We start from the raw sequence: 53,028 nt of genomic DNA, 5'->3' as shown, positions 1-53,028 counted from the left end.
GCGAAAGACTGGGAGCGATCCATCGCCTCATCAACAGCTTGGGCCCTCATCGCCTCAATCCGCATGCTCACACGCAGAACCGCAAGGTATTGTCAGAATTGAGAAACTTCCGAATCCGGCTCTAAGGTCGCTTTGATCCTTGGCAAATATCTGGGCGACGTCATTGACGGCATCTTCCTGAGCCTTGCAGGCGTTGGCCTGCGCCCATGTCGGGACTGGAAGTGAAAGTGCAAGTGAAGAAATGATGTGTAGTACTCGCATGAGTCTTCTCCCACCTATTATGGCAGAAAAGGCTGATCCTTTATTTATATACTAACAATGGGAGTTTGAACCGATTTCATCGGATCCACGAGCTATTGATCTTCATATTCCAGAATGGATCAATCTATCTTTTGCGCGTCAATTCGCGCATCGCCGCGTCGATACCCTGAATCGTCAGCGGATACATGCGATCGTTCATCAACTCACGGATCATCTTCGTCGACTGGCTATAGCCCCAATGGGCTTCGGCCGCCGGGTTGAGCCACACGCAGGCGGGATAGGTGTGGGTGACGCGATGAAGCCATACCGCGCCGGCTTCCGGGTTCATATGTTCGACAGATCCGCCGGGCTGGGCGATCTCATAAGGGCTCATCGCCGCGTCGCCGACGAAGATGACCTTATAATCATGGCCATATTTGTGGAGGATATCCCAAGTCGAAATCCGCTCGGCAAAGCGGCGGCGATTATCTTTCCACACGCCTTCGTAGAGGCAGTTATGAAAATAGAAAAATTCCATATTCTTGAATTCACCCGTGGCGGCGGAGAAAAGCTCCTCGCACAGCGTCACGAACGGGTCCATCGATCCGCCGACGTCCAGAAAGAGCAGCAGCTTGACCGCATTATGCCGTTCGGGCCGCATCCGAATGTCGAGCCAGCCCTGCCGCGCGGTGCCGCGGATGGTTTCATCCAAATCCAGTTCGTCCGCCGCGCCTTCCCGCGCGAAGCGGCGCAAGCGGCGTAGCGCGACCTTGATATTGCGGGTGCCCAATTGCTTGGCGTTGTCGAGATTGGCGAAGTCCCGCTTTTCCCACACCTTAATCGCGCGCTTGTGCCGGGATTCGCCGCCGATCCGCACGCCTTCCGGGTTGTAGCCGCCATTGCCGAAGGGGGAGGTGCCGCCAGTGCCGATCCACTTGCTGCCGCCCTGGTGCCGGCCCTGCTGTTCGTCCAGCCGCTCTTTCAACGTCTTCATGATCTCGTCCCAGTCGCCCAGGGATTTGATCTTTTCCATTTCCTCAGGACTGAGGAATTTCTCGGCGACCAGGCGTAGCCAATCTTCGGGTATATCCGCCTCGACCCCGTCCTGGCCCAGCACGCCCTTGAAGACCTTGGCGAACACCTGGTCGAACCGGTCGAGCAGCCCTTCGTCCTTCACATAAGTGGCGCGGGCGAGATAATAGAAATCCTCCGGCCGCCGCGCGATGACGTCGCGTTCGAGCGCTTCGAGCAGCAGCAGATGCTCCTTGATGCTGGCTTGGATGCCGGCGGCGCGGAGCGCGTCTAGAAAATTGAGCAGCATGGATCGCTTGTCGTCCACCGCGCGCAGCGATGCAAGCCGCCGTCGCTGCAAAGTTGTTCGAATATTAAGTGTTGCAGCGCATGGTTAATCCGTCACTATCCACGGCACAAAGATGAGCAGGGGCGCGCTTGGAAAACAGGGACTTGTTGGCTGATCTTGGAGAAAGGTCGGGCGACATCGCATTGCAGTGCAGCGAGACGGCCGGATATTTGAGCGAGTTGAACCGCCGTATCCAGGGCGATTCGGCGCATCTGGCGAAATTGCAGGCCAATATGGAAACGCTGGCCGCGAGCCAGAATGAGAGCGTCGCCGCGGCGCAGGAATTGAGCCTGACCGCCCGACGCGCCGGCCGGATCATCGCCGATGGGCATGACGTGATCGGCCTGTCACTGGGCGAGGTGGCGGCGTTGGTGGAGCATGTCACCGGGCTGGAGGGGCATTTGCGCCAATTCCTTACCGTGATCGAGGCGGCGGGCGATATTTCGGAAGAACTGGGCGCGATCGCGCGCCAGACCCGGATGCTGGGGGTTAACGCCGCGATCGAGGCGGCGCGCGGAGGCGCGGCGACTCAGGGCTTCGCCGTGGTCGCGGACGAGATCAGGCGGCTGGCGGGGCAGGCGGGCGAGTCAGCGGCGTCGGCCGGCGACAAACTGACCCAGTTGGACCGGGATGCGCGCCACCTGATCGGCGGGGTCGAGGCCAATATCGTGCGCGGCCGGGGGGCGGGCGCGCATATCGACCGACTGCGCCTGGGCATGGCGGAGATCGCTTCGCTGGTCACCCAGTTTGGCGAGCGGTCGGGCGCTATCGTCGCCTGCACCGACGCGGCCGATGGCGACGTCAATGCGCTGCGCCATGGGCTGGCGGCGTTCAGCCGGTCGGCCAGCGACAGCGCGGCGCGGGTCGACAGCGCACGCGAGCAACTCGAAGGGCTGGAGGGTATGGCCAACGCCATGCTCAACACCGCCGCGCATGGGCCGCAGAAGACACGCAACAGCCGCTATATCGCTTTGGCGGAGGATGGCGCGGAAGAGGTCGGCGCGTTGATCGAACAGGCGTTGCAAAAGGGGGAGATCAGCCCGTCGCAGCTGTTCGACACCGATTACCGCGCGATCGAAGGATCGGCGCCCACCCAATATCTCAACGGCTTCACCAATTTCGCGGACGGGATGTTGCGGCCGGTGCTGGATCGCCGCACCAGCGAGGACAACGCGATCGTGGGCTGCTGCCTGCTCGACATGAACGGCTATCTGCCTACCCATATTAGCGCGCGCTGCCAGCCGCAGCGGCCAGGCGCCCCTGACTGGAACATGGAAAATGCCCGCAACCGGCAGATTTTCATGGATAGCCAGACCCGTCGCGCCTTGCAGGAGGAGGGCGACTTCTTCCTCTACACCTATCGGCAGGATCTGGGCGAAGGCCGCTACCGCGCGCTGCGCAGCGTGTTCGTGCCGCTGATGTTCAGCGGGCGGCGCTGGGGACTATATGAGGTGGGCTATCTGATCTGAGGGTTTCGCGCCGCCGTTGTGGATGCGCGACACCAGCACGAAGGAGATGATGATGAGCATATACCAACTGCCCAGCTTGGCGACGCTGACCATCTGCCAGCCATGGCGCTGGTCGGGATAGGTCCAGGCGTTGGCGAAAGTGCCGATATTTTCCGCAAACCAGATGAACAGGGCGACGAGGAAGAAGCCAAAAAGTAGCGGCATCCGCCGCGGCGCGCGCCAGGGCGTAAAGATGATCCAGGTGCGGCCAAATAGCAGGACGGCGGCTGCAAACAGGGCGAGCCGGATATCGGGCAGCCAATGATGGGCGAAGAAATTGACGTAGATGGCGCCAGCCAACAACATCGTTGCCCAGACCGGGGGATAATGGAGGAAGCGGAAATCGAAAATGCGCCAGATACGGGCGATATAGCTGCCCACCGCCGCATACATGAATCCTGAAAAGAGCGGTACCGGACCGACATGAAGCAGGCTGGCCTCCGGATAGATCCACGAACCGGCATGAGTCTTGAACAATTCCATGATCGTGCCAATCAGGTGGAAGGCGAAGATGACCTTCGCCTCGTCCCAGCTTTCGAGCCGGAAGCCCAGCATCGCGGCCTGAATGAAGAGCGCCGCCAACGTCAGGAAATCATAGCGATGGAGGTATGCGCCGGACGGGTAGAAAAGGTGCGTAGCCAGCAGGAGCGCCAGCATCAAGCCGCCGAACAGGCACGCCCAGCCCTGCTTGAAGCCGAAAAGAAGAAATTCGAACGCCCATGCCGCTGGACCGGGCGATATGCTGATCGCTTCCAGACGGCCGCGGATACGGGCGAAGCGGGTCGCGTCTGTCGGCTGATTCATCCCGGCATGTTAAAGCCGCATTTTGACAAGATCGAAAGCGCCTTCAGCGCCCCTTCTGCGCCAGGCGGCTGACCGTCACCTCGCCATTGGCGGCGTAGGTGGCGACGGCTTGCGCCTCGGCGGTCTGGGTGTCCTTGCCGTCGATGATGGCGGCGATCTGATGCGGGCTGGGCACCCTGTCATAGACGCCATAAATATCGGTCTGGCCCACCATGTGAATCGATAGCTTGTAGCCTGCGCCGTTGGCGGCGGGATCGAAGGCCAGCACGGTGCCGCTATCATCGACGGGCACGATGATCGCGCTATCGCTGCGCCCGGCCTGCTGGAGCATGTCGTAGCGGCCGTCGGCAGTGGCGGCCGTGCCGCGGATGCAGAGCGCATCCTTGCCATCGCGCGGGATGCGGACATCCCGCGGCGCGGCTTCCTCGGTTGGCTTGGGCGGAGTCAGCCGGGCGTCGGCGGTCGGCGCGGCGGGACAGGCGGAGAAGCTGGCGGGGGCGGTGGCGTGCAAGCTGGCGGGGTCATCGACCGTCAGGTTGGCCAGCATGCCGTCTAGACCGGCCAGCACTTCGCCGCGACGCTCGGTCGGGCCGGTCACGCGGATCTTGACGATCCAGCGCCCGGCATGGACGAACCCGGCGGCCGTGGTCAGCGCGCCGTCGGCTGCATCGTCATAGACCGCGCGGATCGCGCCGTCCGCCCGGCCGGCGACGGGCGCGCTGGCATAGGCGGTGCGGCGGGTCTTCGCGCCGAACCGCTCCATCACCGCCTTGTCAGTCATATAAGCGGCCAGCGAGGCGTCGGCATAGGTTGGCAGATAGACGTAAAGGGTCGCCTGGATGGCGCCATCCTCCGACAGATATTGCGCATAATTGTCGACCGCGCGGCCGCCATTGGACGCTTCGCCGCTCTTGCTGAGCGAGAGGCCGGCGACGGTATGGGGCAGGGCGATGCCGGCGGAGGCGGCGCGGATGGCGCTTTCGGTCGGGGTCCAGGCTTCGGCGTCGGCGGCATGGGCGATAGTCGGAATGGAAAGGCACAACGCTGTCGCGGAGACTATAGCGGCTATGAGTCCTTTGGTGCGCTTCGGCATTGTCATCACTCTCCAGGTCGATACCGTCTTTGCGCGGCATTGAACTATGAAGGAGAGGCTACAGACTAAACCGGGGGGCGCAAGCGTCTATTTTGCGCGCGTGGCGCTCTGGGCCTGTTTCAGGGCACAGGCGGGATTTGCGCAGGATAATGGGGCAGGTCGGGATCATGATGCGCCCAGCCAGGGGCGGCATCGGTCCAGATCACCGCCTGCGGCCCGATCAGCGAAGGATCGTCGAGCGCGCCGGCGCGGATGAAGGTAAGATGCGGGCGCGATTCGGCCAGGCTGAACAGTGGCGTACCGCAGGTGGGACAGAAGCCGCGCTTCATCGCGTTGCCGCTGTCGGCGACGCTGTCATGCCAGCGGACGTCGCCACTGGTCGTCATCTTGTCCGATGGGAAGCCGACGTTCACGGTCGCCGATCCGCCGCCCAGATATTGGCACAGGCGGCACCAGCACATGCGCGCGGCGATTGGTTCGGCGTCGATGATGATGCGGACGGCGCCGCAGAGGCATCCGGCGGTGTGGGACATAGATATTCCTTAGCACAACGGAGGTTGGCGGTGATCCTGCGTTACCGCCCCTGTCGGCGCGCCATGAAGGCGAGGCGTTCGAACATCATGACGTCCTGCTCATTTTTGAGCAGCGCGCCGTGGAGCGGCGGGATCGCCTTGGTCGGATCGCTGTTCTGGAGAACGTCTAGCGGCATATCCTCGTTCAGCAGCAGCTTGAGCCAGTCGAGCAGTTCGGAGGTCGAGGGCTTCTTCTTGAGGCCCGGCACCTCGCGGATATCGTAGAAGATATCCATCGCCTTGCTGACCAATATCTTCTGGATGCCGGGGAAATGGACGTCGACGATTTGCGCCAGCGTGTCGCGGTCCGGAAATTTGATATAATGGAAAAAACAACGGCGCAGGAAAGCGTCGGGCAGCTCCTTCTCGTTGTTCGACGTAATGATGACGACCGGGCGATCGGCCGCGGCGATCGTCTCGCCCGTCTCATAGACGTGGAAGGCCATGCGATCGAGTTCCTGCAACAGATCGTTGGGAAATTCGATGTCGGCCTTGTCGATCTCGTCGATCAGCAGCACGGGCAGCTTGGGCGAGGTGAAGGCCTCCCACAATTTGCCCTTTCGGATGTAGTTGGCGATGTCGTGGACGCGCGCGTCGCCCAACTGGCCGTCGCGCAGGCGGGCGACGGCGTCATATTCATAGAGGCCCTGATGCGCCTTGGTCGTGGACTTGACGTTCCATTCGATCAACGGCGCGTCCAGCGCCTTGGCGATCTCCTGGGCCAGGACGGTCTTGCCGGTGCCTGGCTCCCCTTTGACCAACAAGGGGCGACGTAGCAGCACGGCGGCGTTGACCGCGACCTTCAGGTCGTCGGTGGCGACATAATCCTGCGTGCCTTCAAAGCGCATATTGCTATTCCATTCGGTTGCCGATGACAACCGGACTAGGCAAAGCGATGGGCAGGCGCAATCGTAAAAGGGGAAATTAGGCCTGTCGGGCGCGCACGTCGGCGCGGGCGGCAAGCAGATCCCACAGACCGCGATGCTGGTTCAGCAACTGGCGCGCGCCGAACTGGATCGCCCGGTCGATGCCATCGTCGCCGCCGATCGCGCGGGCGACATCCAGCGTCGCGTTACGATCGGGCATGGCATAGGGATGGGGCTCCAGGCCTGCGCGCAGGGCCGCCATGTCGAGGACCTGGCGCACCGCGCGCCAATCGAGCACCAAAGCCATTGCAGCGCCCATGGCGCAACCGCGGCGGTCGGACTGGGCCAGCATGTCGAGCGCATGGCGCTGCTGGCTGACGGCGGTTTCACAATCGGCCTGACCTGCCGTGCTGGGCGCGGGACCGGTGGCGACCGTGACCTGGGTGAGATAGGCGCGCTCGCGAGCGAAGGCGTCTGCCGTCTCGATCAGCCATTGGCGTGCGGCATTGTCGGCCGAACGGGTCGCGGCATGATCGATCACGCCGGGATGACGGCCGTGGAGCATGCAGAGATAATAGGTCGCGTCGGCCAGGTCGGACAGCGAGAGCAGCGCGTCGCGCGCTACACCGGTGCCGGCGCGATTGGCATAGGCATGAGCGGCCGTTCCATCGGCGGCGACCAGCGCCTCCAAAATTCGCGCTATGTCGCCAAATTGATAGCGCGGTGCCGCTTCGCTCATGCCCAAATCCCTATTACGCCCGCATCGGCAGGCTGCGATCCCAAGGCATAGTAGGCCGGAGTAAACGTCCGGTTTACGGAATCAGAAAGGGCGACTGTGAAAGCCGCCCTTTTCCGTCAACGATGGTTAATTACTATTTACCGATCAATTTAGTTTTTGTCGCCGAATCGTTTTTACGGAAAACCAGTTTCCACTTTTCCGAACGATGCTTTCGTTACTGATCGAGGAAAGACCGCATCTTGCGCGAGCGCGACGGATGCTTGAGCTTGCGCAGCGCCTTCGCTTCGATCTGACGAATACGTTCGCGGGTGACGCTGAACTGCTGGCCGACTTCCTCCAGCGTGTGGTCGGTGTTCATGCCGATGCCAAAGCGCATCCGGAGCACGCGCTCCTCACGCGGGGTGAGAGACGCCAGGACGCGGGTGACAGTTTCCTTCAGATTCGCCTGGATCGCGGCGTCCACCGGTATGATCGCATTCTTGTCCTCGATGAAGTCGCCCAGATGGCTGTCCTCCTCGTCGCCAATCGGCGTTTCGAGGGAGATCGGCTCCTTGGCGATCTTCATCACCTTGCGGACCTTTTCGAGCGGCATGGAGAGGCGCTCGGCCATCTCTTCCGGGGTAGGTTCGCGGCCTTGCTCGTGCAGGAACTGTCGGCTGGTGCGGACCAGCTTATTGATCGTTTCGATCATATGGACCGGGATACGGATGGTCCGCGCCTGATCCGCGATCGAACGGGTGATCGCCTGCCTGATCCACCAGGTGGCATAAGTGCTGAACTTGTAGCCGCGGCGATATTCGAACTTATCCACCGCCTTCATCAGGCCGATATTGCCTTCCTGAATAAGATCAAGAAATTGCAGGCCGCGGTTTGTATATTTTTTAGCGATAGAGATGACCAGGCGCAGGTTCGCCTCGACCATTTCCTTCTTGGCGATGCGCGCTTCGCGCTCGCCCTTCTGCACCATGTTGACGATGCGGCGAAACTCGCTGAGCGACATGCCGGTCGCCTGGGCGATTTCGCTCACCTCATTGCGGATGCGATCGACCGCCCGCCCTTCGGCGGCGGCGAAGGCGGCCCATTTCTTGTCGAGGCCCTGCACCTTGTCGAGCCAGGCGTCGTCGAGCTCATGATTCACATAGCGGTCGAGGAAATCCTTGCGGCTGACTTTATGGCGTTCGGCCAAGCGCAGCATCTGCCCGCCCAGCGCGGTCAGGCGCCGGTTATAGGCATAGAGCTGATCGACCAGATATTCGATCTTCTGCTGGTGGAACTGGACGCTTTCGACCTGCGCGGTGAGTTGCTCGCGCAAATCATGATAATCATCCTCGGCCTTCTGACTCAGCACTTCGCCCACCGCCATCGCGACCATGCGGGCTTCTTGTGCGGCGGAAAAGGCGCGGAAGATTTCGGTGATGGTCGCGAACTTTTCAAGCGCCATCGGCTTGAGCGTCTCTTCCATCTGGGCGAGGGAGAGGGTGTTGTCCTCTTCCTCTTCTTCCTCGACGCGGCGGGCGCGGGGGGCGCCGTCCTCATCCTCGTCGGCGTCGGCGGATTCCTCCTCCGGCTCTTCTTCTTCCTTGAAGCTAGGGCCAGCGGTCTTCTCGCTGATCTCGCCATCATCATCCTCGGCGCCTTCCTCCAGGCTTTCCGGGGCAGGGTCCTTGGACAGCATGGCGTCGAGATCGAGAATCTCGCGCAGCTGCATTTCGCCATTGTTGAGCGCGGTCGACCATTCGATGATCGCGTTGAAGGTCGTCGGGCTTTCGCACAGACCCAGAATCATCGTGTCGCGGCCCGCCTCGATCCGCTTGGCAATGGCGATTTCGCCCTCACGGCTGAGCAGTTCCACCGCGCCCATTTCGCGCAGATACATGCGAACGGGATCGTCGGTGCGATCGACCGTTTCCTTCTTCTTTTCGGTGATAAGCTTCGGGCCGCCATCATCATCGCCCGAATCATCTTCGGCGTCGTCGGCATCCTCACGCTCGCGCTGCTCGTCGCCGTCTTCGCTCGCTTCCTCATTTTCGACAATGTTGACGCCCATGTCGTTCAGCGCGGACATCACGTCCTCGATTTGCTCGGAGGACATCTGGTCCTGCGGCAAGGCGTTGTTCAACTCGTCATAGGTGATGTAGCCGCGCTTTTTCGCGCGCGCGATCAGCTTCTTGACCGAGGCTTCGTTGAGGTCGAGCAGGGGGGCGTCGCCGCCTTCATCCCCGCCATCGCCTGCACCCGCCGCACTCTTGCTGTTCGCCTTGGTCGCCATTTATTCGCCTTAACTCCGCCGCTCTCGCAAGAACGATCTCATCAAATAATGTCTTCGGACTGGCCGAGTTCCGCCAAGCGGAGAAGATGGTTGCGATGAGCAACCAGCGCATGATTTTGCGCCAGCAAATTCTCTTCGCTCACATCCGCCTTCACCCGCTCGGTCGCTACGGCCAAATTCCGCTCAAGCTCTGGTCCCTGTGTCATTACCCGAACGGCCTCCTCAAGATCGCGTGCGACGCGATCAGGATCGGTGGTCGTCCTGTCGGGAGTGAGTTTGAACGCATCGGCCCGGAGCATCCCCTTAGCCATATTATACAACTCACCTTGCCCCAATATGGTAAGGAGGGCCTGTGTTTCAACTGTTTCTTTGCGGAAGGACGTGCTGATCATCACGTCCAGCAATTGCGCCAGCAGCGAATCAGCGATTTGCAGCGCCGACAGCATCTCGCGATGGGGCAGAATCTGTTCGGGATGGCGCAGCAGACTGGCCAGGACGGCGCGTAGCAGTCGCTGTTCCAGGCCATTGGCGCCGATCGCGCGGACTTCAAAACCGGCCGCGGGAATCGGCGCTTTCCAGTTGCCGCGCTTGTCACGTTGCCAGCGGCCGCCATCCCCGCCGCCGCGCGCCTGCCTTTGCGCCGGGGTGTTATCGCGCCGGGCGAAGAAGCGCGCGTCATAGCGTTCGCGAAATTCATGGGCATAATGGGCGCGGACGTCGGGATGGGCGATCGCATCCGTTATGGCGCGTAGCCGCTGCTTGAGCGCGGCCTTCTGTTCGGGCGTGTCGAGCGGCATGGCGCTCAGTTCATGGCTCCATAGCCGTTCGATCAGCGGTTCGGCCGCCTTGAGCACCGCTTCCATCGCCTGCGGGCCGCTCTCGCGCAGCAGATCGTCGGGGTCTTTGCCCGGCGGCAGGGTGGCAAAGCAGAGGCTATGGCCGGGGCGCAGCAGCGGCAGGGCGCGGGTGGCGGCGCGGATCGCGGCCTTTTGTCCCGCCGAATCGCCGTCGAAGCAGAGGATCGGCACTTCGACCATTTTCCACAGCCGCTCGATCTGATGTTCGGTCAGCGCGGTGCCAAGCGGGGCGACGGCATCACCGAAGCCGGCCTGCGCCAGCGCGATCACGTCCATATAGCCTTCGACCACGATCACCCGTTCGGTCTGGCGGCTGGCGGGGGAGGCGCGGTCGATATTGTAGAGGGTGCGGCCTTTGTCGAACAGCGGCGTGTCGGGGGAATTCAGATATTTCGGCTCACCCGCGCCCAATATGCGGCCGCCAAAGGCGATGACGCGGCCACGAATGTCCCGGATGGGTAGCATCAGGCGCCCGCGGAAGCGATCATAGCGTTCGCGTTTCCTGGCGTTGCCCTGCTCCAGTGCTTCAGGATCGATCAGCAGTCCGGCCTCAACCAGCATCGGCTCGCCGAAATCCTTGAGCGCGCTCTTCAGACGGCCGCGCCCGTCAGGGGAGAAGCCGAAGCCGAAGGCCCGGCGTGTCGCATCGCTGATGCCGCGCTTTTGCAGATAGGCGCGGGCTTCACCGCCGTCGATGCCGCCCAGTTGCTCCTCGAAAAAGCCCTGCGCGGCGGCCATGGCGTCATGCAGGCCCTTGGCCTGTTCGGCGCGCTTGGCGGCGCGCGGATCGGGGGCGGGGACGTCCATGCCGGCGGCCTGCGCCAGTTCCTTGACCGCCTCCATGAAGGGCAGGCCGCGCTGGTCGGTCATCCAGCGGATCGCATCGCCATGCGCGCCGCAGCCGAAGCAATGATAGAAGCCCTTCTCGTCGTTGATCGTGAAGCTGGGCGTCTTCTCATTGTGGAAGGGGCAGCAAGCCTTGTATTCGCGGCCCGCTTTGGTGACCTTGATCGTGCGGCCGATCAGGGTGGACAGCGACGTGCGCATCCGCAGTTCGTCGAGGAAAGCGGGGGAAAGGCTCAATCTCTCCCCTCCCGCTTGCGGCAGGGGTCGGGGGAGGGCATGTTTGCAATCACCCGTTCGATTTCCTCAATCACGCCTTCGATATTGCCCAGAACATCATTGTTCCAGAAACGGATCATGCGAAAGCCCTGTGCTTCGATGTAGCGCGTCCGTTCCGCATCAACCTCATCATTATGCTGTCCGCCGTCGACTTCGATCACCAGGCCGATGGATCGCGCCACGAAATCGCAGATGAATTGGCCGATGGGAACCTGACGGTTGAAACGGATGCCGGAGATTTTTCGGGCACTGATGACGTGCCATAGGGCGCGTTCGACGCCCGTGGCATTATTACGCAGTGCGCGCGCTTTCGCGGTGGGGCGGGCGTAGCCTTTGTCCATTGATGTGGAACATGCCCTCCCCTAACCCCTCCCGCAAGCGGGAGGGGAACTATCAATGATAGCTTAGCCCAGCGCCGCCTTTACCATTCCACTCGCCTTGCTCATGTCGATCACACTGCCATGGCGTTCCTTCAGCACCGCCATCACCTTGCCCATGTCCTTCACGCTTGCCGCGCCGACCTCGGTCTTGATCCTCTCGATCGTCGCCTTCGTCTCGTCCTCGCTCAGTTGCGCAGGCAGGAAGCCTTCGATCACCTCCAGCTCCGCCTGTTCTTTGGCCGCCAGTTCGTCGCGGCCGCCGTTCCTGAACATCTCGATCGATTCGCGGCGCTGCTTGACCATCTTCTGCAACACTTCGACCACGATGGCGTCGTCGTCCGGCATGGTGGAGGCGGTGCGCAGTTCGATGTCGCGGTCCTTCAGCTTCGCCAGAATCAGGCGCACGGCCGCCAGCCTGTCCTTGTCGCCAGCCTTCATGGCGGTGACCTGGGCGCTCTTGATGGTATCGCGAATCATCGACGCATTAATCCTGTTGCTTGCGGAAAGGAGCAGATATAGCGCCAAAAGAGATTTTTAACAGACGTTGACCTTGCGGGCGTGGGGGCATAGGTGACCGGCCGTTTAACCCGCATCAGACGGGTTCCCGCAAAAGCATAAAGGACCGACCGCCATGGCTGACGCCAAAACCCTTACCGTGCCTAAAGGAGCGACAGGGGTCGTGGTTTTCGCCGATGGGTCCGCGGTGTTCGGGCGCGGCTTCGGCGCGATCGGCGAGGCTGTGGGCGAACTGTGCTTCAACACGTCGATCACCGGCTATCAGGAGATCATGACCGATCCGTCCTATGCCGGGCAGATCATCAATTTCACCTTTCCCCATATCGGTAACGTCGGCACCAACCTGGACGATGTCGAGGCGGACAATCCTTACGCGTTGGGCTGCATCGTGCGCGAGGACGTGACCGCGCCGAGCAATTTCCGCAATGTCATGGCCTTTGACCAGTGGATGGCGGACAATGGCCGTATTGGCCTCGCCGGTGTCGATACCCGCGCGCTGACCCGCCTGATCCGCGTCAAAGGCGCGCCCAATGTCGTGATCGCCCATGATCCCGACGGCCAGTTCGATATCGCCGCGCTGGCCGCCAAGGCGGCGGGCTGGCCGGGGCTGGAGGGCATGGATCTGGCCATCGAAGTCACGGGCAAGGAGACGCGCCTGTGGAAGGATGGCGGCTGGACGCTGGGCAAGGGCTATGATGTCGACGCCACCGATGCGCTGGAGACGGTCGCGGCGGGCTATCCCGCGGTGGGCGAGGATGGCGAGCCGTTGCTGTTCGCGGAACAGGATCTGCCGACTCCCGCGCCGCGTCCGCATGTTGTGGCGATCGATTATGGCGCGAAGAACAATATCTTCCGCAATCTGGTGAAGGCCGGCGCGCGCGTCACCGTGCTGCCCGCGACCGCGACGTTCGAGCAGGTGATGGACTTGCAGCCCGACGGCGTGTTCCTGTCCAACGGACCGGGCGATCCGGCGGCGACCGGCGCCTATGCCGTGCCGGTGATCGCCGCGCTGCTGACCGACAATGTGCCGATCTTCGGCATTTGCCTGGGCCATCAGTTGCTGGGTCTGGCCGTGGGCGCCAAGACGATCAAGATGCATCAGGGTCATCGCGGCGCGAACCATCCGGTCAAGCGGCTGGACGATGGCCTGGTTGAGATCACATCGATGAACCATGGCTTTGCCGTGGATGCCGCCACGCTGCCCGCCAATGTCCGCGCGACCCATGTGTCGCTGTTCGACGGCAGCAATTGCGGGATAGAACTGACCGACAGGAACGCTTTTTCGGTGCAGTACCATCCCGAAGCCTCGCCGGGACCGCAGGACAGCTTCTACCTGTTCAGGAAATTCGTGACGGGCCTCAAAGGGTCGGTTGCGGCATGAGCCTCAACCTCCCCCCCGTCGATGAAGCCCGCCTCGCCGCCGAGTGGGAGGCGGACAAGGACGTGCTCGCCAACCTCGCCGCCAATGGCGACGTAGCGCGGATCGCGCGGCCGGTGGATGTGTCCTTCCGCGGCAGCGAAAAGGATTTCGAACGGCTGCTCACCATCGCCAGCCAGTTCGGCTTTGTCGAACTCGACCGGGAAGAGGATGAGGAGGGCGACCTGTACCTGTTCCTGGAATGCGTGCAGCCCGTCGACGAGCAGTCGATCCGCGCGCTGACTCGCAAATGCCTCCAGATCGAAATCCTCTGCGGCGTCGAATATGACGGCTGGGGGTGCGAGGCGCAGACAGGGGCGGTGCATTGAGCCAACGCTTCGAATACATAGCAGCAGCTATACTAGATAGTGCGTGTGGGTTGTCAAACGGCCTGTCTTGTCCTCGGCAAGATATTCAAGTTTTCTTGTTTGAAAATTGGAATATTGAAGTTAGCGATGACGAAATTTCGAACGCGATACGCCTTCTGAACATGTGCGATTTATCATATATTGAAGATGATGAGTTTGCAGGAGCATTCATTACTATTGGCCGTAAGCGCTTTGAGAAATTTATTGACCGCGTCGAGGATGATAGGCGTCGCTATGACAATATCGTATCCTCCGCTCCAGATGAAAATATAGGAATCAACCGAGCAGAGTCTGGAACTTATCGATATTTGGAGCTGTATAATAAATATGCAGTCCTTAGAAAGTACCACGCATTTGGATCGGATTGGCTCCGTCAGGCACTGTCAAATTTGCGAGAATCATCCATTAACGAGCGATCTGATGATCTCGTAGTAAAAATTCAGGCGGACAGCCAAGAAATCGCTGAAATTCGGGACCGTGCATCGGAACTAAGGCGACGTATTCGAACTGGTAACGAACTTGGAGAAATTACTCCTGAGCAGGCTTCCGCTCTCTCGATAGAAATTGGCCAGTTAGAGCAAGCGCTATCAGGAGAATATGTCCGATCTGCCGAACTGGCGTCTAGAAGTAAAAAGACGCTCGGCTGGGTGTCAGAAAAGGCTGCGGGTACTTTCGTGGGCGAAGCCGCAAAATTACTTCTTAAATTAATTCTAAGTTTCTTGGGAATGCAATCATAATGCCCAAACGCACCGACATCTCCTCCATCCTCATCATCGGCGCTGGCCCGATCATCATCGGCCAGGCGTGCGAGTTCGATTATTCGGGCACGCAGGCGGTGAAGGCGCTCAAGGAAGAGGGCTATCGCATCATCCTGGTCAATTCCAACCCGGCCACGATCATGACCGACCCGGAATTTGCCGACGCAACCTATGTCGAGCCGATCACGCCGGACATCGTGGCGAAGATCATCGAGAAGGAGCGGCCGGACGCGGTGCTGCCGACCATGGGCGGGCAGACCGCGCTGAACACGGCGCTGGCGTTGTTCAATGACGGTACGCTGGAGAAGTACGGCGTGCAGATGATCGGCGCGGATGCCGAAGCGATCGACAAGGCGGAAGACCGGATCAAGTTCCGCGACGCGATGGACAAGATCGGGCTGGAATCAGCCCGCTCGCGCATTGCGCACACGATGGAAGAGGCGCTGGAAGGGCTGGAGTTTACAGGGCTTCCCTCGATCATCCGGCCGAGCTTCACCATGGGCGGCACCGGCGGCGGCATCGCCTATAATCGCGATGAGTTCATGACGATCGTGCGCGGCGGGCTGGATGCGTCGCCGACCACCGAGGTGCTGATCGAGGAGTCCCTTCTCGGTTGGAAGGAATATGAGATGGAGGTCGTGCGGGATCGCAACGACAATTGCATCATCATCTGTTCGATCGAAAATGTCGATCCGATGGGCGTCCATACCGGCGACAGCATCACCGTTGCCCCGGCGCTGACGCTGACCGACAAGGAATATCAGATCATGCGCAACGCATCGATCGCGGTATTGCGGGAAATCGGCGTCGAAACAGGCGGTTCCAACGTACAGTTCGCCGTCAATCCGAAGGACGGCCGTCTTGTCGTGATCGAGATGAATCCGCGCGTGTCGCGCTCGTCGGCGCTGGCGTCCAAGGCGACTGGATTCCCGATCGCCAAGGTCGCGGCCAAGCTGGCGGTGGGGTATACGCTGGACGAGATCACCAACGACATCACCGGCGCGACGCCTGCGTCGTTCGAACCGACCATCGACTATGTCGTGACGAAGATCCCCCGCTTCGCGTTCGAGAAGTTCAAGGGCGCCGAGCCGCTGCTGGGCACGGCGATGAAGTCCGTCGGCGAAGTCATGGCGATCGGCCGTAACATCCATGAGTCGATGCAGAAGGCGCTGCGCGGGCTGGAAACCGGCCTCAGCGGTTTCAACACGGTCGATCACCTGGTCGGCGCGCCCAAGGACGACATCGTCGCCGCGCTCGCCCAGCCGACGCCGGACCGGCTGCTGGTCGCCGCGCAGGCATTGCGCGAAGGGCTGAGCGTTCAGGAAATCCACAATATCGCCAAGTTCGATCCCTGGTTCCTGGAACGGATCAAGGAAATCGTGGACGCGGAAGGCGAAGTGCTGGCCAATGGCCTGCCGCGCGACGCGGACGGGATGCGGCACCTCAAAGCCATGGGCTTTTCTGACAAACGGCTCGCCTGGCTGGCGCTCAAGTCCGCCAATCTGGCGGGCAACGAGCGCGGCATCGCGCGCGGTTCGGGCCTGATCCATGAAGCCGTCAAGGCGATGACCGGCGGCGTGACCGAGGACGAAGTACGCAAGCTGCGCCACAAGCTGGGCGTGCGCCCGGTGTTCAAGCGCATCGACACCTGCGCCGCCGAGTTCGAGGCGAAGACGCCCTATATGTACTCGACCTATGAAGCGCCGATGTTCGGCGAGGCCGAGAATGAATCCGCGCCTACCGATCGCGAGAAGGTCGTGATCCTGGGCGGCGGGCCGAACCGGATCGGGCAGGGCATCGAGTTCGACTATTGCTGCGTCCATGCCTGCTTCGCGCTGAGCGAAGTCGGCTATGAAACCATCATGATAAACTGCAATCCTGAGACGGTTTCGACGGACTATGATACGTCTGACCGCCTCTATTTCGAGCCGCTGACGGCCGAGGATGTGCTGGAAATCCTGAACGTCGAAATGTCGAACGGGACACTGAAAGGCGTGATCGTGCAGTTTGGCGGCCAGACGCCGCTCAAGCTGGCGCAGGCGCTGGAGGATGCGGGCATCCCGATCCTGGGCACCAGCCCCGACGCGATCGACCTTGCCGAGGATCGCGAGCGTTTCGCGGCGCTGATCGACAAGCTCAAGCTGCGCCAGCCCGCCAACGGCATCGCGCGCAGCCGCGAGGAAGCGATCGCGGTCGCCAACCGCATCGGCTATCCCGTCCTGATGCGCCCGTCCTATGTGCTGGGCGGCCGGGCGATGGAGATTGTCGACGGACAGGCGCAGTTGGAGGAATATATCACCACCGCGGTCAAGGTGTCGGGCGACTCGCCGGTGCTGATCGACCAATATCTCCGCGACGCGATCGAGGTCGATGTCGATGCGCTGTGTGATGGGGACGATGTGGTCGTGGCCGGCGTGTTGCAGCATATCGAGGAGGCGGGCGTCCATTCGGGCGACAGCGCCTGCTCGCTGCCGCCATACAGCCTGTCGGACGGGATCATCGCAGAGATCGAGCGGCAGACCGAAGTGCTGGCCCATGCCCTGTCGGTGCGCGGCCTGATGAACATCCAGTTCGCGGTGAAGGACGGCATTGTCTATCTGATCGAGGTCAATCCGCGCGCCAGCCGGACCGTGCCCTTCGTCGCCAAGGCGATCGGTACCCCCATCGCTAAGATCGCCTCGCGCGTGATGGCCGGCGAGAAGATCAAGGATCTGCCGAAGATCGACCGCAACGCGATCAGCCATGTGGCGGTCAAGGAGGCGGTATTCCCCTTCGGCCGCTTCCCCGGCGTCGATCCGGTTCTCTCACCGGAAATGAAAAGCACCGGCGAAGTCATGGGAATTGATAGCAATTTTGCTACCGCTTTTGCCAAGGCGCAAATTGGGGCGGGCACCATGCTGCCGACCGAGGGCACGGTGTTCATCTCGCTCAAGGATAGCGACAAGCCGGTCATACTGCCCGCCGCGCGCAAGCTGGTGGACATGGGGTTCAGGCTGATCGCGACCGGCGGCACCGCCCAATATCTGGGAGAGCAGGGCATCGCCGTTCAGCGGGTCAACAAGGTCGCCGAAGGCCGCCCGCATATCGTGGACAAGATCAGCGATGGCGACGTGCAGCTCATTTTCAACACGACCGAAGGCTGGCAGTCGCTCAAAGACAGCAAGGCGATCCGCATCAGCGCGCTGCGCCACAAGGTGGCCAGCTTCACTACGGCCGCCGCCAGCGTCGCTGCGGCCGATGCGATCGAGGCTTTACGGGGTCATGCCCTTGAAGTGCGCTCGCTCCAGTCCTATTATCCCCTGTCGCAAGCCTGATCCCCTGCACAAGGAAGCATGCTGCGGGCGACCCGACGTTCGGGTCGCCAAAGGGAAGTTTTGACGAAGGATTTGCAAATGGCGACCGTCGAGAAGATGCCGATGCTGCAGATGGGCTATAACAAGCTCACCGCGCAGCTCCGCGAGTTGAAGGCCGAGCGGCCTTTGATCGTGGACGCCATCGAAGAAGCGCGCGCGCACGGTGATCTGTCCGAAAACGCCGAATATCACGCCGCCAAGGAGCGGCAGGGCCAGGTCGAGGCGACGATCAACGATCTGGAGGACAAGCTGTCCCGCGCCCAGGTGATTGACCCGACGACCCTGTCGGGCGACAAGATCGTGTTCGGCGCGACCGTGACGTTGCTGGATGAAGACGACAAGCCGGTGAAATACCAGATTGTCGGCCAGGCCGAAGCGGACGCCAAGCAGGGCATGATCAGTTATAACAGCCCGCTGGGCCGCGCGCTGATCGGCCGCACGGTGGGCGAGGACGTGGAAGTGTCCGTGCCGTCCGGGGACAAATTCTACCAAGTCGACAAGATCGATTTCATCTGACCGTGAAGCTGCCGGCTGGCCGACTGACCAATGGGATTGGGGCGATTACGGTCGCCGCCTTCCTGCTGCTCTATCTGACGGGGCAGGTCGATAACGCCGCGATCGTCGGCGGCTTCATTCCTGCGCGCCTGGGCGATCCTGCGCTGCTTGACGGCATGGCCGCGGCGCCCGCCTGGCTTACGCCGCTCAGTTGCACCTTCATCCATGCCGGCTGGCTGCATATCGGCTTCAACATGCTGATGCTGCTCTTCTGCGGGCGGCAGGTGGAGCATGTGCTAGGGTGGGCCGGGACGCTCGCCCTTTATGTCATCGGTGCCTATGGCGCCTGCCTGGCGCAATGGGCGATCGATCCGGGTTCCACGAACCCGATGGTCGGGGCCAGCGGCGCCATTTCCGCCATCATCGCGCCTTATGCGTTGCTCTACAGCCAGCAGCAGGTGCGCGCCATCGGACCGATATCGTCCAATCTGGTGCGTGTGCTGTGGCTGGCGGGCGCGTGGATCGCGGTGCAGTTGATGATTGGGCTGGCGAGCGGCGCGGGGATGAGCGAACTTGGCCAGATCGCGATCGCCGCGCATATCGGCGGCTTTCTGGTGGGGCTGGCGCTGACCCGGCCCCTCCTGCGCTGGCGCTTCAGAAAGAAGCCGCGCGCGCTGCATTAAGGTTAAAAAATCTGTCCGTTTGGGCTGAGCCTGTCGAAGTCCCTGCTCTTCCTTCTGAAAAGAAAAGCCCTTCGACAAGCTCAGAGCGAACGGAGGGCGATCAGGCGGCCGGAAGTTCCGGTTCCAACAGGCGGTGCAGATGCACGATGACATAGCGCATTTCCGCATCATCGACCGTGCGCTGCGCCGCGCTGCGCCAAGCCTTTTCTGCGGACGCATAGTCAGGGAACACACCGACGAGATCGACCTTGCTGAGGTCCTGAAATTCAAGGGTCTGCGGATTCGTCACGCGACCCCCCATCACCAGATGCATTTTGCTCATGGCGTTATCTATTCTCCTTATGCGTATCGCGATGCCTTAGCATCGTCACCGCGATACGCCAAGAAGAGCAGAGGCCGGATCGATTGCGTTCGCCGCAATCGTGATTAGCTTTTGGGCAATCGCGCCTTGATCGCGTCACTCAATGCATCGACTTTCGCCGCGACCAGCGTAGTCACCTCATCTGCCAGCCTTGAGGCTTTCGCCGACAGGTCGGCAGACGCGACGCTGTCGCGCGCATCGGCGGCGACATCGCCGGCGGCGTGGAGCGCGTGGGTCGCGCCCTGCTTCACCGTTTCGGCGCCCTCGGCAGCGGCGGCGCGTGCGACGGCTGCGGCCTCCAGGAAGCGCGAGCCGGCGGTCATGGCCAAGCCCGGCAGCGCCTTCATGGCGGCGCGGCTTTTGGGGAACATCCAGGCGACGACCGCGCCGACCGCGACGGCGCCGGCCACGGCGACGATCGGATGTTCCTGCACGATCTCATTGGCGCGGGTGGCGACGCGCTGGGTCTTGTCGCGCGCTTCGCCATAGGCTTCGCTCGCTTTATCGCGGCTGGTCTGGATCAGTTCGCCCGCGCTTTCGCGCGCCTTTTCGCCGGTGTCCTTGATCCGGTCGGTGGCGGTTGTGGCGGCGTCGTTCGCTGCTTCGCGAACGCGGGTCAGTTGAGCGCGGATATCAGCCATCGTCAGTCTCCGAATTGTCTACCTGGGTGTCTTGGAAGCGAACGTACAGCCGCTGGAAAAGTGCCGCCAGCGGACGCCGCGCCAGAAAGAGTCCGAAGGCGGTGGCTGCTGCGGCGATCGCAACGGGCCGCTGTTGCGCCTGAGCGGCGGCATTGGCCACGCCGTTCAACACGGAATTGCTGGCCTTGTCCTTCACATCCTGTTTGAGCCGGGCGGGCGCGACACGCGCCTTGGCTTCTTCCGCGGTGATGGACAGTCGTCCGCGCGCGGCGTCCGCACGCTGGCAGGCCTGGCGATAGCGGGCTTCCAGGTTCATGGCGCGATCGCCTTCTTCATCCGCGTGATACAGTTCTTGGCCGCGAGCAGCAGCAGCGCGACCAGGATCAATGCGCAGCCTACAACGATCAGCGTGGCCCAGATCGGCGCGATAACCTGCGCCAGAGCAATGGTCAGGCCCACCAGCAGGGCGACGATGCTGGCGAAGGCGAGCATGAGCCCCACGAAGCCGAAGATGGCGGCGTTGCGCACGCCAGTACCAATGATGCCCGCCCGCAATTTCTGCTTGTCTGCTTCAGCCGCGGCATAGGCGCGGGCGTCGACATAAAGGCGCGCGATGGTTTCGCGTACGCTTTCTTCGGGCGCGCCGTCGGGCTGCCCATCGGTGTGCGGCGTCACCGCCGTATCCGCTGGCTCGTCAATCAATTGGGCCTCCATCCCGCCGTGCAGGATCGTGCGTCGGTCAGGAAATACGCGGCTGTGTCAGGCCTTGTCGTCCGACCCCTTGGCCAGGCGCATCAGCACGAAGCCGACGACCGCCGCCGCGCCGATCGCGACCGCCGGGCTTTTGCGCACGAAATCGCGCGCTTCGCCCAGCAACTGGTCGACATCCTTGGCATCGAGCGTGTCGGCTGCGCCGGCGACAGATTCCGCAGCCTGGCGGGCGTAATCGCCATATTGCGGGCCGAGCTTGGAATCGACGGTGCCGGCCGTGTCAGCGATCAGCTTGGCCAGGCTTTGCATGGCGGTGCCGGTCTTCCCTTTGGCGACGCCGGCAGCCGACTTGGCGGTTTTGCCCGCCTGTTCCTTGATCGGGTCGATATGGGCTTTCCAATCAACTGCGTTCAGCGTGTCCGCTGCAGCCTTGGCGGCTTTTTCAGCCTGAGCCTTGATCGGGGCGATCTGCGCGGTCCAGCCATGGGTGGCGGCGCCATTGCCCGGCGTCTTGGCGGCAGGCGCCTTGCGCGTGGCGGCCTTCTTGACCGGCGCGGCCTTCACTGCGGGGGCAGAGGGAGTCGCGATAGCGGACTTGGCGGGCTTCGCCTTGACGGGCTTGACGGCTGCCGTCTTCTTCACGCGCTTGATGGGCGGGGTTCCCGGTGTGTCGGCCATGGTCCTCTAGTCTCCCTTTCAAATCGGCATCGCGGCCCAGAAAGGCCGTGGGGTCACCGAACAAATGCATCGCGGCGGCCTACAGTTCCGTTGCCGTTACATTTTCGACCATCGGCATTTTTTGCGCCTGCGCAAGCCCCTGCATTGCCATTGGCGGAGGCGCTGGCTAAGCGGATCGCACATTCCCGGCCACCGGCCGCCCGTTACGACGCTAAGTGCAGGAGCGATCATGACCGCCATTCTCGATATTCACGCCCGCCAGATTTTCGACAGCCGGGGCAATCCCACCGTCGAAGTCGATGTCATGCTGGAAGACGGCAGCTTCGGCCGCGCCGCCGTGCCTTCGGGCGCTTCCACCGGCGCTTATGAAGCGGTAGAAAAGCGCGACGGCGACATGAGCCAATATCTGGGCAAGGGCGTCCTTCAGGCTGTCGCCGCCGTCAATGACGAAATTGCCGGCGAACTGATCGGCCTGGACGCCGAAGACCAGGGCGAAGTCGATGCCGCGATGATCGCCCTGGACGGCACGGAAAACAAGTCGCGCCTCGGCGCCAACGCGATCCTGGGCGTGTCGCTCGCCGCCGCGAAGGCTGCGGCCGATGCGCGCGGTCTGCCGCTCTATCGCTATGTCGGTGGCGTGTCCTCACATGTGCTGCCGGTGCCGATGATGAATATCATCAATGGCGGCGAACATGCCGATAACCCGATCGATTTTCAGGAATTCATGATCATGCCGGTCGGCGCGGAAAGCATCGCCGACGCCGTGCGGATCGGATCCGAAATTTTCCATACGCTCAAGAAGGGCCTGCACGACAAGGGGCTGGCGACGTCGGTCGGCGACGAGGGCGGCTTTGCCCCCAACATCGCATCGACCCGCGACGCGCTCGACTTCATCATGCTGTCGGTCGAAAAGGCGGGTTACAAGCCGGGCGACGACGTCGTGCTGGCGCTTGATTGCGCCGCGACCGAATTCTTCAAGAGCGGCAAATATGAGATTTCGGGCGAAGGCCTGTCGCTCTCACCGGTCGAAATGGCCGATTATCTCGCCGCGCTGTGCGCCGACTATCCGATCAAGTCGATCGAGGACGGCATGAGCGAAGATGATTTCGAAGGTTGGAAGGCGCTGACCGACCTGATCGGGGACAAGGTGCAACTCGTCGGCGACGACCTGTTCGTCACCAATCCGGCGCGTCTGTCGATGGGCATCGGCAAGGGGCTGGCCAACTCACTGCTGGTCAAGGTCAACCAGATCGGTACGCTGACCGAGACATTGGCCGCCGTCGACATGGCGCACCGCGCCCGCTACACCGCGGTCATGTCGCACCGGTCTGGCGAAACCGAGGACGCGACCATCGCCGACCTCGCCGTCGCGACCAATTGCGGGCAGATCAAGACGGGTTCGCTGGCGCGTTCCGACCGGCTCGCCAAATATAACCAGCTCATCCGCATCGAGGAAGAACTGGGCGACATCGCCGTTTATGCCGGGCGTTCGATCTTCCGCTAAGCATCAGGAGACTCGGCTGGCCGCAAACGACGCATTTTTTGCTTGCGGCCAGCCTTTTCCTGTGATTCTTCTGGTCCATGGCGCATATCGCTAAACTTCGTCTCCTCCTCTGGTCGGCCATCGGCCCCGCGATCGCGCTGCTTCTGCTGCTGTTCTTCGCGGGCTATGTCGTGCTGGGCTCCAATGGCGTGCTCGCCTGGGGCGATTATTCGCGTCAATTGCATGAGGCGAAGGCTGAATTGAAGCATGTGCAGGAGGCGCGCGCCGAACTGCGCAACCGGGTCGATCTGCTCAATCCGCGCCGGGTCGATCCTGACCTGTCGGACGAACTGATCCGCCGTCAACTGGGCGTGATCCATCATGACGAAGTGGTCGTGCCGCTAAATTGAGCTGAGACATCATGCGCAGGCTTATGAAATGATTTTGCGCTAAAAATGCCGTCTCGGTAATTTTGCTGCAAGCCCTTCCAGAGCGCCCGCGCACCTATTCCCTTCCGCCATCAATTTTCGGACGCGGCTATTGGTTATGCCCGGATTCCGCGGGGTCCGCCGTTGCAATATATGCAACTCTGCCGCTATATCGGCCTTCCTTCCATCCTACCCCCACGCAAAAGGATAAGAGCCTTGGCGAAACCAACGACGCCGCGTCCTTCACGCGCAACGGCAAAGGCGGCTGCACCCGCTGCCGGCGCGGACCATAACCGGCCTCGCCCCCAGACCCCGACCGATTACAAGGCCAGCAAGGACGAACTGCTGGAATTTTATCGGCAGATGGTCCTCATCCGCCGCTTCGAGGAAAAGGCCGGCCAGCTTTACGGCCTGGGCCTGATTGGCGGATTCTGCCATCTCTATATCGGCCAGGAAGCGGTCGCGGTTGGCATTCAGTCCGCGCTCAAGCCCGGCAAGGACAGTGTCATCACCGGCTATCGCGACCATGGCCACATGCTCGCCTATGGTATCGACCCCAATGTCATCATGGCCGAACTGACCGGCCGCGAAGCCGGCATTTCGCGCGGCAAGGGCGGTTCGATGCACATGTTCAGCGTCGAACATAAATTTTTCGGCGGCCATGGCATCGTCGGCGCGCAGGTGTCGCTGGGCGCGGGCCTGGGCTTTGCGCATAAATATAATGGCGATGGCGGCGTGTGCGTCGCCTATTTCGGCGACGGCGCGGCCAACCAGGGCCAGGTCTATGAATCCTTCAACATGGCCGAACTGTGGAAGCTCCCGATCATCTTCGTGATCGAGAATAACCAATATGCCATGGGCACCAGCGTCAATCGATCGTCGGCGGAAGACCAGCTTTATCGTCGCGGCGAAAGCTTCCGAATTCCGGGGCTTCAGGTCAACGGCATGGACGTGCTGGCCGTGCGCGGTGCGACCGAAGAGGCGCTCAAGTGGGTGCAGGAGGGCAATGGCCCGATCCTGCTGGAAATGAAGACCTATCGCTATCGCGGCCACTCCATGTCCGACCCGGCCAAATACCGGTCGCGCGAGGAAGTGCAGGCGATGCGCGACAAGTCCGATCCGATCGAAGGCGTGAAGAAATATCTGATCGAGGCCGGCGTCAGCGAGGACGACATCAAGGTGATCGACCAGGATATCCGCAAGACCGTCGCCGAAGCGGCCGATTTCGCGGAAACCTCGCCAGAGCCTGAACTGTCCGAACTCTATACCGACGTGCTGGTGGAGCAATATTAATGGGTATCGTAATCAAGATGCCGGCGCTCTCGCCGACGATGGAAGAGGGCACGCTGGCCAAATGGCTGGTGAAGGAAGGCGATGAGGTCAAGTCCGGCGACATCCTCGCCGAGATCGAGACCGACAAGGCGACGATGGAATTCGAAGCCGTGGATGAAGGCAAGATCGGCAAGATCATGATCGCCGAAGGCACCGAAGGCGTGAAGGTGGGCACCGTCATCGCCGAGATGGCGGGCGAGGGCGGCGAAGAAGCTGCGCCGGCGCCTAAGGCCGAAGCGCCCAAGGCGGAAGCCGCGTCAGCGCCCAAGAAGGCTGAAAGCGGCACGTCCAAGCTGGCGAGTGACGTCAAGGCCTCGGTCCAGGATCCCGCGATTCCGGAAGGCACCGAGTTCGTCAAGACGACCGTGCGCGAAGCGCTGCGCGACGCCATGGCCGAGGAAATGCGGAAGGATGAGCGCGTTTTCGTGATGGGCGAGGAAGTCGCGGAATATCAGGGCGCCTATAAGGTGACCCAGGGTCTGCTGGACGAGTTCGGCGACAAGCGCGTGATCGACACGCCGATCACCGAATATGGCTTTGCCGGCATCGGCACGGGCGCGGCGATGGGCGGCCTGCGCCCGATCGTGGAGTTCATGACGTTCAACTTTGCCATGCAGGCGATCGACCACATCATCAACTCGGCCGCCAAGACCAATTACATGTCCGGCGGCCAGATGCGCTGCCCGATCGTGTTCCGCGGTCCCAATGGCGCGGCGAGCCGCGTCGGCGCGCAGCACAGCCAGAATTACGGCCCTTGGTATGCCGCCGTTCCCGGCCTGATCGTCATCGCTCCCTATGACGCGGCCGACGCCAAGGGCCTGCTAAAGGCCGCGATCCGATCGACCGACCCGGTCGTCTTCCTGGAGAATGAACTTCTCTACGGCCGCAGCTTCGACGTGCCCAAGCTGGACGATTATGTCCTGCCGATCGGCAAGGCGCGGATCATGCGCGCCGGCAAGGACGTGACGTTGGTCAGCTATTCGATCGGAGTAGGCCTGGCCCTCGAAGCCGCCGAGACGCTGGCGGGCGAAGGCATCGACGCTGAAGTGATCGACCTGCGCACGCTGCGCCCGCTCGACACCGCGACGGTGCTGGAAAGCCTGAAGAAGACCAACCGCCTCGTTGTGGTGGAAGAAGGCTGGCCGACCTGCTCGATCGCGTCGGAAATCGCCGCCGTCGTCATGGAGCAGGGCTTCGATGATCTCGACGCCCCGGTGCTGCGCGTCACCAACGAAGATGTGCCGCTGCCTTATGCGGCGAACCTGGAAAAGGCCGCGCTGATCGATGCGAGCCGCGTCGTCGCGGCGGCCAAGAAGGTCTGCTACAAATAAGACGGAAGGGCGGCTCTAACGGCCGCCCTTTTTCTATCAGCTACAGGCGGCGGTGGCCGATGTCGCCAGGCCGCCGGCATTCTTGATTTGCTGGTCGGTTCGTTCGCGCACATTGAAGGCGCTGGTGTAGCGGATCACCTTCGCGCCGAAGATCGAGTTGGTGATCAGCGGCTGATAATTATAGGCCACTTCCACGAACATGACGGCGGTGCTGCTGGCCGCCTTCACCTTTTTGTCGGCGGTCGTGCCCGGTCCCATGCCAAATTTCATGCTGGCGTCGGTCTTGCCATTGTTGGCGACGCCATAGCTGGATGTGAAGCTGCCGCTGCCCCAGCAGCGCTGCCAGCGTATATATTGTCCCTCGCTCGATCCGCTGAGACCGTTCGGCTCCAGGTCCGACAGGAATATCCGGCCATTGGCCTTTAACGCCAGGCTATTGGTCGATAGTTCGGCGCCGGTCATGATTTCGTTGACGTCCGCTTCGTCGATAGACGTGCGCACGCGGGCGGCGTTGTCTGCGACCAGCATCGCCACCTGGCTGACGCGCATATGCGCCAGCGCCAGGTTCGCGCATTCCAGTCCCGACATGCACAGCACGACCAGCACCGGCAGCGAGAAGGCGAATTCGATCAGCGCCAGGCCGCGATCGTCGCGGCGCAGGCGGCGCGTGAGCGCCGAAAGGCGCGGGGGCATGGTCATCATGTGCATTTGATCGTCGGTTTACTCTGGTTCGCCCAGGGCTGATTGCGGACAATGGTGGTCGCGGTGGCGGACTGGGTCGCGCTCCAGCCCAGCATCTTGGCCATCGGGAACAGGCGCGGCATCGACACGGTCACTTCATAATAGACGATGTCGTCGGCGCTGCCGAGGCCGGTCGATCCGCCCGCCGCGTCATAGGCGCCATTGCCATTGGCGTCCTCATAGCAGTCGCCCACATTATAGCTGCCCAGCGGCGCGGTATCGGTGGTGATCTTTTCCGGCTTTCCCACGCGTGAAAAATTATAATAGCTTTTCTTGATCGTGGAGGTTGTGCCGTTCTTCGAATTGATCGCCGCCATCTGGGCATCGATATAGGTTTCGATCTGCGTGCTGTTGAGCGTGCCAACCGATGCGGCGCGGGCCGCCTTCTCCAGTACGCCGCGCGTCACCGCGCGCAGATAGGATTGATAGCCCAAATCGCCGATCGCCATGATGGACAGGATCAGCGGTCCCGCGACAAGACCGAATTCCAGCAAAGTGGCACCGCGCGCATGATCGCGCAGCCGGGCGAGGACATGGGCGACCCGGCCGATCATTGGGAAAGCCTCAATCCGCCGATATTCTTGGCGATATCCTTGAACTTCTGGCGCAGCGTGGACGGATTATAGGCCATGAACCAGTGGTTGCCGCTGTTGGCGCATGTCTGTAACTCGGTATCGAGCATGGCCGAATCGAGCGTGCCCGCTGGTGGCTTGTCCTTGAACCCGACGACCCAGATGGTGATGCCCTTGCCCTTGATGGCATTGCACATCATTTCCAGCCGCCGCTTGTGGATGGCCTTAAGCCCGGTATCGTCCGTGCTCGTGGCCGCGACCCGCCCGTCCAGCGCCTGATAGCCATAGGCGCCATAGACGGACTGATAAGCCATCAGGTCGCCATCGGTCATGAAGATGATATGACGCGAAATGTTGAAGCCGTTGGGCGCGTTGGCATTTTCGCTGGCGAAGATACCGCTGGGAGACAGGAAGCGCGCGCCCCACATCATGCCGATGTCATGATAGGTGCCGCCGACCGCGATCAGGCCATCGACATAGCTATTGAAACTGCTGGTCATGCCCGTCGGGGTCGCCGTACGACTGGTATAGCTCGCCAGCTTGCGCGCCTTGCTGGGGCACGCGTTCCAGCCGCCAGAGCCAGATCGATAATCATAATCCCGATTATCATTCAGCCAGCGGCCGGCGCGGGTGAATTCCACGTCAGGCCAATGCGGACGCCATTTGGTCGCCTTATTGGTCGGCGCGGTGTCAATTTGCAGATCATAGGCGCCCGATGGTATGGAGGACGTTGATGTCGTCGCGGTGATACTGCTGTCCGTATCGCGTTCCTCGATGCAGCCCGCCCATGTGTTGGTCGCCGACACGGTCGTATTGTTGGCGTCGGTGGTGGCGCCAGTCACGGAAGTTGGGTTGGTCGTCGCATTCCCGGTGACATAGTTCGACACGTCCAGCGGATATTGGCCATACTCCCATTGGTAGAATGTCCGGTCTGAGCCGGCCGTGTATGTCGTCGCATAAGTTTTGGCGACGATGTTTTCGCGCCGGACACATTTGCGGTTGTTGTTGCCTGAAGGAGTGTTGGTGGAACCGTTGAAGCTATCGTAGCTGTATGTGGTGGTGGTCGTGTTGGATGGCGCGCTGCCTGTGGTGGCAGGGCTAGATCCGTAGTTGCCGCTCCAACTTGTGCACCCGGAAGCAGACAAGGTCGATGATGTCGATGCATTGTTAGCGTTGCTGGACGACGTATAACAATTATTGAGGCCATATCGCCGGTAGCAGGTCGACGGCGTCGATGATGTCTCATAATAATAAATGGCTCGCCGCGTCTGGTAGTTCCAGGTTTCGCCGGTCGTTCCGCCGACAAGCGCGCTCGACGGCAGCGAATAGCCCACATTCGCGGTCGAACTGTACGGCATGAAGCCGTAACGGATACGTCCGGTCGTGTCCGACCCCGCGCCCAGCGTGTCGTAGAAATCCTTCACCGCCAGCTTGAGCGCGGCCAACCGCGTCATGACGGTGCCGTCCGTGTCGGTCATGTTGCTGGACATGGAGCCGGTGGTGTCGAGCACCAGCATGACGTCGGTATTGCCGATGTCGAACCGGCTTTCGCACGTCACGGCGAGCGGCAGGGTCTGATAGCCGAAAATCTTCATGATCGTGGTCGGCATGGTCGTTTCCGCCGTCACCTGCACCGTGGTGGTTTCGCCCGGCTTGCTGCGGATGACCGGGGTGAAGGTTGCGGCCTGGAACGTATTTTGCGGGAAGTTGAAGTCGAAAAACTTGCGCGCTTCGGCGATATCGGTCGTGGACATGGTCGCCCCGGTCATCGCGCGGCGGCCCGCCAGCGCGGCGGAATCGCAGGCCTGCTGCATCCGGGCGCGCGCCATATAGGCGCGGCTCATGTCCAGCCCGCCGCCGATCAGCGCGGCGAGCGGGATGATCGCCGCGGCGACCATCGCCATGACGTTGCCCGCCTGGTTGCCCGCCAGTCGCTTCAGGAAGCCGTGTCGATACTGGTTTACCTTGCCCATTTGCCTGCAATCACCCATGTCGCGCCCAAGGACCCCCCACATCCGGGTTGGGCAGCCTTTCCGCCTATGCAGGCGCACTCGTTAGAATGTGTATGAGGAAGATGGTTAAAGGACCGATAACCTGCGTATCCCCTGTCAGGACAGGAGTCGCGCGATGAGCCTGGACGAAGACGCCGTGCCGCCGTTGGGCCTGTTGCTCGCCGCCCATGCCGGTGGCGCACAAGCGTCGCGGCATCGCGCGCTCTGGGCGTTCGATGCGCGGCTGGCGAAGGTCGCGCGCACCACCAGCGAGCCGATGATCGGTCAGATGCGGTTGGCCTGGTGGAATGACGTCATCGAGGATTCCACAGGCATTAAGGGGCAGGGCGAGCCTGTGGTGGACGCGATGCGGGCGACGGGGGCTTGTGGAGCGCCGGGACTGGTGGGGGTGATCGACGGCTGGGAAATATTGTTGGTCGAACCGGACATCGATATGAAGGGCCTGCGCGATTATGCATCGGGGCGGGGCGGCGGATTGTTCCGGGCGCTGGCTGATGCCGCCGATGCGCCGGACTGGCTGGCGGCGGCGGGGCAGGTGTGGGCGCTGTGGGATCTGGCCGGGCATGTCGGGGACAAGGCGCTGGGGCAAGCGGCGCTGGCTTTGGCGGTCGAAATACTGCCGTCGGTTGAGGGCGTGCGCTGGCCGCGGGGATGGAAGCCGTTGCGGATCGCGTTTACTATGGCGCGGCAGGATGTGTTGGCGGGGCGGGGCGCGCCGCTGGGGATGCCGCGGGCGCTGGCGGGGCGGTTGCTGCGGATCGCGCTTGTCGGACGCTAGTCGGTCGGGATAGGCTGGCCGCCTACGGACTTGAGGAGGGCGGCATGGGGCGATTGCTGGCGGGTGGCATGGCGGCGCTGCTGCTGGTCGCGGGCGGTCTGTTCTGGTGGCAGGGGCGGGCGGATACGGCGCCGGTGCCCCAGCTTGCCTCCGCCCCGCCGCCACCGCCGCAGATAGAACCATTGCCGGAGGGCGACCCCGATGCCGTCGGCGATGCGCCGCCGATGCCTGGCGAGGCCAGTCCGCAGAACCGCGAACAGAAGCGCTTCGCCCGTTATGACCGGAACCGCGATGGCGTCATCACGCGGGTCGAGATGATGGGCAGCCGGACCAAGGCGTTCAAGGCGCTGGACAAGGATGGCGACAATCTGTTGTCCTTCGAGGAGTGGGCGGTGGCGACGGCGGATCGGTTCGGCGCGGCGGATGCCGACAAGGACGGCAAGCTGACCCCCGCGGAGTTCGCCGCCACCGCGCCCAAGCGGGCGGCGAAGGCGAAGTGCAAATGTTGACCTCAACGGGAATGGGGTAATCAGGCGATCTCCATCTCCCCCATCCAAAGGCCGAAGGACGCGCGGGCGCGGGAGGTATAGGCTTCCTTGCGCTGCTTCTTCTTTACGTCGTCCAAAGTCGGGAAAAGGCCGAAATTGACGTTCATCGGCTGATAGTCGGCGCTCACCACATTGCCGGTCACATGGCCGAGCAGCGCGCCCAGCGCGGTGTCCGCGGGTGGCGGGGTCAGGGCGCGGCCGAGCAGTTCGGCCGCCGCGAAGCGCCCGGCGAGCAGGCCGATCGCGGCGCTCTCCACATAGCCCTCGCAGCCCGTCATTTGGCCTGCAAAGCGGATATGCGGCGCGCTCTTCAAGCGCAAAGTCGGGTCGAGCAGCTTGGGGCTCTGGATGAAGGTATTGCGGTGCAACCCGCCCAGCCGCGCAAACTCCGCCTTCTGAAGGCCGGGGATGGTGCGGAACAATTCAGCCTGCGCGCCATGTTTCAGCTTGGTCTGGAAACCGACCATGTTCCAGAGCGTGCCGGACGCATTGTCCTGCCGCAACTGCACCACCGCATAGGGCCAGCGGCCGGTGCGCGGATTGTCCAGCCCCATCGGCTTCATCGGGCCGTGGCGCAGCGTTTCCGGCCCGCGCGAAGCCATCACCTCGATCGGCATACAGCCCTCGAAATAGGGGGTGCTGGCCTCCCACTCCTTGAACTCGGTCTTTTCGCCATCGAGCAGCCCCTGGACAAAGGCCTGATACTGGTCCTTGTCCATCGGGCAGTTGATATAGTCCTTCCCCTCGCCGCCGCCGGGGCCGATCTTGTCCCAGCGGTTCGCCATCCAGCACTGGTCCATGTCGATGCTGTCATGATGGATCACCGGCGCGATCGCGTCGAAGAAGGCGAGATGCTCCATGCCCGCCGCCTGGCCGATGCTGGTGGCGAGCGCGGGCGCGGTCAGCGGGCCGGTGGCGACGATGGTCATGCCCTCTGTGGGCAACGTGTCGATCCGCTCGCGCACGATCTCCACATTGGGATGATCGGCGAGCGCGCGGGTGACGGCGCCCGAAAAGACATGGCGATCGACCGCCAGCGCGGAGCCGGCGGGCACCTTAGCCGGTTCGGCGCTGGCCATGATGAGCGAGTCCAGCCGCCGCATTTCCTGATGCAGCAGGCCCACGGCATTTTTGTCCGCATCGTCGGAGCGGAAGCTGTTGGAGCAGACCAGTTCGGCCAGCCCCTCTGTCTGGTGCGCGGGGGTCATGTCGCCGCTTCCGCGCATTTCCGACAGGCGCACGCGGATGCCCGCCTGGGCCAACTGCCACGCCGCCTCCGTTCCGGCGAGGCCGCCGCCGATGATGTGAACCTGATGATGGGACATGATGCGTGTGACTTTATGGCTGTTTGGGGGACGCGAATGGTGCGGGCGTCCGTGGGACATATCGCCGCTTTGGGCAAGGTCTATAGCCGATGGCGGGCGAGTAGGACAGGGCGGGGTGAGGGACTTTTGGCGCGGCGGGCGATTGGCGAAGACTGCGAAGTTCACACCGTCGCAGGGTTCGCTTTTGCGCGGGTGCGGCTACGCAGGGCGGACTTCGCAATAGGAGGGTTTTTGCGAAGTGGTGTTCTTTTGGGTTGCGACGGGATGGCCTTATGCCTTGTCCAGCAAGGACTGGATCGCCACCGGATCGGCGTCGATCAGCGACAGAAGAACGCGGGCGGGCGCGTCCGGATGGAGGCGATTCTGCTCCCAATCCCGCACAGTACCCACCGGTATGCGATAGGCCTTGGCGAAGGCGCCTTGCGTCAGCTTGGCAGCCTGACGGATCGCCTTCACATCCGGCCCAGCGACAATATGCCCGCGCGCGCCATCGCCCTTGGCTTAGGCGATGGCATCGGTGAGGCCCGCCATAATGCCGTCGAAATCTTCAGTCTTCATCGTAACGCCTCCTTCAATGCGGCCGTCATCCGCTTAAACGCCTTTTCCTGTGCGTCGGTCAACGTAGCGTCCGCGCTCTTGTGGTACGGTAATTTCGACCCTTGGTTGAGAAATATGCTCTGCTGCACAACCTTCCATACGCCGACCGGAAAAACTTCGGCCTAAGTGACTTCTTCGTTATGACTGCATTTGGCCTAGAAAAAGAAGATCGCCAAGCATCGACCGACTCGCCTCCAAAAGAGTGGCTGGAGGCAATGCGGCCGGAAAATCGTTAAATGAATGAGAGATCATTTGAGCGATCGCTCGCCCGGAGCCTAAATAGCGACAGGTGTCTTCAAACCCCCACCAACGCCCCATCCCCATAATAAGCCGCCTCGTCCAAAATCCCCTCGCGCTTGGCCACGATCACGCCGACCAGCACCTGGCCCGCGACGTTGACCGCGGTGCGGCCCATATCCAGAATCGGGTCGATCGCCAGCAATAGCCCCACGCCCTCCAGTGGCAGGCCCAGCGTCGAGAGCGTCAGCGTCAGCATCACGATCGCGCCGGTCAGCCCGGCGGTCGCGGCCGATCCGATGACGGACACGAACACGATCAGCGCATAATCCACGAAATGCAGCGGGATGCCGTAAAAGCCCGCGACGAAGATCGCCGCCAGCGCGGGATAGATCGACGCGCAGCCGTCCATCTTGGTCGTGGAGGCCAGCGGAATGGCGAAGGCGGCATAGCCCTTGTCGACGCCGAGGCGCTCGGTCACGGCTTCGGTGACGGGCAGGGTGCCGACCGAGGAGCGCGACACGAAACCCAGTTGGATCGCGGGCCAGGCCTTGGCGAAATAGGGGCCGGGCTTCAGGCCATTGGCGACCAGCAGCAGCGGATAGACGACCAGCAGCACCAGCGTGAGGCCGAGATAGATGGCGGCGGTGAAGGCGCCGAGTTGCGCCAGCGCGCTCCAGCCATAGGTGGCGATGGCGGTGCCGATCAGCGCGGCCGAGCCGATCGGGGTCAGGCGGATCACCCAGCCGAGCAGCGCGCGCACCACCGCGAGAGCTGAACGGACGAAGCCGAGGAAGGGGTCGGCCTTTTCCCCGACCTTCAGGGTGGCGAGGCCGACCGCGATCGAAATGACCAGCAGTTGCAGGATGTTGAAGCTGATGCTGGTGGAGGCGCTGCCGTCGGTGATCTTGGTGCTGCCCGACAGCGCCAGGCTGTTGGCCGGAACCAGCCCTTTGAGGAAATCGAGCCAGCCGCCCATATTCTCGTTCTTGCCCATGGCGAGCGCCGTGCCGTGCAGGCCTGCGCCGGGCTGGACGATCACGCCGATCGCGATGCCGATCGCGACGGCGATCAGCGCGGTGATGGCGAACCAGAGCAGGGTCTGCCCGGCCAGCCGCGCGGCGTTGTCCAGCGCGCGCAGATTGGCGATCGACGCGACGATGGCGGCGAAGACCAAGGGCGGCACGATCGCCTTCAAGAGCGAGACGAAGATCGACCCGACCGTCTTGAGCGCGGTGGCCAGCCAGTTGAGGTCGCCATCCGGCCCCGCGCCGATCTGGCGGGCGACGAGGCCCAGCAAGAGGCCAACGACCATGCCGGCCAGAACCTGAAATCCGAAACTGCGATAAGGAAGGGCCATGTCTGTTTCCTCTGGGCGACCGGCCGCCTATATCGGTTGGCGGTCGGCCGATTGCGCGCAAGCAATTCTTGACGTGTGTATAACAGGGATAAGGTGGCCCTCTTTCCGCTGTGGTGGATCAACGCATTGGCGCGACCGATCCGCTATGCCAGACAGGCGATATCGATCCATCGGGGAGTTGCAAACTATGATGATGCGCGGCGCATGTTCGGCTTTGGCGCTGCTGGCGTTGCCGCAGGGCGCGATGGCGGCGGCGGATGCCGGGGCGGCCAAGGCCATTTTGATGCGATCGGTCGCGATCAAGACGGTGCAGGGCGAGGGGCAGGTGCCCAAACTGGCGGCCTATTATGCGGGGGTGCTGAAGGCCGCGGGCTTTGCCGATACGGACATCGTCATCACGCCGATGGGCGAGACGGCGACCCTCGCCGCGACGATAAAGGGGAGCGACCCGACGCTGAAGCCCATGGCGCTGATCGGCCATATGGATGTGGTCGCGGCGGACCGGGCGGACTGGACCCGCGATCCGTTCGTGCCGGTGGAGGAGAATGGCTACATTTTCGGGCGCGGGGCGGAGGATAATAAATATGACGTCGCGATGATGGTCGCGACCATGGCGCAGTTGAAGAAGGAAGGCTGGAAACCGCGCCGCACCGTCATCCTGCTTTTGTCGGGGGACGAGGAAACCGACATGGTGACGACCAAGGCGCTGGCGGGGCAATATAAGGACATCGAACTGCTGCTGAACGGCGATGGCGGCGGCGGGCTGCTGAACGACGAGGGCAGGCCGGTGCTGTACCAGTTGCAGGCGGGCGAGAAGAGCTATGCGGATTTCGAATTCGCCTTCACCGATGCGGGCGGTCATTCGAGCGCCCCGACGCCGGGCAATCCCATTTATCGGATGGCGAAGGCGATCGACGCGATCGCGGCCTATCAGTTCCCGCCGATGCGGAACGCACTGACCAGGGCGTCGCTGGCGCTGTCCGCCGACCGGATCGGCGGCGACGTGGGACAGGCGATGCGGCGCTATGCCGATACGGGCGATGCGGCGGCGGCGGAGCTGCTGTCGACCCGGCCGGAATTTGTCGGGCAGGTGCGCACCACCTGCGTCGCGACGATGGCGAGCGCGGGTCATGCGCCCAATGCGCTGCCGCAGAACGCGAAGGTCGTTGTGAATTGCCGCATCTTCCCCGGTGTCGCGATCGACGAAGTGAAGGCGCAACTGGTCAAGGTGGTGGCCGATCCGAGCGCGCGTGTGAAGACGCTGGGCGATCCGCTGGCCAGCGATGCGTCACCCCTGCGCGCCGACATGATGAAGGTGGTGCGCGACGCGGTGATGGCGCGGGCGCCCGACATTGCGGTGATGCCGGGCATGTCGGCGGGGGCGACCGACAGCCTTTATTTTCGCGCGCTGGGTGTGCCGAGCTATGGCGTGTCCAGCCTGTTCATGAAGGCGGAGGATGGCTTCGCCCACGGGTTGAACGAACGGGTGCCGGTGGCGGGGATTAGGGAATCGCTGGAGCAGTGGGACGCGGTGGTGCGCGGGCTGGCGAAGTAGGGGACGGGCTTACCCTCTCTATCCCGTTCGGTTCGAGCAGCTTCGAGCGAAGTCGAGAAGCGTCCGTCGAGAACAGTTCTCGACAAGCTCGAACCGAACGGGGGTAGGTGTCGGGTAGGCGCTTAACCCCGCACCGCAATCCCGTTGGCGGCCGACAGCACCGCCTGCACCGACGCCGTCGCGACATCCGCATCGGTGCCGACGCCGAACACGGTGCGGCCGTCGGGGGCGCGGCATTCGACATAGGCGGCGGCGTTCACGTCGCTGCCTGCACCGATCGCATGTTCGGTATAGTCGGCGATTTCGAGCTGCACGCCGAACTCGTCGCGCAGCGCGGCCAGCACCGAAGAGAGCAGGCCGTTGCCCCGCCCGGAAATGGAGCGTTCCACGCCTTCATGCACGATCTTACCAGTGAAGATGCGATCGCCCGCCACGCCGCTCTCATGATAGTCGATCAGGCTATAGGCTTGCTCGCCCGACAGGCGGTAATGGGTCTGGAACGCGCTCCAGATGTCGGCGGCGTTGAGTTCGCGGCTGCTTTCGTCGGCCATGGCCTGAACGACCTTGGAAAATTCGGCCTGCATCCGCTTGGGCATCTTATAGCCCTTGTCCTGTTGCAGCACCCAGGCGACGCCGCCCTTGCCCGATTGCGAATTGACGCGGATCACCGCTTCATAATCGCGGCCCAGATCCTTGGGGTCGATTGGCAGATAGGGCACGTCCCAGATCAGGTCGTTGCGCGCTTCCTGCGCGGCGAAGCCCTTCTTGATCGCATCCTGATGGCTGCCGGAAAAGGCGGTGAACACCAGTTCGCCGGCATAGGGATGGCGCGGGTGGACGGGCAACTGGTTGCAATATTCGACGGTCTGGATGACCTCGTCAATGTCGCTGAAGTCCAGCAGCGGGTTGATGCCCTGCGTGTACATGTTGAGCGCCACGGTCACGATGTCGCAATTGCCGGTGCGCTCGCCATTGCCGAACAGGCAGCCTTCGACACGATCCGCGCCGGCCATCAGGCCCAGTTCCGCCGCCGCGACGCCGGTGCCGCGGTCGTTATGCGGATGCAGCGAGATGACGACGCTGTCGCGCCTGGAGATGTTGCGGCACATCCATTCGATCTGGTCGGCATAGATGTTGGGCGTCGCGCATTCGACCGTCGCGGGCAGGTTCAGGATCAGCGGACGATCGGGCGTGGGTGCAAGAATGTCCATCACCGCCTCGCAACATTCCAGGCTGAAATCCAGCTCCGCGGTGGAGAAGGTTTCGGGCGAATATTCGAAATGCCAGTCGGTGTCCGGCTGCTTGGCGGCATTGTCGCGCAGCAGCTTGGCGGCGTTGACGGCGATCTCCTTGATCTCCGGCCGGCTCATCTGGAACACGATGTTGCGCCAGGCGGGCGACACGGCGTTGTAGACATGGACGATCGCCTTGGGCGCGCCGCGCAGCGATTCGAAGGTGGTGGCGATCAGGTCGGCGCGCGCCTGGGTCAGCACCTGCACGATCACGTCGTCGGGGATTGCGCCGTCGCGGACCAGCCCGGAAATAAAGTCGAATTCGGTCGCGCCCGCAGCGGGGAAGCCGATCTCGATTTCCTTGACGCCGACCTTGAGCAGCAGGTCGAAGAAGCGGCGCTTCTTTTCCGCATTCATCGGGTCGATCAGCGACTGGTTGCCGTCGCGCATGTCGGTCGACAGCCAGCGCGGCGGCGCGGTGATGACCTGCGCAGGCCATTGGCGATTGGGCAGGTCCACCTGCGGGAAGGCGCGGTATTTCTGCGAGGGATCGGTCAGCATCATGGGATCAAACTACTTCTTTGCCAGCGGCGCGCGGGTCGGCGCTTTCCGGTATACGACTTGACTGCGATGAATGCCCTTAGGCGGATCGGTGCTGCCCATAGTCGAAAGGCAGCATAAAAACCACGCCTAAGGGCGTGTAAGTCGTAGCAGGGTAAGAAGGCTGACGCTCTGCATGATGCGTCCCCTTACCCCTTTTGTGGGGGAGGGGTAAAGCTCATAATTGGGCGCGGCTGAAAATGGCGTCGATGCTGAGGTCTACCTTGTCGGATACGAAGGGGCGGCCGAAGCCCATGCCGAACTGGCTGCGTTCGACCGTCATGGCGCCGGAGAAATGCATGGTGGACAGGCCCGGCGCTTCGTCCGGGCCGGACGCCTCTTTCAGGGTCGTGCCGACCAGCCGGACGGAGAGAGTGACGGGACGGTTCTGCCCGTGCATTGTCAGTTCGCCGGCAATGGGCGTGGGCGCATCGCTGCGCGCCAGCGGGGCATTTTGCGCGATAAAGCGGATGGTGGGAAATTTCGCCATGTCGAAGAAGCTGTCGCCCTTCAGCATCGCGTCGGTGGAGGCGTCGCCGGTGGTCAGCCTTTCGACCGGGAAGCTGATGTCGACGGTCGCGCGGTCGGGCTGGGCAGGGTCGATCACCACCGCGCCTTCGGGCGCGACGAAGTCGCCTTCATAGCCGCCGACCAGCGCCTTCACTCGGAAATGCGCCTTGGTCGCCACGCTATCGACCTGATAGCGGCCGGGTGCATAAAGGGCTGGCGGCGCGGCGGCCGCCGGCACAAGCGCGACGATGCTCAGCAGCAGCGCGGCTTGTGCCGGACGGCGCACGGCTTACTGCTTTTCGAAGCCGGCGATGATCTTCAACTCGATCGCGTCGCCGACGACCGGCACGCCATAGCCCATGCCGAAGTCGCTGCGCTTGATCGTGCCGGTGGCGACGAAGCCGACATTTTCCTTCTTGCTCATCGGCTGCACGCCAGCGCCGTAAAATTCGGCGTCCAGCGTGACGGGCTTGGTCACGCCCTTGATCGTCAGGTTGCCGGTGATTTCAGCGCCGCTCGCGCCTTCGGGCTTGACGCTGGTGGACACGAAGGTCGCGGTGGGAAATTTGGCGGCATCGAAGAAATCGGCCTTCATCAGATGCTCGTCCAGCTTCGCCACGCCGGTGCGCAGATTGGCGATGGTGAATTCGACCGACACCTTGGAAGCGGCCGGGTTGGCCTTGTCCAGCGTCAGCGTGCCGGTCGGTTCGGCGATCGTGCCGGCATTATTGGTGAAACCCATATGGTCCCAGGCGAAAACGACCTGCGTATGGCCGCCATCGACCTTATAGGCGCCGCCGGTGACCTTGGCGACGTCCTTGGTGCCGGGCGCAGCGGTCGGCATCTGGGCGACGAGTGCGGTGCCGCCGGCAATAGCGATCAGGGCGGCGGCGGGGATGAGGAACTTCTTCATGAGACAGACTCTCCAAAACGATCAAGGGGCGCAGCTTGAATAAGCCACGCCCCTCGATTGTTCCAGAGCCGTAACCGGAAACGGATCGTTCCCTTTTCGGCCGCAAGATGGAAGCAGGAGAATTGAGCACAACGCCGTTCGTGCTGAGTAGAGGCTGAGCTTGTCGAAGCCTCCTATCGAAGCATCCTTCGATACGCCATTTCGACTTCGCTCAATGGCTACTCAGGACGAACGGTTTTTGTGACCGTCAGTTCTTTTCCTGGTCCACCAGCTTGTTGGCGCCGATCCAGGGCATCATGGCGCGCAGCTTGGCGCCGGTTTCCTCGATCGGGTGGCGCTGGGCCGCGATGCGGCTGGCCTTCAGCTCCGGCTGGCCAGCGCGGTTATCGAGGACGAAGTCCTTGACGAAGCGGCCCGACTGGATGTCGGCCAGCACGCGCTTCATTTCCTTCTTCGTTTCTTCGGTGATGATGCGCGGGCCGGTCTTGATATCGCCATATTCGGCGGTGTTCGAGATCGAATAGCGCATGTTGGCGATGCCGCCCTCATACATCAGATCGACGATCAGCTTGAGTTCGTGCAGGCACTCGAAATAGGCCATTTCCGGCGCGTAGCCGGCTTCGACCAGCGTTTCGAAACCGGCCTGGACCAGCGCGGTCGCGCCGCCGCAGAGGACAGCCTGCTCGCCGAACAGGTCGGTTTCGCATTCTTCGCGGAAGTTGGTTTCGATGATGCCGCTGCGACCGCCGCCCACACCCGAAGCGTAGGAGAGGGCGATGTCATGGGCGTTGCCGGTCGCATCCTGATGGACCGCGATCAGGCAGGGCACGCCGCCGCCGCGCTGATATTCGCTGCGCACGGTGTGGCCCGGACCCTTGGGCGCGATCATGATGACGTCCACGTCCTTGCGGGTTTCGATCAGGCCGAAATGGACGTTGAGGCCATGGGCGAAGGCCAGCGCCGCGCCGGGGCGCAGATTTTCGTGGATGTCGGCGGCGTAGATGGCGGCCTGATGCTCGTCGGGCGCCAGGATCATGAGCACGTCGGCCCAGGCGGCGGCTTCGGCGTTGGGCAGAACCTTGAAGCCTGCGCCTTCGGCCTTCTTCGCGGACGGCGAACCGGCGCGCAGGGCGATGGCGACTTCGGCGACGCCGCTGTCGCGCAGATTCTGCGCATGGGCGTGACCCTGCGAACCGTAACCCAGGATGGCGACCTTCTTGCCCTTGATCAGGCCGATGTCCGCGTCGTGATCGTAATAAACCTTCATGTCTCTTCCCTTTTCATATCCTGACCCTCTCCCTTGAGGGAGAGGATACGAAGACTTGGGCCGACAGGCCCTAGTCGAAGTTGGTGAGGGGGAACCACCGGGTGTTGGCGCTTGCGTCGCCCTCACCCTCCCACCGTTGCGCGGCGGGCCCCTCCCTCTCCACGTGGGAGAGGGGTCAAATCCTCAGTTCGCTTCCTTGCCGCGGATCAGGCCGACGACGCCGGTGCGGCCGACTTCGACCAGGCCGATCTGGCGCATCAGGCCGACGAAATTGTCGATCTTCTCGGTCGTGCCGGTGATTTCGAAGATGAAGCTTTCGATCGTCGTATCGACCACCTTGGCGCGGAACACGTCGGCCAGGCGCAGCGCCTCGATCCGGTCCTCGCCCACGCCCGCGACCTTCACCAACGCCAGTTCGCGCTCGACGAAGGGGCCGGCCTCGGTCAGGTCGGTTACCTTGTGCACCGGCACCAGCCGGTCGAGCTGCGCGATGATCTGGTCGATCACCTTGGGCGGGCCGTTGGTGACGATGGTGATGCGGCTGACGCCATGGTCCTGCGTGATGTCCGCCACGGTCAGGCTGTCGATATTATAGCCGCGCGCGGTGAACAGGCCCGCAATGCGCGCCAATATGCCCGCTTCGTTCGAAACGGTCAGCGACAGGACGTGCCGCTGGCTGAGTTCTTCCTGGATATGCATCAGATGCTTGTCCCGTTATCCGTAACTGCCGCGCCATCATGATCGTCATGGCGCTGCGAAATCATCGCGGTGAAGGCATAGTGCCAGCCGCCGTCCTGCCGATGGGCGAGGCGAACGGGAAAGCCCGTCACCGCGTCGAACATGCGGACCAGATGTTCGCCCACATAGCGGGGACCGGCCAGCAGCGTGCCGATATGCCGCCCGTTAAAGTCGAACCCCTCGTCCAGATGCACTTCCCATTCCTCATTGTCCGGGACGGCATGATCGGTGGTCCAGCCGACGATGTCGGCCGTGCCCGCGATCCGTTCGAAATCCCAAGGCTCCGTCACATGGATGCGGAGCTTCAGATGCTGCGTCACAGGACGGCCATCATACCAGCGCCTTCGCCTCGTCCGACATCACGCCGGCAATCTGGTTGGGATCAAGCAGCATGTCGGTATGGGATGCGCCCGACGGGATCATCGGGAAGCAGTTGGACATTTTCGCGACGCGGCAATCGACGATCACCGGACCGTCGGTTTCCAGCATCTGGCGGATGCCGGCCTCCAGCTCCTGCGGCCCCTCGATCCGGATGCCGGTCCAGCCATAGGCTTCGCCCAGCTTCACGAAATCGGGCAGGCTGTCCGAATAGCTGTTGGAGTAACGGCTTTCATAGGTCAGTTCCTGCCACTGGCGAACCATGCCCATATATTCATTGTTCAGGATGAAGATTTTCACCGGGAGGCGATACTGGCTGGCGGTGCCCAGTTCCTGGATGTTCATTTGAATCGAGGCGTCGCCCGCGATGCAAATGGTGATACTGTCGGGATTGCCCATCTGCGCGCCGATCGCAGCCGGGAAGCCATAGCCCATGGTGCCAAGGCCGCCGGACGTCAGCCACTTGTTCGGCGCGTCGAAGCCGAAATGCTGCGCCGCCCACATTTGGTGCTGGCCGACTTCGGTGGTGATGATGACGTCCTTGCCGGTTGCCTGCGTCGCGGCATAGAGGTTCGCGATCGCGCGCTGGGGCATGATCTCGACGCCGTTTTCGGCATAGTCCAGGCTGCGCTTCGCACGCCAGCCATCGATCCGCGACCACCATTGCGTCAGATCGACTTGTCTGTGATTGCGCTGCTTCCAAAGGGCGATCATGTCTTCCAGCGCGCTGGCGATGTCGGCGACGATGGGAACATCGACATCGACGATCTTGTTGATCGAGCTGCGGTCGATATCGATATGGACCTTGCGGCTGCCCGGCGCAAAGGCGTCCAGACGGCCGGTGACGCGATCGTCGAACCGGGCGCCGATGCACAGGATCAGGTCGGCCTGGTTCATCGCCCAATTGGCTTCGAACGTGCCGTGCATCCCCAGCATCCCCAGCCATTGCTCGGACGACGCGGGAAAGGCGCCCAGGCCCATCAGCGTCGATGTGACGGGCGCGCCGGTCAGCGCCGCCAGTTCGCGCAGCAAGGCGCTCGCCTGCGGGCCGGAGTTGATGACGCCGCCGCCGGTGTAGAAGACCGGGCGTTCGGCCGCGGCGAGCATTTCGACCGCCGCGTCGATTCCCGCCGCGTCCGCCTTCGTCTGCGGACGGTAGCTGGCATGGACCTTCAGTTGCGGCTTCGCATAGGGCGCGGTCGCGATCTGGACGTTCTTGGGGATATCGACGACGACCGGGCCGGGGCGGCCGGTGGTGGCGATATGGAACGCCTCATGAATCACTTCTGCCAGCTTGCCGGGCGTCTTGACCAGATAGTTGTGCTTGGAACAGTGGCGCGTGATGCCGATCGTGTCGGCTTCCTGGAAGGCGTCGGTGCCAATCAGTTGCGTCGGCACCTGGCCGGTGATGACGACCATCGGGATCGAATCCATCAGCGCGTCGGTGATGCCGGTGACGGCATTGGTCGCGCCGGGACCGGACGTGACCAGCACGACGCCGGGCTTGCCGGTCGATCGGGCATAGCCCTCCGCCATGTGGGTCGCGCCCTGTTCGTGGCGGACCAGCACATGCTTGATCGTGGGATGATTGTAGAGCGCGTCATAAATCGGCAGCACCGCGCCGCCGGGATAGCCGAACACGACCTCGACACCGAGATCGATCAGGCATTCAACCAATATGTCCGCGCCGCTCTTTTCGGCCACGATAAAATCCTTCTGTTCTAGGTGCAGGGCGACGTCCTTTGCGACAGCACGCCTGCGATGGCAAGGAGGCTGCCTCTAGTGGACATAAAATGACGGGTCAACCCCTATCGTTGTAATTTAATTACTAATTCGTCGGTAATTTTGGCATCTATCTCTCGTTCCTCGCGCGGCCAAGTCGGCGGGGGCTGGTTCGTGAACCAGGTATATTGGCGCTTGGCATATTGGCGGGTGGCCAGGGTCGCCTTCGCGATACAGCTGTCCAGATCGCTGTCTCCGCGCAGATAGGCGGCGATCTCCGGCACGCCGATCGCGCGCATCACCGGCAGGTCGGGGTGGAGGTTGCGGGTCAGCAGCGCCTCCACTTCGGCGATCGCGCCAGCCTCGACCATCTGCGCGAAACGGCGGTCGCAGCGGTCGACCAGCCAGTCGCGCGGCGGGCGCAGGATCATGGGGGCCAGGGTGATGCGGCCCGCGATGCCGCCTGCCTTATGCTGCTGCCATAGCTTGAGCGGTCGGCCGGTGGATCGCACCACCTCCAGCGCGCGGGCGACGCGGGTGGCATCGGCCGGAGCGAGGCGGGTGGCGGCTTCGGGGTCTTCGCGGGTTAGCGCGGCATGGGCGTCGGCGACCGGCAGGGCGCGCACGGTGGCGCGGATGTCGAGGTCGATCTCCGGCACCGGGGCGATGCCGTCCAACAGGGTGCGGATGTAAAGGCCGGTGCCGCCGACCAGCACCGGCAGCTTGCCAGCCTCATGGGCCGCATCGATCTGCGCCTTCGCCTCGGCCGCCCAGCGCGGGGCGGTGCAAGCCTCCACGCCATCGATATGGCCGAAGAGGCGATGGGGGACGTCGCCCATCTCCTGCGCGCTCGGCCGTGCGGACAGGATGGCGAGGTCGGCATAGACCTGGCTGGCGTCGGCATTGATGACGATGCCGCCGGTGGCTTTGGCGAGCGCGATGGCCAGCGCGCTCTTGCCGCTGGCGGTGGGTCCGGCAATAAGCGCGACGCGCGGGCGGGATTCGCTCGAAGATGGTTCAGGAGTGTGCATGTTCGTCGCGACCTTAGTGGCAAGTGATCGAATCGGGCAGGGGGATATTGCCGCCGCCGCTGATCGGTTGCGCAATGCAGGCTGCGAACCGGGCGATGTCGCATGGCTGGACGAGGGCAAGGCCGCCGATCTCTTCTTCACGATCGATCCGGTCGCGGCCCGCGCGGCGCTGACCGGCGTGGGCGACAAGGTGGACGTGATCGTCCAGCCGGTAGAGGGCCGCGCAAAGATGCTGCTGATCGCGGACATGGATTCGACCATGATCACCGTCGAGTGCATCGACGAACTGGCCGACTATGCGGGCATCAAGCCGCAGATCGCCGAAATCACCGAGCGGGCGATGCGCGGCGAACTGGATTTCGAGGGCGCGTTGCATGGCCGGGTCGCGCTGCTCAAGGGCCTGCCCGACAGCGCCATCGACCAGTGCAGGGAAGAGCGCGTGGTCGTCATGGGCGGGGCCAAGGCGCTGGTCCGAACGATGAAGGCGCGGGGCGCGAAGACCTTGCTGGTGTCGGGCGGCTTCACCCGCTTCACCGGGCCGGTGGCGGACGAGATCGGTTTCGACGCGAACGTCGCCAATGTGCTGGAGATCGCCGACGGCGCCTTGCTGGGCACCGTGACCACGCCCATCGTGGACGCCGCGCGCAAGCGGACGGAACTGGAGGCGGCGATCGCGGGCGGGATCGACCGGGCGCTGACGCTGGCGGTGGGGGATGGCGCCAACGACATTCCGATGATCCAGGGCGCGGGGCTGGGCGTCGCCTATCACGCCAAGCCGGTGACGCGTGCCGCCGCCGCCGCCGAAATCGTGCATGGCGACCTGTCGGTGCTGCTCTATGCGCAGGGCATCCCCTCGGCGGAATGGGCTGAGTAGGGCAGCGTGTTCCCGCCTACGCGGGAACACCTTCGTCTGCTTATGGCGGCTCGCCGCTGATCGGCCACGCTTCATCGTCATTTCGTTCGAGTAATGGATTTTATTCCGTGCCCGCACGTTGGGATCGAGCCGCATGGGTCGCGGCGAGGAGTCTAACGGCGCAAGGCGGCCTGCCGCCCAGGCGTTCAGGGAGTTTCTATGCACTATAAATATCTGGCTTTGGCCGCTGGCGGGCTATTGGCGCTCAGCGCTTGCGCCAAGAATGAGGCGCCGGTCACGGCCGCGCCGCCGGTCGGACCCGGCGCCATCGCCGGCACCGTCGCGGCCGATCGCGATGGCGACGGCTATGTCGATGGCTATTATACCGCCGATGGCATCTACCACGCCGTCCAGGGTCCGCCCTGCCCGCCGCCACCGCCACCGCCGCCGACGCGCCGGGGAGAACGCGGCTGATCCACGCGGTTTTTCGGGCGCGGCGAGTTCGTCGCGCCCCTTCGCTTTCGCTGCTTGCCTGTCTGCTGGCCGCCGCCGTAATTCCCCACGGGGTGCAGGCGCAGGGCGCCGCGGCCGACAAGGCCGCCCAATCGAGCGTCGCCGCCGAAATTCGCGCGGGCGTCAGCGGCAAGCTCAGGGATTTCTACAGCCCGCGCGGTTTCTGGCCGCTCTGGGTTGAACAGGATCGCATCGGGCCGCAGGCCGACGCGCTTCTGGCGTTGATCGCGGATAGCGAGGCCGATGGCCTGAGCCCGCGCGACTATGACGCGCGCGACCTCAAGCGCCTGATCGACGTGGCCGACACCGAGGGCAATACCAAGGCGCTGGCCCGCGCCGACCTCGCTCTGTCGCGCGCCTTCGCCGCGCTGGTCGCCGACATGCGCCGCCCGGCCAGGGGCGTGAAGATGCGCTATATCGACCAGGAGGCGGAACCCAAACCGCCCAGCCCGGCAGATGTCGTGCGCGCCGCATCGCTGGCCCCATCGCTCACCGACTATATCCAGACCGCCGGGTGGATGAGTGCGCTCTATATGCGGTTGCGCAGCGCGCGGGCGCATTATCTCGACACATGGGGCGGACTGCCCGCGGTGCAGATCCCCGAAGGCGTCAAGCTGCGCCCCGGCGGCAAGGCGCCAGAAATCACGCTGCTGCGCCATCGGCTCGGCCTGTCGGACGGCGTCGCCTATGACAAGGCGCTGGCGGCGAAGGTGAAGGCGTTCCAGACCGACCATGGCCTCAAGCCCGACGGCGTCGCCGGCGCGATGACGATTGCGGCGCTGAACGACGGGCCGGACCGCTACGACCGGCTGCTGGCGCTCAATCTGGAACGGGCGCGCGTCCTGCCCGGCCCATGGACCCGCCATGTCGTGGTGGACGCCGCATCGGCGCGGCTATGGTATTATAGCAAGGGCGCGCTGGACGGCACGATGAAGGTCGTCGCCGGGACGAAGGAAACGCAGACGCCGATGATGGCGGGGATGATCCGTTATGCGACGCTCAACCCCTATTGGAACATTCCGTCCGACCTGGTGGAGCGCAAGGTTGCGCCCAAGATCCTGAGCGGCGCGTCGCTGAAAAGCCTGCGTTATGAAGCGCTGTCCGACTGGAGCGCCAACCCCGCGCCACTGGCGCAGAGCGCGATCGACTGGCGGGCGGTGGCGGCCGGGCAGAGCGAAGTGCGCGTGCGCCAGTTGCCGGGCGGCAACAACGCCATGGGGCGGATCAAGTTCATGTTCCCCAATGACCTGGGCATCTACCTGCACGACACGCCCCAGCGCGACCTGTTCGCCAAGGAGGATCGCCATTATAGCAATGGCTGCGTCCGGCTGGAGGATGCGCAGCGGCTGGGGCGCTGGTTCTTTGGCAAGACGCCGACGACCGACAGCGATGCGCCCGAACAGCATGAACCGCTGCCCCAGCCGGTGCCGGTGTTCCTGACCTATCTGACCGCCGTGCCGACCGCGCAGGGGGTGCAGTTCCTGCCCGATGTCTATGGGCGGGACGGGGAGTAGGACGAATTTGTAAACCCGTTCGCCCTGAACTCAGCCCGAACGGGTGCTGGCTTTAATGTCCGATCCCAGCCACCATCCACAGCGCCATCGCGATCATCATCACATTCTCGGTCAAGGACACGAACCCCAGCGGCACGGTGCTGCTACCGCCGACGCAGGCGCATTTGAGCTCGCGCTTTTCGACATAGACCGCCTTGAACACCGATACCGCGCCGATGCCGCCGATGAACAGGGCGACAGGGATCGAGAGCCAGTCGAGCGTCCGCGTCAGCATCAGCACGCCCGCGCCCAGTTCCAGGAAGGGATAGACGAGGCCATAGGGCGGCAGGCGACGGGCGAGCAGGTCGTAGTTCAGGAACATGGTCGCGAACCGGTCCACATCCTGCAATTTCAGCATGGCGAGTAGCATCATCGCGATCGCGACGAACCGCTCCAGCGTCATGAAGGACAGCAGCGGCAGGAAGGTCAGCCAGTTGACCGCCAGCGCCAGCAGCGCCGCCACGGCGAACACCGCCAGCACCGGCACATAGCTGGTCGCGTTGGGGTCTTTGACCTTGAGGCCGAGATAGCGGCGCAGATCGTCATGGCCGCCGATCCGCTGACCGTCGATGACGATTTGCGGCGTGGTCTTGACGTCATGCTGCGCCTTGAATGCGTCGGTTTCCGCGCGGGTCTTCAGCCAGTGATCGTCCACATCATAGCCATGGCGTTTAAGCAGCCAGCGCGCCTTGACGCCATAGGGGCAGATATGGCCGGGCATCACCATGCGATAGATGCTGGCGCTGCGTTCGCCGGTTTTGGGGTCGGGGCTGGTCATCTTGGCATCCTTGGTCATGGGACGGATGCGCCCCATATAGGGGCCGTATCATGGTACGGAGTCAAGAGATGAGCATGACGATTTCCACACTGGCCCGATCGGCCGGGGTACATGTGGAGACGGTGCGCTATTACCAGCGGCGCGGCCTGCTCGACACGCCAGAGCGGGGCGAGGGCGTGCGCCGCTATGGTGACAGTGATGCGCGGCGGCTGGGCTTCATCCGCTCGGCGCAGGGGGCAGGCTTCACATTGGAGCAGATCGGCGAGTTGCTGCAACTGGACGCCGGACAGGACCGGGCGCGGGCGCGGGCGCTGGCGGCGGATCGGATCGCGGCGCTGGACGCTAAGATCGCCGAATTGCAGGCGGCGCGGAGCGCTCTGGAGCGGTTGGCGCGGGAATGTCATGCGAGCGAGGAAGGGCCGTGCCCGATCATCGCGGCGTTCGAGGGGTGAGAGTGGAATAACAGGCGGAGTAGAGTCTACCTACCCAAAAGCGCCGCGCCCTTCTGCCAACCGCCCTCAGCGCTTCTTGCGGCTCTTCTTCTTCGCCGGCGCCTTGGCCGCACTTGCGCAGGGCCAGGCCTTGCGGATCGCGGCGAAGACCTGGGAGGAGGCGGATTTCTTGCGGTCGATCGGGTTCTTGCCCAGATAATCCACCGTGGCCACGCGCAACTGGTTGATCGTCACGTCGCCGGGGATGCAGCTTTTCAGTTTGTTGGCCTCCCGCGTCGTGTTGAACGCATCGACCGCGCCGCTGATATAGCCGACGCATTCATAGGATTTTTCGAAATAATCCTTGCCATCCTTGTCGGTCGTGCAGACGGCGTAGAGTTCGTCGCCGCTGTAGAAGCCGGCCTGCGCCGCGGCCGGCAGGCCCGCGCCGGTGGCGAGGAGGACGGCGTAGAGAAGATGGCGGGGCTGCATGGTCATCTCACTCCATTCCCGCCACCAGACCGTCGATCGCGCCCTGCAAGATATAGCTGGCGGCGAGCTTGTCGACCAGTTCGTCGCGGCGGGCGCGGCTGGCGTCGGCTTCCAGCAGGGTGCGGGTGACGGCCTGGGTCGACCAGCGTTCGTCCCACAGCAGCACCGGGCAGCCCAGGTCCGCGACATTATGGGCAAAAGCGCGGCTCGACTGGCTGCGCGGGCTATTGGTGCCGTCGAGGTTCAGCGGCAGGCCGATGACGATGCCCTTCACATTCTGCTGCGTCATGAAGGCGGCCAGGCCGATCTTGTCCTTGCTGAACTTGCCGCGCGTGACGGTGTAGGCGGGGCTGGCGATCGACCATTCGGCGTCACACAGCGCCAGCCCGATCGTTTTCGTGCCGACATCCATGCCGATCAGCCGTCCGCCCTGCGGCAGCGCCGCGCGGAAGGCCGCGCGATCCGTTGTAACCAGTGTCATGGCGTTCGCCCTGCCACGTCTTCAGACAAGAGTCACTTGCCGGTGAAAGCCGCCAGTCGTTTCTGCGCATCCTCGCGCACATTGCCCCAGAAAAGGCTGTAATCATAGACGTGGTAATTGTTGCCCGGCAGGGTGAACGGACCCATGTCGACCGGCTCGCCGATCATCAGCACGCCGCTGGTGTCGCAGCGCGCGGGGACGATGCCGGTGAGCAGCTTGGGCGGCTGGCCCTGTTCGCGCGCGTCGAGCGTGCCCTTGTTGGCGCTGGCCGGGGCCGCGCCGTTGAACGCGCCGGTGATCGGGTTGGTGCAAAGCATGTGCGTGCCCTTGCGGGGCTTGCCGGTATAGCCGGTCTTGCGCTCGAAGCTTTCGACCACGGCGGAGGGATCGGCCGGTTCGGCATAGCTTTGCCAGCTGACGATGCAATGCGCCTGGTCCTGCCGGCCGCAGGCGGGCAGGCCGAGCGCGGGCAGATCCGCCTCCACCGATACTGGCCAACCCACGGCATAGACGGCGGCGATGCGGTCGGCGACCGGCTTGCCCGCCACCTGTTCGCGCAGCAGTTGCAACAGGTGGCGCGACCCCTGGCTATGGCCGGCCAGGATCAGCGGGCCGGTGGGATTGGCCTTCAGGAAGGCGGCGAAGGCCTGGGCCACGTCGCGATAGGCGGCGGCCAATGCCTGGTCGCCGGCCGGCTTGTCGGTCAGGAAGGCGCCATAATTGGCCTGGCGATAGCGCGGCGCCCAGACCGCGCCCGCGGCGTTGAAGGCGCTGGCCTGCCCCATCACGAAGCGGCGGGCGGTGGCGTCCGCTTCCTTGTCGCCGATCCGGGCGTTCCAGTGCGCGTCGCCAAAGGTGGTGATGTAGCTGGTCGGGTGGATGAAGAAAATGGCGGCCTTCTGGCTCGTGTTGGGCGTGGTGACCCCGGCGGGAGTCCAGAGCGCGACATTATCCTTCACGATGTCGGGCCGCGCCAGCCACATATCGGCGCTGTCATAAGCGTTAGCGGGCAGCGGCTGGAGCTGGGTAAAGGCTTCGCGCGGGACCATCACCAGGCGGATGATCTGCATCCCCCATATGCGGTAGATGAGCAGCGCGGCGATCACCAGCACGACCAGGGTCGCGATGATATAGAGGAATTTGCGGGCCACCCATGCTCTCCGAAATTGTCGCCCTTGTCTGGCGCATGGGGCAGGCGCGCGCAAGAGGCGCTAAAGCGGCCATGCGGGCGGAGCCTGTGAAACGCGCTTGAAGCGGACCGGCGCGGGTGGTAGCGGCGGCCCATGTCGATAGACCTTCAAACCGTGAAAAAGATCGCCAGCCTCTCGCGCATTTCGGTGACCGACGCCGAAGCCGAAGCCATGGTGCCCGAACTCAACAACATCCTTGGCTGGGTGGAGCAATTGGGCGAGGTGGACGTCACCGGCGTAGAGCCGATGACCGCCGTCATCCCCAACCACCAAAGGCTGCGCCAGGACGTCGTCACCGACGGCAATGTGCGCGACAAGGTGCTGGCCAATGCGCCGCAGGCCGAACATGGCTTTTTCGCGGTGCCCAAGGTGATCGAATAATATGAGCAATCTGACTGATCTGACGGTCGCGGAAATTCGCGACGGCTTCCGCGCGGGCGATTTTTCGGCCCGCGAAGTGGCGGAAGGCTTCAACGCCAATGTCGCCGCCGCCAAGGCGCTGAACGCCTTCATCGTGGAAACGCCGGACAAGGCGCTGGAAGCCGCCGATGCCGCGGACAAGGCGAAGGCCGCGGGCGAAACGCTGGGCGCGCTGGCCGGCGTGCCGATCGGCATGAAGGATCTGTTCTGCACCCAAGGAACGCAGACCACCGCCGCGAGCCACATGCTGGAAGGCTTCGTGCCGACCTATGAATCGACCGTGTCGGGCAAGCTGTGGGCCGCGGGCGCGGGGATGCTGGGCAAGCTGAACCTCGACCAGTTCGCGATGGGATCGTCCAACGAGACGAGCTATTATGGCAATGTGATCTCGCCCTGGCGACGCAATGACGGCGGCAATGCCGCCCTCGCGCCCGGTGGGTCTTCGGGCGGTTCGTCTTCGGCGATTGCCGCGCGGCTGTGTCCGGCGGCGACCGGCACCGACACCGGCGGATCGATCCGTCAGCCCGCCGCCTTCACCGGCATTTCGGGCATCAAGCCGACCTATGGCCGCTGCTCGCGCTGGGGCATCGTGGCCTTCGCCTCCTCGCTCGATCAGGCCGGGCCGATGGCGCGCACGGTGCGCGACAATGCGATCCTGCTGGAGACGATGGCAGGATTCGATCCCAAGGATTCGACCAGCCTCGACCTGGCCGTGCCCCAGTGGGAAGCGGGATTGTCGAGCGACCTGCGCGGCAAGACGGTCGGTATTCCCAACGAATATCGCCCCGATGGCCTGAACGAAGAAATCTCCGCCATGTGGGATCGCGGCATCGCCTGGCTGAAGGATGCGGGCGCGAAGGTGGTCGACGTGTCGCTGCCGCATACCAAATATGCGCTGCCGGCCTATTATATCATCGCGCCTGCCGAAGCCTCGTCCAACCTCGCCCGCTATGATGGCGTGCGCTATGGCCAGCGCGACCTGCCCGATGGCGCAGGCTTGCAGGATATGTATGCCGCCACCCGCGCCGCCGGTTTCGGGCCGGAGGTCAAGCGCCGCATCATGATCGGCACCTATGTCCTGTCGGCGGGCTTCTACGACGCCTATTATACGCAGGCGCAGAAGGTCCGGGCGCTGATCGCGCGCGATTTCGATTTGGCGTTCGAACAATGCGACCTGCTGCTGACCCCGACCGCGCCAAGCGCGTCGTTCGCGCTGGGCGAAAAGCAGGCCGATCCGCTGGCCATGTATCTGAACGACGTCTTCACCGTGCCGGCGTCGCTGGCCGGACTGCCGGCGATGGCGGTGCCGGGCGGGCTGGACAGCCAGGGTTTGCCCATCGGCCTCCAGATCATCGGCAAGGCGCTGGACGAGCAGACGGTTCTGAACGCGGGTCTGGCGATCGAGGAACGGGCGGGCTTTACCGCGCGGGCGGACAAGTGGTGGTAAGGTCTGAGCGACGCAAGACATGATGGCATGGGGGCGAGACGATGAAGTCAGGCGGTTTCTATGAACGCAACGCGATCGTCCTCATGGAAGCGCATAATGCGCTCAATCTTGCGTTCGGTGCCATATTGAGCGCTTATGTCGGCAATTCCCTGGCCAATATCGACCATCATTCCTACAATCATGCCACCCTGGCCCGCTTCTTCATCTTGATCGCCATTTCCATCCTGGGATTGTGCGTCGGCAACACGGTCATGCTGCGGGGCGATTTCACCATGGGCGCGATGTTCGCCCTGGTCGCCCTGATCGCAGGCCTTTACGCTTTCCGTGCGGGCGGGGAATTGGGTTTCGAGGTGGTCGTCCTGCGGGTTCTCAGCGAATGCTGGATCGGC

The 53,028-nt window shown here is 63.2% G+C and carries 55 protein-coding genes and 1 pseudogene (1 of these 56 running past the window's edge); 23 read left to right on the top strand and 33 right to left on the bottom strand.

Annotation, left to right across the window (positions count from 1 at the left end):
• A pseudogene (locus EWH12_RS08850) lies at window positions 1-102 on the top strand (IS5/IS1182 family transposase); the annotation flags it as partial.
• 283 nt (window positions 103-385) lie between these two features.
• Here the strand turns inward: EWH12_RS08850 and EWH12_RS08845 are convergent.
• The gene (locus tag EWH12_RS08845; protein ID WP_066605447.1) at window positions 386-1,561 is read right to left on the bottom strand and encodes a vWA domain-containing protein; all 1,176 of its coding nucleotides are present in this window, start codon (window positions 1,559-1,561) and stop codon (window positions 386-388) included.
• A 143-nt stretch (window positions 1,562-1,704) separates the two neighbouring features.
• On the opposite strand from EWH12_RS08845, the gene EWH12_RS08840 reads away from it, so the two are divergent.
• Window positions 1,705-3,069, top strand: a complete 1,365-nt coding sequence (locus EWH12_RS08840) for a methyl-accepting chemotaxis protein (RefSeq protein ID WP_201785495.1) — start codon at window positions 1,705-1,707, stop codon at window positions 3,067-3,069.
• Here the strand turns inward: EWH12_RS08840 and EWH12_RS08835 are convergent.
• The 9 genes from EWH12_RS08835 to EWH12_RS08795 form a co-directional block, all read right to left on the bottom strand.
• On the bottom strand, window positions 3,043-3,912 hold the full coding sequence (locus tag EWH12_RS08835) for a DUF817 domain-containing protein (RefSeq protein WP_129926347.1): 870 nt from the start codon (window positions 3,910-3,912) through the stop codon (window positions 3,043-3,045). The two genes, EWH12_RS08840 and EWH12_RS08835, sit on opposite strands and share 27 nt — an antisense overlap.
• A gap of 43 nt (window positions 3,913-3,955) precedes the next feature.
• Entirely contained in the window at window positions 3,956-5,005 is a 1,050-nt protein-coding gene (locus EWH12_RS08830; protein WP_129926350.1) for a hypothetical protein, read from the bottom strand.
• A gap of 119 nt (window positions 5,006-5,124) precedes the next feature.
• Entirely contained in the window at window positions 5,125-5,538 is a 414-nt protein-coding gene (locus tag EWH12_RS08825) for a GFA family protein (RefSeq protein WP_066603229.1), read from the bottom strand.
• Between the two features lie 41 nt (window positions 5,539-5,579).
• On the bottom strand, window positions 5,580-6,425 hold the full coding sequence (locus tag EWH12_RS08820; RefSeq protein ID WP_066605446.1) for an AAA family ATPase: 846 nt from the start codon (window positions 6,423-6,425) through the stop codon (window positions 5,580-5,582).
• A gap of 76 nt (window positions 6,426-6,501) precedes the next feature.
• Window positions 6,502-7,182: a DUF6975 family protein gene (locus tag EWH12_RS08815; protein ID WP_066603227.1), complete on the bottom strand. Its 681-nt coding sequence runs from the start codon at window positions 7,180-7,182 to the stop codon at window positions 6,502-6,504.
• Window positions 7,183-7,396: 214 nt separating this feature from the next.
• On the bottom strand, window positions 7,397-9,451 hold the full coding sequence (rpoD, locus tag EWH12_RS08810; RefSeq protein WP_066603225.1) for an RNA polymerase sigma factor RpoD: 2,055 nt from the start codon (window positions 9,449-9,451) through the stop codon (window positions 7,397-7,399).
• 41 nt (window positions 9,452-9,492) lie between these two features.
• The gene (gene dnaG, locus EWH12_RS08805; protein ID WP_066603223.1) at window positions 9,493-11,391 is read right to left on the bottom strand and encodes a DNA primase; all 1,899 of its coding nucleotides are present in this window, start codon (window positions 11,389-11,391) and stop codon (window positions 9,493-9,495) included.
• Window positions 11,388-11,771, bottom strand: a complete 384-nt coding sequence (locus EWH12_RS08800) for an endonuclease domain-containing protein (protein WP_129926346.1) — start codon at window positions 11,769-11,771, stop codon at window positions 11,388-11,390. Before EWH12_RS08800 ends, dnaG begins: the two co-directional genes overlap by 4 nt.
• Before the next feature lie 63 nt (window positions 11,772-11,834).
• Window positions 11,835-12,287, bottom strand: coding sequence for a GatB/YqeY domain-containing protein (locus tag EWH12_RS08795; RefSeq protein ID WP_129926345.1), 453 nt, complete (start codon window positions 12,285-12,287; stop codon window positions 11,835-11,837).
• Window positions 12,288-12,441: 154 nt separating this feature from the next.
• On the opposite strand from EWH12_RS08795, the gene carA reads away from it, so the two are divergent.
• From carA to EWH12_RS08765, 6 genes are all read left to right on the top strand, one after another.
• Window positions 12,442-13,707: a glutamine-hydrolyzing carbamoyl-phosphate synthase small subunit gene (gene carA, locus EWH12_RS08790; protein ID WP_129926344.1), complete on the top strand. Its 1,266-nt coding sequence runs from the start codon at window positions 12,442-12,444 to the stop codon at window positions 13,705-13,707.
• Window positions 13,704-14,072, top strand: a complete 369-nt coding sequence (locus EWH12_RS08785; RefSeq protein ID WP_129926343.1) for a ribonuclease E inhibitor RraB — start codon at window positions 13,704-13,706, stop codon at window positions 14,070-14,072. Before carA ends, EWH12_RS08785 begins: the two co-directional genes overlap by 4 nt.
• Window positions 14,069-14,848: a hypothetical protein gene (locus tag EWH12_RS08780; protein ID WP_129926342.1), complete on the top strand. Its 780-nt coding sequence runs from the start codon at window positions 14,069-14,071 to the stop codon at window positions 14,846-14,848. The genes EWH12_RS08785 and EWH12_RS08780 overlap by 4 nt, the downstream gene beginning before the upstream one ends.
• A complete protein-coding gene (gene carB, locus EWH12_RS08775) occupies window positions 14,848-18,183 on the top strand; it encodes a carbamoyl-phosphate synthase large subunit (RefSeq protein ID WP_129926341.1) in 3,336 nt (1,111 codons plus the stop codon). Before EWH12_RS08780 ends, carB begins: the two co-directional genes overlap by 1 nt.
• 78 nt (window positions 18,184-18,261) lie before the next feature.
• Entirely contained in the window at window positions 18,262-18,738 is a 477-nt protein-coding gene (greA, locus tag EWH12_RS08770; protein ID WP_066603207.1) for a transcription elongation factor GreA, read from the top strand.
• A 2-nt stretch (window positions 18,739-18,740) separates the two neighbouring features.
• Window positions 18,741-19,400: a rhomboid family intramembrane serine protease gene (locus EWH12_RS08765; RefSeq protein WP_129926340.1), complete on the top strand. Its 660-nt coding sequence runs from the start codon at window positions 18,741-18,743 to the stop codon at window positions 19,398-19,400.
• A 100-nt stretch (window positions 19,401-19,500) separates the two neighbouring features.
• On the opposite strand, the gene EWH12_RS08760 is transcribed toward EWH12_RS08765, so the two are convergent.
• The 5 genes from EWH12_RS08760 to EWH12_RS08740 form a co-directional block, all read right to left on the bottom strand.
• Window positions 19,501-19,722: a DUF4170 domain-containing protein gene (locus tag EWH12_RS08760; RefSeq protein WP_066603202.1), complete on the bottom strand. Its 222-nt coding sequence runs from the start codon at window positions 19,720-19,722 to the stop codon at window positions 19,501-19,503.
• A 104-nt stretch (window positions 19,723-19,826) separates the two neighbouring features.
• On the bottom strand, window positions 19,827-20,402 hold the full coding sequence (locus tag EWH12_RS08755) for a DUF883 family protein (RefSeq protein WP_066603200.1): 576 nt from the start codon (window positions 20,400-20,402) through the stop codon (window positions 19,827-19,829).
• On the bottom strand, window positions 20,395-20,718 hold the full coding sequence (locus EWH12_RS08750) for a hypothetical protein (RefSeq protein ID WP_129926339.1): 324 nt from the start codon (window positions 20,716-20,718) through the stop codon (window positions 20,395-20,397). Before EWH12_RS08750 ends, EWH12_RS08755 begins: the two co-directional genes overlap by 8 nt.
• Entirely contained in the window at window positions 20,715-21,104 is a 390-nt protein-coding gene (locus EWH12_RS08745; protein ID WP_066605445.1) for a phage holin family protein, read from the bottom strand. Before EWH12_RS08745 ends, EWH12_RS08750 begins: the two co-directional genes overlap by 4 nt.
• Before the next feature lie 57 nt (window positions 21,105-21,161).
• Window positions 21,162-21,791, bottom strand: coding sequence for a hypothetical protein (locus EWH12_RS08740; protein WP_066603194.1), 630 nt, complete (start codon window positions 21,789-21,791; stop codon window positions 21,162-21,164).
• 229 nt (window positions 21,792-22,020) lie between these two features.
• Here EWH12_RS08740 and eno point away from each other — a divergent pair, with 229 nt between their 5' ends.
• From eno to EWH12_RS08720, 4 genes are all read left to right on the top strand, one after another.
• A complete protein-coding gene (eno, locus tag EWH12_RS08735; protein WP_066603191.1) occupies window positions 22,021-23,295 on the top strand; it encodes a phosphopyruvate hydratase in 1,275 nt (424 codons plus the stop codon).
• A gap of 77 nt (window positions 23,296-23,372) precedes the next feature.
• Window positions 23,373-23,684, top strand: a complete 312-nt coding sequence (locus tag EWH12_RS08730; protein WP_066603187.1) for an FtsB family cell division protein — start codon at window positions 23,373-23,375, stop codon at window positions 23,682-23,684.
• Window positions 23,685-23,918: 234 nt separating this feature from the next.
• Window positions 23,919-24,995 (top strand): pyruvate dehydrogenase (acetyl-transferring) E1 component subunit alpha, encoded by a 1,077-nt coding sequence (gene pdhA, locus EWH12_RS08725; RefSeq protein ID WP_066603179.1) that lies wholly within the window; start codon window positions 23,919-23,921, stop codon window positions 24,993-24,995.
• On the top strand, window positions 24,995-26,365 hold the full coding sequence (locus tag EWH12_RS08720; protein WP_129926338.1) for a pyruvate dehydrogenase complex E1 component subunit beta: 1,371 nt from the start codon (window positions 24,995-24,997) through the stop codon (window positions 26,363-26,365). Before pdhA ends, EWH12_RS08720 begins: the two co-directional genes overlap by 1 nt.
• Before the next feature lie 36 nt (window positions 26,366-26,401).
• Here the strand turns inward: EWH12_RS08720 and EWH12_RS08715 are convergent, their stop codons facing one another.
• The 3 genes from EWH12_RS08715 to EWH12_RS08705 are packed head-to-tail and all read right to left on the bottom strand — an operon-like array spanning window position 26,402 to window position 29,651.
• Window positions 26,402-27,067, bottom strand: a complete 666-nt coding sequence (locus EWH12_RS08715; protein ID WP_066603172.1) for a TadE/TadG family type IV pilus assembly protein — start codon at window positions 27,065-27,067, stop codon at window positions 26,402-26,404.
• A complete protein-coding gene (locus EWH12_RS08710; RefSeq protein ID WP_066603168.1) occupies window positions 27,064-27,660 on the bottom strand; it encodes a TadE/TadG family type IV pilus assembly protein in 597 nt (198 codons plus the stop codon). The genes EWH12_RS08715 and EWH12_RS08710 overlap by 4 nt, the downstream gene beginning before the upstream one ends.
• Window positions 27,657-29,651 carry a TadE/TadG family type IV pilus assembly protein gene (locus EWH12_RS08705; protein WP_129926337.1) on the bottom strand — a complete coding sequence of 665 codons (1,995 nt, stop codon included), beginning with the start codon at window positions 29,649-29,651 and terminating at the stop codon, window positions 27,657-27,659. The genes EWH12_RS08710 and EWH12_RS08705 overlap by 4 nt, the downstream gene beginning before the upstream one ends.
• A gap of 154 nt (window positions 29,652-29,805) precedes the next feature.
• Between EWH12_RS08705 and EWH12_RS08700 the strand changes: the two genes are divergently transcribed.
• Both EWH12_RS08700 and EWH12_RS08695 read left to right on the top strand, forming a co-directional pair.
• Complete coding sequence (locus EWH12_RS08700; protein WP_129926336.1) at window positions 29,806-30,468, top strand: hypothetical protein; 663 nt, start codon at window positions 29,806-29,808, stop codon at window positions 30,466-30,468.
• 44 nt (window positions 30,469-30,512) lie between these two features.
• Window positions 30,513-30,977 carry an EF-hand domain-containing protein gene (locus EWH12_RS08695; RefSeq protein ID WP_129926335.1) on the top strand — a complete coding sequence of 155 codons (465 nt, stop codon included), beginning with the start codon at window positions 30,513-30,515 and terminating at the stop codon, window positions 30,975-30,977.
• A gap of 20 nt (window positions 30,978-30,997) precedes the next feature.
• On the opposite strand, the gene trmFO is transcribed toward EWH12_RS08695, so the two are convergent.
• Together trmFO and EWH12_RS08685 are read right to left on the bottom strand one after the other, a co-directional pair.
• On the bottom strand, window positions 30,998-32,341 hold the full coding sequence (gene trmFO / locus EWH12_RS08690; protein ID WP_129926334.1) for a methylenetetrahydrofolate--tRNA-(uracil(54)-C(5))-methyltransferase (FADH(2)-oxidizing) TrmFO: 1,344 nt from the start codon (window positions 32,339-32,341) through the stop codon (window positions 30,998-31,000).
• A 270-nt stretch (window positions 32,342-32,611) separates the two neighbouring features.
• Entirely contained in the window at window positions 32,612-32,797 is a 186-nt protein-coding gene (locus tag EWH12_RS08685; RefSeq protein ID WP_165363588.1) for a helix-turn-helix domain-containing protein, read from the bottom strand.
• Window positions 32,798-32,815: 18 nt separating this feature from the next.
• On the opposite strand from EWH12_RS08685, the gene EWH12_RS08680 reads away from it, so the two are divergent.
• A complete protein-coding gene (locus EWH12_RS08680; protein ID WP_129926332.1) occupies window positions 32,816-33,064 on the top strand; it encodes a hypothetical protein in 249 nt (82 codons plus the stop codon).
• 169 nt (window positions 33,065-33,233) lie between these two features.
• Here the strand turns inward: EWH12_RS08680 and EWH12_RS08675 are convergent, their stop codons facing one another.
• Window positions 33,234-34,535 carry a dicarboxylate/amino acid:cation symporter gene (locus EWH12_RS08675; RefSeq protein ID WP_129926331.1) on the bottom strand — a complete coding sequence of 434 codons (1,302 nt, stop codon included), beginning with the start codon at window positions 34,533-34,535 and terminating at the stop codon, window positions 33,234-33,236.
• A 187-nt stretch (window positions 34,536-34,722) separates the two neighbouring features.
• Here EWH12_RS08675 and EWH12_RS08670 point away from each other — a divergent pair, with 187 nt between their 5' ends.
• Window positions 34,723-36,090 (top strand): M20/M25/M40 family metallo-hydrolase, encoded by a 1,368-nt coding sequence (locus tag EWH12_RS08670; protein WP_129926330.1) that lies wholly within the window; start codon window positions 34,723-34,725, stop codon window positions 36,088-36,090.
• A 122-nt stretch (window positions 36,091-36,212) separates the two neighbouring features.
• Here EWH12_RS08670 and leuA read toward each other — a convergent pair whose 3' ends face one another.
• The 8 genes from leuA to miaA form a co-directional block, all read right to left on the bottom strand.
• On the bottom strand, window positions 36,213-37,886 hold the full coding sequence (leuA, locus tag EWH12_RS08665; RefSeq protein WP_129926329.1) for a 2-isopropylmalate synthase: 1,674 nt from the start codon (window positions 37,884-37,886) through the stop codon (window positions 36,213-36,215).
• A 214-nt stretch (window positions 37,887-38,100) separates the two neighbouring features.
• Window positions 38,101-38,718, bottom strand: coding sequence for a YceI family protein (locus tag EWH12_RS08660; RefSeq protein WP_129926328.1), 618 nt, complete (start codon window positions 38,716-38,718; stop codon window positions 38,101-38,103).
• A 3-nt stretch (window positions 38,719-38,721) separates the two neighbouring features.
• Entirely contained in the window at window positions 38,722-39,345 is a 624-nt protein-coding gene (locus EWH12_RS08655) for a YceI family protein (RefSeq protein WP_129926327.1), read from the bottom strand.
• Between the two features lie 247 nt (window positions 39,346-39,592).
• Window positions 39,593-40,612 (bottom strand): ketol-acid reductoisomerase, encoded by a 1,020-nt coding sequence (ilvC, locus tag EWH12_RS08650; RefSeq protein ID WP_129926326.1) that lies wholly within the window; start codon window positions 40,610-40,612, stop codon window positions 39,593-39,595.
• Between the two features lie 183 nt (window positions 40,613-40,795).
• Window positions 40,796-41,311, bottom strand: a complete 516-nt coding sequence (gene ilvN, locus EWH12_RS08645) for an acetolactate synthase small subunit (RefSeq protein WP_066603127.1) — start codon at window positions 41,309-41,311, stop codon at window positions 40,796-40,798.
• Window positions 41,311-41,670: a hypothetical protein gene (locus EWH12_RS08640; RefSeq protein ID WP_066603124.1), complete on the bottom strand. Its 360-nt coding sequence runs from the start codon at window positions 41,668-41,670 to the stop codon at window positions 41,311-41,313. Before EWH12_RS08640 ends, ilvN begins: the two co-directional genes overlap by 1 nt.
• Window positions 41,671-41,680: 10 nt before the next feature.
• On the bottom strand, window positions 41,681-43,432 hold the full coding sequence (locus tag EWH12_RS08635) for an acetolactate synthase 3 large subunit (RefSeq protein ID WP_129926325.1): 1,752 nt from the start codon (window positions 43,430-43,432) through the stop codon (window positions 41,681-41,683).
• Between the two features lie 104 nt (window positions 43,433-43,536).
• Window positions 43,537-44,481, bottom strand: coding sequence for a tRNA (adenosine(37)-N6)-dimethylallyltransferase MiaA (gene miaA, locus EWH12_RS08630; protein ID WP_129926324.1), 945 nt, complete (start codon window positions 44,479-44,481; stop codon window positions 43,537-43,539).
• On the opposite strand from miaA, the gene serB reads away from it, so the two are divergent.
• The 3 genes from serB to EWH12_RS08615 all read left to right on the top strand — a co-directional run bounded on the left by serB (window position 44,480) and on the right by EWH12_RS08615 (window position 47,361).
• Complete coding sequence (gene serB / locus EWH12_RS08625) at window positions 44,480-45,355, top strand: phosphoserine phosphatase SerB (protein WP_129926323.1); 876 nt, start codon at window positions 44,480-44,482, stop codon at window positions 45,353-45,355. The two genes, miaA and serB, sit on opposite strands and share 2 nt — an antisense overlap.
• Window positions 45,356-45,553: 198 nt before the next feature.
• Complete coding sequence (locus EWH12_RS08620; protein WP_066603109.1) at window positions 45,554-45,808, top strand: hypothetical protein; 255 nt, start codon at window positions 45,554-45,556, stop codon at window positions 45,806-45,808.
• Window positions 45,809-45,900: 92 nt separating this feature from the next.
• The gene (locus tag EWH12_RS08615) at window positions 45,901-47,361 is read left to right on the top strand and encodes a L,D-transpeptidase family protein (RefSeq protein ID WP_242495995.1); all 1,461 of its coding nucleotides are present in this window, start codon (window positions 45,901-45,903) and stop codon (window positions 47,359-47,361) included.
• 52 nt (window positions 47,362-47,413) lie between these two features.
• On the opposite strand, the gene EWH12_RS08610 is transcribed toward EWH12_RS08615, so the two are convergent.
• Window positions 47,414-48,178: a glutaredoxin family protein gene (locus EWH12_RS08610; RefSeq protein WP_129926321.1), complete on the bottom strand. Its 765-nt coding sequence runs from the start codon at window positions 48,176-48,178 to the stop codon at window positions 47,414-47,416.
• Between the two features lie 68 nt (window positions 48,179-48,246).
• Here EWH12_RS08610 and EWH12_RS08605 point away from each other — a divergent pair, with 68 nt between their 5' ends.
• Window positions 48,247-48,630 (top strand): MerR family transcriptional regulator, encoded by a 384-nt coding sequence (locus tag EWH12_RS08605; RefSeq protein ID WP_066603103.1) that lies wholly within the window; start codon window positions 48,247-48,249, stop codon window positions 48,628-48,630.
• Window positions 48,631-48,696: 66 nt separating this feature from the next.
• Here the strand turns inward: EWH12_RS08605 and EWH12_RS08600 are convergent, their stop codons facing one another.
• Genes EWH12_RS08600 through EWH12_RS08590 form a run of 3 tightly spaced genes read right to left on the bottom strand, consistent with a single transcriptional unit; the run spans window position 48,697 to window position 50,733 of the window.
• Window positions 48,697-49,107: a Rap1a/Tai family immunity protein gene (locus tag EWH12_RS08600; RefSeq protein ID WP_129926320.1), complete on the bottom strand. Its 411-nt coding sequence runs from the start codon at window positions 49,105-49,107 to the stop codon at window positions 48,697-48,699.
• A gap of 1 nt (window position 49,108) precedes the next feature.
• On the bottom strand, window positions 49,109-49,582 hold the full coding sequence (gene ruvX, locus EWH12_RS08595; RefSeq protein WP_066603098.1) for a Holliday junction resolvase RuvX: 474 nt from the start codon (window positions 49,580-49,582) through the stop codon (window positions 49,109-49,111).
• Window positions 49,583-49,614: 32 nt separating this feature from the next.
• The gene (locus EWH12_RS08590; RefSeq protein ID WP_129926319.1) at window positions 49,615-50,733 is read right to left on the bottom strand and encodes a DUF3089 domain-containing protein; all 1,119 of its coding nucleotides are present in this window, start codon (window positions 50,731-50,733) and stop codon (window positions 49,615-49,617) included.
• A gap of 132 nt (window positions 50,734-50,865) precedes the next feature.
• Between EWH12_RS08590 and gatC the strand changes: the two genes are divergently transcribed.
• The 3 genes in view from gatC to EWH12_RS08575 are tightly spaced (at most 41 nt apart) and all read left to right on the top strand, a layout consistent with a single transcriptional unit that may run on beyond the window.
• A complete protein-coding gene (gene gatC / locus EWH12_RS08585; protein WP_066603089.1) occupies window positions 50,866-51,153 on the top strand; it encodes an Asp-tRNA(Asn)/Glu-tRNA(Gln) amidotransferase subunit GatC in 288 nt (95 codons plus the stop codon).
• A gap of 1 nt (window position 51,154) precedes the next feature.
• Window positions 51,155-52,639, top strand: coding sequence for an Asp-tRNA(Asn)/Glu-tRNA(Gln) amidotransferase subunit GatA (gene gatA / locus EWH12_RS08580; protein WP_129926318.1), 1,485 nt, complete (start codon window positions 51,155-51,157; stop codon window positions 52,637-52,639).
• A gap of 41 nt (window positions 52,640-52,680) precedes the next feature.
• A protein-coding gene (locus EWH12_RS08575) for a hypothetical protein (RefSeq protein ID WP_129926317.1) crosses the window boundary here: on the top strand, window positions 52,681-53,028 show its 5' portion. 78 nt of this gene lie beyond the right edge of the window; only the first 348 of its 426 coding nucleotides appear in the window; its start codon is at window positions 52,681-52,683; its stop codon lies off the right edge, out of view.

Origin of the sequence: Sphingobium cupriresistens (assembly GCF_004152865.1) — a bacterium.
Taxonomy (GTDB): Bacteria; Pseudomonadota; Alphaproteobacteria; order Sphingomonadales; family Sphingomonadaceae; genus Sphingobium; species Sphingobium cupriresistens.
Note: the sequence above shows the minus strand (reverse complement) of the source record. Positions and strands in the feature narration are given on the sequence as shown.

Coding starts and splice junctions, on each gene's coding strand:
- EWH12_RS08845 (WP_066605447.1), bottom strand. CDS start 1,561: ATGCTGCTCAATTTTCTAGACGCGCTCCGCGCCGCCGGCATCCAAGCC.
- EWH12_RS08835 (WP_129926347.1), bottom strand. CDS start 3,912: ATGAATCAGCCGACAGACGCGACCCGCTTCGCCCGTATCCGCGGCCGT.
- EWH12_RS08830 (WP_129926350.1), bottom strand. CDS start 5,005: ATGCCGAAGCGCACCAAAGGACTCATAGCCGCTATAGTCTCCGCGACA.
- EWH12_RS08825 (WP_066603229.1), bottom strand. CDS start 5,538: ATGTCCCACACCGCCGGATGCCTCTGCGGCGCCGTCCGCATCATCATC.
- EWH12_RS08820 (WP_066605446.1), bottom strand. CDS start 6,425: ATGCGCTTTGAAGGCACGCAGGATTATGTCGCCACCGACGACCTGAAG.
- EWH12_RS08815 (WP_066603227.1), bottom strand. CDS start 7,182: ATGAGCGAAGCGGCACCGCGCTATCAATTTGGCGACATAGCGCGAATT.
- rpoD (WP_066603225.1), bottom strand. CDS start 9,451: ATGGCGACCAAGGCGAACAGCAAGAGTGCGGCGGGTGCAGGCGATGGC.
- EWH12_RS08800 (WP_129926346.1), bottom strand. CDS start 11,771: ATGGACAAAGGCTACGCCCGCCCCACCGCGAAAGCGCGCGCACTGCGT.
- EWH12_RS08795 (WP_129926345.1), bottom strand. CDS start 12,287: ATGATTCGCGATACCATCAAGAGCGCCCAGGTCACCGCCATGAAGGCT.
- carA (WP_129926344.1), top strand. CDS start 12,442: ATGGCTGACGCCAAAACCCTTACCGTGCCTAAAGGAGCGACAGGGGTC.
- EWH12_RS08785 (WP_129926343.1), top strand. CDS start 13,704: ATGAGCCTCAACCTCCCCCCCGTCGATGAAGCCCGCCTCGCCGCCGAG.
- carB (WP_129926341.1), top strand. CDS start 14,848: ATGCCCAAACGCACCGACATCTCCTCCATCCTCATCATCGGCGCTGGC.
- greA (WP_066603207.1), top strand. CDS start 18,262: ATGGCGACCGTCGAGAAGATGCCGATGCTGCAGATGGGCTATAACAAG.
- EWH12_RS08760 (WP_066603202.1), bottom strand. CDS start 19,722: ATGAGCAAAATGCATCTGGTGATGGGGGGTCGCGTGACGAATCCGCAG.
- EWH12_RS08755 (WP_066603200.1), bottom strand. CDS start 20,402: ATGGCTGATATCCGCGCTCAACTGACCCGCGTTCGCGAAGCAGCGAAC.
- EWH12_RS08750 (WP_129926339.1), bottom strand. CDS start 20,718: ATGAACCTGGAAGCCCGCTATCGCCAGGCCTGCCAGCGTGCGGACGCC.
- EWH12_RS08740 (WP_066603194.1), bottom strand. CDS start 21,791: ATGGCCGACACACCGGGAACCCCGCCCATCAAGCGCGTGAAGAAGACG.
- eno (WP_066603191.1), top strand. CDS start 22,021: ATGACCGCCATTCTCGATATTCACGCCCGCCAGATTTTCGACAGCCGG.
- EWH12_RS08730 (WP_066603187.1), top strand. CDS start 23,373: ATGGCGCATATCGCTAAACTTCGTCTCCTCCTCTGGTCGGCCATCGGC.
- EWH12_RS08720 (WP_129926338.1), top strand. CDS start 24,995: ATGGGTATCGTAATCAAGATGCCGGCGCTCTCGCCGACGATGGAAGAG.
- EWH12_RS08715 (WP_066603172.1), bottom strand. CDS start 27,067: ATGATGACCATGCCCCCGCGCCTTTCGGCGCTCACGCGCCGCCTGCGC.
- EWH12_RS08710 (WP_066603168.1), bottom strand. CDS start 27,660: ATGATCGGCCGGGTCGCCCATGTCCTCGCCCGGCTGCGCGATCATGCG.
- EWH12_RS08705 (WP_129926337.1), bottom strand. CDS start 29,651: ATGGGCAAGGTAAACCAGTATCGACACGGCTTCCTGAAGCGACTGGCG.
- EWH12_RS08700 (WP_129926336.1), top strand. CDS start 29,806: ATGAGCCTGGACGAAGACGCCGTGCCGCCGTTGGGCCTGTTGCTCGCC.
- EWH12_RS08695 (WP_129926335.1), top strand. CDS start 30,513: ATGGGGCGATTGCTGGCGGGTGGCATGGCGGCGCTGCTGCTGGTCGCG.
- trmFO (WP_129926334.1), bottom strand. CDS start 32,341: ATGTCCCATCATCAGGTTCACATCATCGGCGGCGGCCTCGCCGGAACG.
- EWH12_RS08680 (WP_129926332.1), top strand. CDS start 32,816: ATGCCCGCGCGCGCCATCGCCCTTGGCTTAGGCGATGGCATCGGTGAG.
- EWH12_RS08675 (WP_129926331.1), bottom strand. CDS start 34,535: ATGGCCCTTCCTTATCGCAGTTTCGGATTTCAGGTTCTGGCCGGCATG.
- EWH12_RS08670 (WP_129926330.1), top strand. CDS start 34,723: ATGATGATGCGCGGCGCATGTTCGGCTTTGGCGCTGCTGGCGTTGCCG.
- leuA (WP_129926329.1), bottom strand. CDS start 37,886: ATGATGCTGACCGATCCCTCGCAGAAATACCGCGCCTTCCCGCAGGTG.
- EWH12_RS08655 (WP_129926327.1), bottom strand. CDS start 39,345: ATGAAGAAGTTCCTCATCCCCGCCGCCGCCCTGATCGCTATTGCCGGC.
- ilvC (WP_129926326.1), bottom strand. CDS start 40,612: ATGAAGGTTTATTACGATCACGACGCGGACATCGGCCTGATCAAGGGC.
- ilvN (WP_066603127.1), bottom strand. CDS start 41,311: ATGCATATCCAGGAAGAACTCAGCCAGCGGCACGTCCTGTCGCTGACC.
- serB (WP_129926323.1), top strand. CDS start 44,480: ATGTTCGTCGCGACCTTAGTGGCAAGTGATCGAATCGGGCAGGGGGAT.
- miaA (WP_129926324.1), bottom strand. CDS start 44,481: ATGCACACTCCTGAACCATCTTCGAGCGAATCCCGCCCGCGCGTCGCG.
- EWH12_RS08620 (WP_066603109.1), top strand. CDS start 45,554: ATGCACTATAAATATCTGGCTTTGGCCGCTGGCGGGCTATTGGCGCTC.
- EWH12_RS08610 (WP_129926321.1), bottom strand. CDS start 48,178: ATGACCAGCCCCGACCCCAAAACCGGCGAACGCAGCGCCAGCATCTAT.
- EWH12_RS08605 (WP_066603103.1), top strand. CDS start 48,247: ATGAGCATGACGATTTCCACACTGGCCCGATCGGCCGGGGTACATGTG.
- EWH12_RS08600 (WP_129926320.1), bottom strand. CDS start 49,107: ATGACCATGCAGCCCCGCCATCTTCTCTACGCCGTCCTCCTCGCCACC.
- ruvX (WP_066603098.1), bottom strand. CDS start 49,582: ATGACACTGGTTACAACGGATCGCGCGGCCTTCCGCGCGGCGCTGCCG.
- gatC (WP_066603089.1), top strand. CDS start 50,866: ATGTCGATAGACCTTCAAACCGTGAAAAAGATCGCCAGCCTCTCGCGC.
- gatA (WP_129926318.1), top strand. CDS start 51,155: ATGAGCAATCTGACTGATCTGACGGTCGCGGAAATTCGCGACGGCTTC.